We start from the raw sequence: 57,671 nt of genomic DNA, 5'->3' as shown, positions 1-57,671 counted from the left end.
CACTGGGCGGGATGCAGATCCTGTGCCTCGTCGACCACCACATGGTCGAACTCCGGTGCGGACCGGGCCAGGAGTTCGGCAGCACGGGCGCACACCCTCAGGTGCGTGGTGGTCCCCTGGCCGTGCAGCATCGACTCGAACAGTTCGACGGCGGGCCACAGCTGCTCACGCCGGGTGGGCGAGAGCGCGCTGCCGCGCCCGCGCCGGGACGCGGCCCGGTAGGCGGTCAGGTCGCGGAGGTCCTGGGCGAGGATGACGTGCCGGTACTCCTGGGCCAGGAACTGCTCCGTCCACGACAGCCCCAGCTTCTTGACGACCCACTGCCACTGTTGCCGCTCCTCCCGGTCGCCGATGGGGGAGGGGGCCCTGCCGTCGAGGCGGGTCACCACCCGGTGCGCATAGGCGTTGACCGTCGTCACCTCCACCCGTTCGAGCAGCGACGGGTCGCCGTCGAGGAGGAGGGTGAGGTTCTCACGGAGGGCGGCGGCCAGGGCGCCTGTGTACGTGGTGAGCAGGACGCGAGCCTCGGGCGAGCGGGTGAGGAGATGCTTGACGCGATGCAGCGCCACGACCGTCTTGCCCGTGCCAGGACCGCCGGTGACCTGCACCGGACCGCCGTACGACACCCGGTAGGCGACGCGGCGCTGCGAGGGGTGCAGGAACACCCGCCAGGCCGCGAAGGGCTTCTCCAGAATGTCGGTCAGCTCGTCGGGCCCGGTGACCAGGGTGATGCGGCTTGTGGTGTTGGCGATCGCGGTGGCCAGGTCCTCGTCCGGCTCGGGCGCCGCGTCGGCGGGGCGGCGCACGGCGACCACGTCCCGGTAGACCTCCTCGGGGCTGAAGCCTTCGGCGAGGTACTGCAGTGCCTCGTACTGGTCCTCCGGCAGCAGCGTCCCAAAAGCCTCCAGCTGCGGCTTGTCGACTATGGTCCGCACCGCCCGCAACACCTGCTCGTCGATGCCGAGTTCGCGCAGCACCGTCTCGGAGTAGTTCGCGAACAGCAGCGAAGGGGCCGCGGCAGCCGCCTTCTCCAGGGCCGGAGTCAGTTGCTCGATCGCGACCACGTTGCGTACTTCGAGGCCGCGCGTCGCCGAGTTCGTCGTGTACAGCCGCTTGGCCGCCCAGGTGTACGCGTCGTCGTGGGGAACCACATTCACGAGCAGGAAAACATCACTGCCGTCGTCGGGCGCCAGGACCACGCCCCGCCAGAAGTCGTTGATGCGAATGGTCCGCATCCGCGGGTCGCGCGCCTTGTCGACCCACTCCAGATGCAGGCCTTTGTCGGCGTGCAGCTCGTGCACGGTGAGCTGCTGGAACTTCTCCATGGCCTTGCGCACGCCTGATTTGACGGGCTTCTCCAGGACGTCGTAGCTCTCCCAGAAGCTGTTGGCGAACGCGAGCTGCGGCACGAGGCGACTCCCCACCCTGGACGGACCCGTCCCGGCGAATCATAGGGGTAGGCCGGGGACCATCTGCCGGGTTACGGACGCGATGTCCGCGAGCAGCCCGGCCGGTTGCTGGTCCAGGTCGAGGGCGTGCTGATGGATGACGATGCCCGCGTGCCGCACCTGATGCGCCGCGTGCGTGGCGTTCCCCTTCGCGTACACCAGGTGCCCGTCACGCAGACCCAGCGCCGTGCAGTAGGCCAGCATCTGGTACAGGTCGGCTTCCGGATAACCGTTCCGCTTCTCGGCCTTGTATTTGGCGTCCACCACCGCCGACAGGGTGCCGTCCGCCCCGTAGAGCACGAAGTCCGGCCTCATACGGATCACGGCGGCCTCGTCCAGGTGGTGCGGGTCCTGAAGGCGGGCCGTGCGCCCTGAACCACGGAACGCCTCGCGCAGGGCGACCGTCACGAAGTCCTCGAAGAGCTTGTTCATGTCGAACAGGAAGCCGTCGATGTGCAGGCCGCCCGGAGTGTGCTCGGTGGAGGAGCCGTCCAGGACCACGCGGGCGAGGTGCAGGGCGTGGTGGTAGCGGGAGTTGAGGCGGGTGGGATGCCAGTCGGGGAGCGGCTGTCCGCGCACGATCGGGGTGACGTCGGCGAGGCGGGCGCGCTGGTGCAGCAGCCTGCGGCGCACATCACGCGGCACCCCCGGCAGGCGCAGCAGGCGCTCCACGGCCGTGCGCAGGATGCGGTTCTCCGCGGTGTCGGTGGTGAACTCGTCGTACGCCACCTCCACCGGCAGTGTCGCCCCGAAGTGGCGGCGGATCTGCTCGGCCTCCCGGATCCGTCCGCGGACGACGAGAGCGGTCTCCTCCGTCGCCCGGTACCCCTGCAGCAGGCCCTGCCGCAGCGCCCGGTCCACCTGCCGCTCCACGGCATGGGCGAAAGCGGGAAGCAGGTCACGGTGATCCGCCACCTCCACCTCTCCGTCGTGCCAACTGCCTTGCGGATCGAGGCTGTAGCCGAGCAGGAAGAAGAGACGGGCGATGGGCACCTTGGGCATGATGCGGACGGTGACCGGCGCCCCGCCGCCGGGGACGGCGACGGCCACAGCCCCGACCTTGCTGCCCGCCCGCAGCGACCAGTACCCCGGCTGGTACGGGTCGGGGACGGCATCCACGATCCCTGCCGCGGCGATCGCGCGGCCGACCGCGTCCGCCAGTGGCACCGACCGGGCCGGCGCGTGCTCGACGAGCTCGATGGCGGAGGTCACTGCGGGGGAGACTGCTGAGGTCACCCCAGCGATTCCCGCAGCGCCGCGAGCCCGTACCGCTTCTCCACGTCGATGCCCTCCCCGTAGTGGTGCTCCTCCAGCAGCGGCAGGATCTTCGTCCGCCATGTGCGCTCCAAGCCGCCGTCCCGGTAGACGCCCTTCTTCATCAGGTAGGAGGGGCCGATCCGGAAGTCGGCATCGTCGATGCGCGAGTTGAGCGCGTCGAGGAGATCGGCGGGCTCGGGGTCCTTGCCCTCCCTGGCCAGCCAGCGCCGCAGCAGCCCGCTCGTCGGCTCGGTACGCGGCGACAGCTCCACGAAGGCGAACCGGCGCCGCATCGCCGCATCCACCAGCGCGATGGACCGGTCCGCGGTGTTCATCGTGCCGATGACAAAGAGGTTCGGCGGCAAGGCGAAGTCATCGCCGGAGTAGGTGAGCCGTACGGACTTGTTCCGGTATTCGAGGAGGAAATACAGCTCGCCGAAGACCTTCGCCAGGTTGGCACGGTTGATCTCGTCGATGATGAGGAAGTGCGGGATGTGCCGGTTCCCCTCCCGGGAGGCGAGGTCGGCGAGCTCCCGCAATGGACCCGCGGTGAGCCGGAAGGCGACCTCTCGGCTCTCCGGGTCCTCATGAGGCCGGAAGCCCTCGAAGAAGTCCTCGTACGCGTACGCAGGGTGGAACTGCACGAGCTTCACCTGCTCCGGTCCGCCGCCGAGGAATTCGGCCATCTTCAGCGCCAGGTAGGTCTTGCCGGTGCCCGGCGGCCCGTACAGCACCAACTGGCGCTCATCCCAGAGCAGATCCCGCACCTCGCGAAGCCACTCGGTGTCATGCACGAGGAGTTCCGCTGCCAGGACATCCGTCGGCTCGGGCAACTCCAGCTCTCGCCGGGCGATGATCGCCGGGATCTTCACGCTCGGGTCACGCTCTATGGCCTCGGCCTCCACTGCCAGCTCGTCGTCACTCCTGCCGAGCCCCTCGATGAGGGCCTGCACGGAGGTGAGGTCGACGACGTCGTGCTGGACGGAGAGCTTTTGCTGGAGCTCCTCCGGCAACTCGTCGTACGGGAAGCCGTCGCGCCGCCAGTCGGCCTTCCGCCGCAGGTTGGACAGCCCGCCTTCGGACTCGACCTGCTCGGCGTCCCCCGCGACGGTGCCCACGTACAACTGTCCGCCGGAGATGGTGCAAACAGTGTCGCCGCGCCGCATCTGGGTGAGGAAGTAGTGCAGCTCGTCGACCATCGCCTGCTTCTGGCTGTACGAGGCGGTGGCGTCGTACCCCTCCTGGACATACCGGCGCAGGACGCTCTTGGTCGGTTCCTCCTCGCCCACCGGCGGCAGATGCGCGGCCGCCAGGGTCACCCAGCCCTCGGGCACCCACAGTCGCTTCACCAGGTCGCGGCCCGACACATTGGAGCCGCGGACCAGCCATGCCTTGTGCGGGGTGCGCCAGGAGTGGCCGAGGTAGTCGACCAGCGGGAAGCCGTCCTCCGTACGCCATTCGGACAGGCCGTCAGAACTGCGGCCGGCCACCACCGACGCCGCGGCCGAGGGAGAGTTGCACTCGATGGCTCGGGTGGTCTCCAGATACCCGGGCCACCGCTCTGACTCCCGGATGCCGCCGTCGGCCAGCAGCGCCTCCCGCTGCGCCGCCGCATGGCGCCCTATGCCGGGCAGCGTCTCCGCCCGCACCGGTGAACCGGCGAGGACCAGGAACTTCAGGCTGCCGTTCATCCCCCTTTCCGGCAGGACGCGCCCCCGTGCCTCGGGCCCTCCATTCGGCAGCCGCAGCCGGAACTCCAGGTACTCCCTGTGCTCGTCAGCCATCGTCACCGCTCCCCCCGGCAGAAGATCCACCGAGAACGATAGGGGCTCCCGCTGACAATCGCTCCAGCCCGGGACATGCGGCAGGGGGCTGGTGCGAACGGCCACCATGTGCGCTTACCGCTGAGCAATCGAGGTCAGGTCAATTCCGGCCAATAGCGCACAGGATCGCGCAGATAGACTCACATATGATCGACGATCCGTTGCCATGGGTGTCGGATATCTATACAGTGAGTAGCCATTATCTTCCGTACGCACCGGATGGGAGAAGCGATGGAGCGAGCCTGGGAGGCCGACCCCGCGGCCTCGTTCGAGCGTCGGTTAGGGAAGTCCGCCAAGGAGTTGAACGCCACCGGTGGCCGCGACGGGTGCCCCGACATCTGGCAGTTGGACAATGGCGACATCGCGGTGATCGGCCGGGACCTCACGGAGGTCTACGCCGCTCGGTTGCCCGAGGACGTCAGGATCGCCGCAGACGAGCGACTCGTGATCCTGCCGGGTGCGATGCTGAGCACGGCGAAACCGGACATTCCCGATGCTCGGCCTTGATGGTCTCCGCCTCGAATCGTCGCGGGGCGAGCCGCTCGATCTGGACAGCTACCGTCGTGACTTCCGGCGCCGCCAGTGGACGATTGACGGACAGGACTCGTGGAAGCTGGAGCGACGCCAGTATTTCCGGGAGCCGGGTTTCGCCAGCTGGGAGGCGTTCGATCGCGGCGACTGGAATGGCGCCCTGAGGCTCATCGAGGAAGAGCGCGACTATCTCCAGGAGTTCTCGGAGGAGAACGAAAGGCGTGGGACCACTCTTTTCCGTGTCCGCGTCGTTCAGGAGCCACTCACCCCTTATCTCCAGTGGGAGCTGCACCTCCTGCGACTGCGTGCGGAATGCGGGGAGCGGATCAGAGTGGTGAGCCCGGAGCGCATCCGGTCCCTGGAGAAAGAGGGGCCATTGCCAGAGCTGCTCACCCTCGGCGAGCGAACCGTCTACGAGATCCGCTACACCCAGCAGGGCGTACTGGACGGGGCGATCCGCTACTCCGACCCCGAGACCACCGCCCGGTGCCGTGAATTCATCAAGGACCTCTACGACTCGGCCGAAGACCTGATCCCATACGTCGACGAAAACGTCAGGCACCTGTCACCGCCCCGTCCGGAGTAGAAGATCAGCCGACACAGTGAGAAGCACGGCGAGGACGCGGAGCGCGGGCCGGGTCACGGACCCCACAGCGCGCATTCGGAGCTGTCCGGCTCCGCGTCGGACGTCGTCCAGGCCAGAGACATCGACGGCGGCGTTCACTTCCACACCGGTGAGCGCCGCTCCGGTTACGATGCACCGAGACCACGCCAACTCCCCAGCGATGTACGGGGTTTCGTGAACCGCAGCAACGAGCTGCGGAGGCTCAACGCGATCCTCGCCGACCAGGCGACGGGCGGCGAACCACTCGTCGTGTGCGTCTATGTCATCGCCGGGACCGCCGGGGTGGGCAAGACCTCGCTCGCCCTGCGCTGGGCACACCAGGCCGCCCGAAGCTTCCCGGATGGCCAGTTGTACGTGAACCTGCGCGGCTACGACCCGGGCTTACCGGTGACAGCCCATGAGGCACTGAACCGGTTCCTGGCCGCGCTGGGCGTGCCCACGCGGGCGGTTCCGCAGGACGAGGAGGCCGCCGCCGCCCTGTATCGGTCGCTGCTGGCGGAGCGGCGGATGCTGATCGTCCTCGATAACGCCGCCACAGTGGCACAGGTGCGCCCGCTGCTGCCCGGTACGGCGGGTTGCCTGGTCATCGTCACCAGCCGTAGCCGTCTGTCGGGACTCAGCGTCAGGGACGGGGCGCGTCGGCTGACGCTCGGGACACTGGACGAGCCGGATGCCGTCAAGCTGCTGAGCGTGGTCACCGCCGAATACCGGACCGAGGACGACGGACAGAAACTCGCCGAGCTGGCACGGTTGTGCGCCCGGCTTCCGCTGGCCCTGCGGATCGCCGCCGAGCGTGCCGCGAGTCGTCCGTGGATGGACCTCGACCACCTGATACGGGACCTACGTGACGAGTCATCGCTGTGGGAGGCCTTGAGTGTGGGCGACGAGCCGCAGGCCGACGCCGTAAGAACGGTGTTCGCGTGGTCCTACCGGGGGCTGACCACCGAGGCGGCGACGCTGTTCCGGCTGCTCGGTCTCCATCCAGGACCGGCCTTCGGGGTGCCGGCTGCCGCCGCGATCGCCGGCATCAGCACCGCTCGAGCCCATCGGTTGCTGGACTCTCTCGCCGGAGCTCATCTGCTGGAACAGACCGCTCCTGACCGCTACGAGTTCCACGACCTGCTGCGCGCCTACGCGACCGACCAGGCCCAGTGCGAGGAGACGCAGGAGACCCGCGAGGCCGCGGTGCGCCGGCTCCTCACCTGGTACGTACACGCCGCCGACGCGGCCCAGGGGTGGCTCAACCCGGGAGAGGCTCATATCCCGCTGAGCCCCCTGGATCCGAAAGTCACTCCCCTCTCCTTCGACAGCTACGAGCAGGCCATGTCCTGGTACGAGCTGGAGTCAGCGAACCTGATGGCCGTCGCTCGTGCGGCGGAGGCGGTCGGACTGGACCAGATCGCCTGGCAGCTGGCGGCCGTGCTGCGCAGCGTGCACATGCTGCTCAACCCGTTCGAGGACTGGCTGGCCATGGGGCACATCGGACTGCGGGCCGCGCGGCGGCTCGGTGACCGTGGCGCCGAGGCCGAGATCCTGGAAAGCCTGGGCATGGCCTGCACCCAGTCCCACCGGCTGTCCGAAGCAGCGGAATTCCACCAGGCCGCTCTGGCCATCCGCCGCGAGCGCGTAGACCGGCTGGGCGAGTCGCTCTCCCTCAACGACATCGGCCTGATCCGGCTCAGGGAACGGCGGTTGAACGACGCCAAGAGCTGTTTCGAGGAGGCATTGGCACTCTTCCGGGAGATCCGAGCCGCCCAGTGGGAGGCCGTCGCGGTGGCGAACACCGCCGAGGTGGCGTACGAACTCGGAGCGGCGGAACAGGCCCGCGACCTCGCGCGGAACGCCCTGGAGAGGTTCCGCGAACTGGACAGCAAGCAAGGCCAGGGCAACGCCCTTCGGCTGCTCAGCGCCGCCTGCCTTGATCACGGAGAGCCGCAGGAGGCTCTCGGATACGCGCGTCAAGCGGTGGACATCGCGCTCCGCCATCGCAACACCATGTGGGAGGGATACTGGCTGCTCACACTCGGGCGGGCCCAGCAGGCGACCGGCCACATCGATGACGCTCTGGCCTCTTACCAGAGGGCCGCCGTCATCCAGCGGCGGCTCGGTGACCGCTCACGCGAGGCGCGAGCCTGGCAGGGCGCTGGGGAGGTGTACCAGCAACTGGAGCGGTTCGATGAGGCGGCCGACTTTCACCGCAGCGCGGCGGCGGCGCATCGCGACCTGAACGATGACTGGCAGTTGGCCCTGGCGCTCGACGGGCTCGCCGGCGCGCTGGACGCGGCGGGCCGGTCCGACGAGGCGCGAACACACTGGTCCGAGGCGCTGGCCCTGACAGCCCGGTGCGAAGATTCACGAGCCGCTGAACTCCGCACCCGGATCAGTGGCGCCGTGCAGAGGGCGTGACCGGCTACTCCGGGCGCTCCACGGCCTGGCACTCGACGATCCACAGCGGACCGTCCGCGCAGTCGATCCGCATGCCCCCTTCGTCCGGGTCGGTACGCGTCCGCAGCACCGACACCCAGCGGCCGTTCACCTGGACAACGGGGCCGGGCGGATCGAACACGCCGAACCGGGAGGCGCGGACCTGGTTGTGGATCTCTCGCGCGGTCCGCGTCCGGTCCAGGCGGTGGAAGTCCTCCTCCATCCAGCCCGCGTAGGTCGCCTTCGCCTCGTCCTGCGGCGCGCCTGGAAGACCGTCGCCGACGCGTTGCAGAGCGATGGGTAGCAGTTCGCTGGTCAGAGTGTCCATGCGGGCCAACAGCTCATCCGGTACCACCTCGTCGTTCAGCGGCACACCGCCACGCTGGACGATTACCCGTCCGGTGTCGAAGTCCTCGTCCATCCAGTGGACGGTGACGCCGGTCTCGCGATCCCCGGCCCGGATCGCCCAGTGGATCGGGATGGGGCCGCGGTGGCGCGGCAGCAGGGAGGGATGGACGTTGATGCCGCCAAGGCGTGCCGCGTCCAGCAACGGGCGGGGGAACCGCCAGGGGAAACCGTTGCAGAGCAGCAGGTCGGGCCGGTAGCCGAGCAGCGCCTGAGTCAGGCTCGCGGCGCTGCGAGGCAACAACAGGTCGACGTCCGGAGGAAGGTTCTTCACGATGCCGGCGACCGCGGCCGGTGCTCCCGGGCCGCTGTGGCGTCCGGGACGCGGTGCGCGTGCGTACACGTACGCGACCGGCTGATGACCAGCTGCCTTGCATGCGCTGTGGGCAATGGCGAAGCCGTCGGCGGAGTGTGAGAACAGCACGATCCTGAGGTGCTCACTCAAATGACATCTCCCTTGACGGCTAGTCAACGCGGCGATGTTACAGATGAGTTCGGCATGGCGAACTCATCCGTCGGACGGCGACACCGGTCCACGTCGTACTCGCCCGTACGGTCTCCGCGGGAGCGCCCTCCCGCGAGGTGACGGCCCATCGGGCGGTGGCCGTGACCACGGATCTCCCATCGGCTGTTCGACGGCCGACGGTGGCTGGCGCAGCGAGAGCGTTGAGGATGGAGGCGCTTCGGCTTTCCTGCGAAGATCCGCCGGGTGATTGCTCGGCTCACACAGGGCAGGCCTGGGGTGGGTTGTCCGAATGGCCCTCGATGAAACCGTGCCGTCTCGTAACGTGTCCACTCCTGATGACGGCGGCTACGCGGAGGTGGGTTGGGTTTGGATCCGATTTCGGTAGCGCTGCTGACGGCCTTGGCGGGGGGTGCCGGTGGTGAAGTGGGCCGCCAGGCGTGGGCGGGGTTGAGCTCGTTGGTGCGGCGACCGTTCCTACGCGGCCAGGGCGATTCCCCCGGTGCCCCGGCAGTGAGTTCTGGGGCGGCGGAGCTGGCTGGGCTGGAGGAAGACCCGGCCGATCCGGAGCGCGCGCACGCACTGAGTACGGCTTTGGCGGTGCGGGCCGTGCTGGACGCGGACTTCCACACCGGACTGCGGCAGTGGCACGAGCAGGCGAAGCTGGTGCGCACCGGCGAAGGTGAGGTGCACAACACGATCAGCGGCGGAGTCCAGCATGGGCCGGTGTTGCAGGGCCGGGACTTCTCCGGGATCTCCTTCCCCATCCCGCCGGCGCCTCCGCCGCCGGCTGCCCCCGACACAGGTACGGCGCCGACGCAGGACTGAGCGGTAGGCGGGGCTTGTTCTCTGAGGGCAGGGTGCCGCCGCGGTGAGGGTGATGGTGCCGCGGTCGCTCAGCGCAGTCCGTCACTCCGCTCGGCCAGGGCCGGGTTCCGCGCTGGCCTGCGGCTTGCGAGAAGAGCCTCCGTACCGCGACGGCCTGGCGGTCGTTCAGCCGCCGACAGCGAGCCGCAACTCCTGGCCCGGAGTGACATACGGATCCCGGGTGAGGATACGCCCTGCCACGAGGGCCGTCTTGTACGGCCGGTGACCGGGGCCGGACTCGTCGCCGGTGATAACCCAGTGGATGCCGGACAGAATCGGAGGGCCGTCAAGTCCGGATGGGCGAGGATGCCAGGGAAGCTGTCACCACGACGGGCGTCGTGTGACCTGTCGCCCGCAAAGCATCACCGGTCACTTCGACGAGCCATACCGCAACATCCGGCGACCACTCACGCGTGTGGAACAACAACTGCACTACCCGCCGCGTTCCCTCCAACAGTTCCCGGCTCGTCCCGCGGCGCGCGAGATGCGAGACATCGGCCACCGGCGACACCTCCACCTCGGCTGCCGCCCCAAGACGTTCCCGGACAGCGTGGTGCACACGCGCAGGCTCGCCCGGAGAGCCCCATGCCACAGACGGAGCCGCGGAAACCGTTACATGGACATCGACCGACGTGGACGGGGCAGCCAGGGAAAACCATTCCCGCATGTCCTCCAGATCACCGGACGCGTCCCCCGCGGTGATCTGCAAAGGAAGGTAGGCACACAGCGCGGTGAAGGTCACGTCACCCACCCGGCCCAGGGCATCGACCAGCGTTCGCGTCATCGGAAGAACGGGAAGACGAGGGTGGCGAATATCCTCGGGAATGTCAGCCCGCATCCACGCCAGCTCGCGGACCTCACCACCGCCGGACCAGTCACCGCCCTTGTCGCATTCCAGCCAGCGGTCTGGCTCGTGGAAGATCTTCTTTCCGCCTGCGGTGCGCCAACCGTAGGGAGCATGCCAGCCGTAGGCATCCCCGCGCACCAGGGCAAGATCCAGCACGGCCTCGCGGAATTCGTCCACGCTGACGTTCTGAAGCCATGGATGCCGGTTGAGGACCCCGTGCACTCCGACAGTTGTTCCACAATGCATGACGGCCTCTCCAACCGGCTCCACGTCGTTCAATTCACACGCCGCAGCGCAGCGTCGCGGTCCTGGTGTATGCCTTCTCCGGCGAGTCGCCGACACCAATGATGTCGACGTCGATCAGACTGCGCCATTGGCGCCTCTTGTGGTTGGCGCACTTCTTCCGCGCTGTTGCGCTCGGCTTTCGGCTACCGGGCCGCGCAGGCTTGATCTTCTTCGCCCCCTTGGCGACGGTGTGCCATCGGCTCCCTGACCTGGTCCTCATCTGCAACCAGACAGTGACCTTGGCCTTGCTGCCGTCGCCGCTGAACTTCCTCCACCAGCCGTGTGCTGAGGCGGTTCGGGGCGAAGAGCTGGAGATGTGGACCCTGTCGCCGTAGGTGCCGAAGACGCCGGCTCCCCGGGAGTCTGCGTGTGCTGGGACAGCTGTTCCGATGGTCAACAGCCCAGCTAAGGCAGCGGATGCCACCCCTGTACGGACCTGCACGAAGATTCCCCCAATCTGTGGTGCGTGTCGTGCCGCGCATGATGCAACCGCAACCCCCCCTTTTCGTACAATTGTTTAAATCTCAATCCCATGAGCACCTAGGGGAGGAAGAGGAGCCCGAGCTCGACCTCTGGCTCAGCCGGCGCAACCGCATGAATCCGGGGGACCGCCTGTGGATCTTCTTCAGCCACCCGGAATCGGCAGTCGCTGCGGTGGCCGAGGTCGACGAGGAACCTCAAGAGGACTCTGACGACCCCGACTTCCCCTACCGGGTCAGCGTGACCTTGCTGCCCGAGGCGACTGACGCGCTGTACCGCAACCCGGTGGGCCGGGACGAGCTGGAACTCGGCCAGGTGCGGTCTGTGCAGAAGGTGAAGCCGGGGGCGTTGCCGACCCTGCTGGCGCGAGCCGGTCTGTGAGCCGGCCGTCGGGGGCGGACCGCTCGGGGCTGCCCAGGCGACGTGTCCACGGCCGCATGACCCGTAGACCGTGCGTCTGGCGAAGCGGAGTCGTCAGTGCGCCGAATGGGCGGCCGCCTCGCTATCGTGATCGGCATGCCGTCCACGCACCTCCTGATCAACGGCGACCGTGCCGCCCTGAGCTGGGTGGTGACCGAACAGCGGATGGCCTTCCCCGCCGGGCGCTCCAAGGCGGCTCGGACGCTGGAAGCGGGCGACGAGATCTTCATCTACACCACGAGGGGCTGTTTCAGGAACCCGACTCGCGACCTCGGACGCGTCATCGGCCGGGCCTCAGTCGCCGACCCTGTACGGGTTCTGGAGGAGCCGGTCGTCTTCGGGGAACGCACCTTCACCGAAGGCTGCCGTCTGGAGGTGTCCGGCCTGGCCCGGTTCCGCGACGGGCTTGTCCTGCGTGACCTGGTGCCACGCCTTTCGGTGTTCCCCGACCCGGCCGCGTGGAGCGTGCGCATACGGCGGGCATCGCTGACCCTGCCGCCGGGTGACGCCGACCTGGTGCGGACGGAGCTTGAGCCGCTGCTGCTGCCGTACGGGGAGGCTGTTGAGGCATACCGCTGGGAGCCGATGCAGTCCTGAGCCGGTCGGTCTGGAGCGCCGCCCGGTGCGCGGCGAACGCTGAGTCACCGGCCTTCGAGGTCAAGCTCAGCCCAGACCGTCTTGCCGCTGGGAGGGTACGCGTCGGTTCCGCAGCGGTCGGCGAGGGCGGTGACTAGGACGAGTCCGCGGCCCGATTCCGCGTCGGGTGGGGTCTCGAAGTCCGCCGGAAGCTGTGGGCGTTGTTCGCCGCGGGCGTCGGTGACCGCGATGCGGAGGGTGCCCGTCGTGGTGTCGAGCGTGAGAGCGAGACGGAAGTCCCGGCCCTGTACGCGGCCGTGCAGCGCCGCGTTGGCGGCCAGCTCGGCGACGATCTGCTCGGCGCGTGGGGTGGCACCGGGCGGCATCGCCCAGGAGCGGAGCTGCTCGACGGTGAGCAACCGGGCGAGACGGGCCCCGCGCCGCGTGGACGACAGCTGCTGGGCGAAGGTTCGAACGGCGAGGGGGAGTTGGGGTGTGGTCGCGCTCATGAGGCCACGGTGGCGGTCGGCCAGGGGCGTGGGCCAGCGGCGCACCCCGTACGCTGCGTCAGCGTACGGGCACGTTTGGTGGACGGTACGTCGATGGTTCCTTCACGCTGGGTGAGTTGAGCGCGGGGAGATCGCACGTACAGCACCTGGAGGGGGCCGCGTATGACGACTGACCATGCCTGTGCGCCGGGAGAAGCCGACTGGGAGCGGGAGCCCGATCCTTCGGACAGTCTCCGGACCTTCGGGGCCGTGGTCCAGGCCCTGCGCGAGCACGCGGGGCTCAGCCGGGTCGAGTTCGCGGAGAGGGTCCGCTTCTCCAAGCACACCGTGGAGTCGGTGGAGCTGGGTCGGCGGATGCCCGATGAGTCCTTCGTGGAGCGGGCTGAGGATGCCCTGGGCGACACGGGCGCACTGCGGAAGGCGGCGAGACACCTGACGCGCGGCGAGCCGGGGCTCGCGGCGTGGTTCCGGCGGTGGGCCCGGCTGGAGAAGGTGGCGGTGAGCCTGTGTACGTATGAGTGCAGGCTGGTGCCGGGGCTGTTGCAGTCGGAGGGGTACGCGCGGGCGGTATTCGACAACAGCATCCCACTGCTGACGGATGAGCAGTTGGAAGCCCAAGTCACCGCCCGTCTGGAGCGGCAGAAGATGCAGTACGAGCGGCCGAATGTCCCGTTCAGCTTCATCGTGGAGGAGTCTGTCTTTCGTCGGAGGCTCGGCGGTACGGGGGTGATGCGAGGCCTCTTCGAGCACGTACTGAAGCTCACGGCGCGGCGCAATGTGACGCTTCAAGTCGTGCCGCTGGACGCCGAGATCCATGCCTGCCTAGACGGTCCGGTGCGGCTGCTGGAGACCTCCGACGGGCGGCGCTTCGCGTACTCGGAGGGGCAGCAGAACGGGCGGCTCATCGCTGACCCGAAAGAGGTGCGCCTGCTCCACCAGCGCTATGACACACTGCGCTCGCAGGCCCTGAACCCCAAAGACTCGCGGGGCTTGCTGGAGCGACTGCGAGGAGAGCTATGAGCACGACGGAACTCGCTTGGTTCAAGTCCAGCTACAGCGGCACGCAGGGGGACGACTGCGTGGAGGTCGCCGTCACTGATGAGGCCGTCCGCGTACGTGACTCCAAGGACAAGGACGGCCCTCTCCTCACTGTCAGCCGTGATGAGTGGGCGCAGTTCGTGCAGTTCGTCGCGCACAGCTGAGCCCGCCCCCTCCACGGGCTCAGCCGTACGCGGTAACCGGTCCCTGTTCGTCCTCCGCCAGCCGGTTCCCAACAGAACTGCTGCTGCCTGAAGTGTCCGTGGGTCATCCGGGGCGGTGTCGCTGTTGCATCGACTCCGGCGTCGCTCGAAGAGTCGTCGCTGATGTCGTCGGTAACGTTGGAGTCGTCCGTGGGCCCGTCGGGGTCGTCGCAGCTCTCATCGTTGCGTACGACCTCGAACGTGAGAGTCTCGTCGTCCGTTATGGATGTACCGGCCGGTGGGTCCTGCGAGCAGACCTGCCAGCCCCGGTCCCACACGGGAACGCGGTCCGCGCTGGAGAGATCTTCCTCGCTCAGGTTGTAGATGCTCAGGTGCTGCGCGTTGTCCTGTGCCTCCTGGAGCTCCTGTCCTGTGAAGTCGGGAAGGTGGATGCTCTTGGGCTCCGACTCCGACACGTCAACATGGGTGGATGAGGCGCTGGAGTTGCTCTTGCTGTCGTCTCCGTCGGAGAAAAGCGGCGGTGCACCCGCCAATGAGAAGAAGGCCCGCGATGATGATCGCGCTTCCCTTCCTGGCGTCCTTCTTCTCCTGCTCCGTCAGAGGTCTGTTCCCGGCCAATTGGCCCCCCTATTTGTTGCTGCACGCTCTCCTGCGTGCACGGTCCTGTCCTCGGCCGTGAGCCGGCGTCCGGCCGTGCCGGAGGGAACAGGGGAAGCGGAGTGCTAAACCGCCTCTGGTTGCGCCGGATGTCGCGGGCCCTGGCCCGGGGGCGGGGTGAGGGTGGAGGTGTAGTTCTCGGCGTCCACCAACGGGTTCTCCAGGCTTACGCCCGCTGCGGCCATCCGGTCGTACTCGGCAAGGATCAGCTCCTTGGTCCGGTACGAGCCGTACTTGGCCTCGTCCTTGCGGCGGACGACGGGGAAGGTGTCGAGGATGTAGTCGGCATCGTCGCGGGAGATGTCGTAGAGGTGGAAGAAGAGAGCGTCCAACTCGGCGCGGATGACCTGGCGGCGGCCCTCGTCCCAGCGAAAGGGGGGCCCGCTGTCTCCGAGATCGGTTGCGAATCCCTTCATGTCATCTGTTGTATAAGTGAGCTCAAGGGCTCGGTAGCCGATGAAGTCGCCGTGTGGAGTGACGTCCATGGGCTTCAGGAATGGGAGTTGTTCAAACTGGAAGTTGTTCAGATTTGTTCCGCTGAGCTTCTGCCGCAAGACGTAATCCAGCACAAGCGAGGCTGCGTTGACGTATAGCAGAGCTGCTGGCCCTTCAGCGCACGGCATGAGCAAGCTGCCGGAGTGGCCGAGACCTCCCACGGGGAACACGAAGGCGATGGCGGTTCGCTCGTCGGTTGCGCGACAAATCTTGCGAAAACCCAGGAGGTAATCATGGCTCCAATGCTTGTCGGTGACGGCCTTGGTCACATGATCTTCTGCGACCCAGTACCTGGGTAGTACCACCGACCCTGCATCCTGTTTCTCCTCCAAGGTGAGGTCACGGGTCGTGCCGTCTTCTTGGTATGTGGCCCACCGATGGTCGTAGAGGTGGAGCAACTTCGCCTCGTAGAGTGGGAGCATGCGTGCTCCATCCTTGGCGAACGTGTTCCCGTCGAGCACCCAGCCAGAGGCTTCGAGGTCCTCGCGGGGGTTGAGTAGGGCCGAGTCGTGGCCCATGTCAAACATGCGCAGAAAGGACACTCCCCATGGATTCCTGCGAGATTCGCCCTCTTGCACCAGGGCAGCGGTTCGTCGATAGATACCCAAGGTGATTTCTGCATCCCGTCGGGAACGGAATACTGGAAGTGTCCCGGTGTTCGGATTGAGCAGCCTGATTTCTCCAGGAGTCAGCGTGAATCTCTTGTCGGTACTATCGAGTTCCGCTGGATCATGCAGCAAGAAAGCGAATCGTGCAGCCGATTCGCGCTGCCCGCTGCCCGCCAAGGACAGGATGCTGAACTTGAATGAGCGGTGGACGTCGGTGAAGAGTGGGGCCGCGTTCTCGAAGTCGTACAGTGCCGCGATCGACCCAGCCCGCACTAGGTCCTTGAAGAAGTACTGCGTACGCGCGTCTGTGGCGATTCCGGTAGGGACGATAACGCCCGCCCGCCCGTTCGGCCCGAGCAGGATGCGGTCCGTCTCGGTGAAGACAGAGTATGTGTTGAGGTTGCCTTGACCTGTAAGCGGCACCCGGCCGGAATGGCGGAGGAAGTGACTCTCGGCGTACACCTTGCGCCTGCCTGCCTGGAACTCCTCGTACAGTGGGAGCGTAGCTGGCGAGCCCCTGAGCCCCTCAATCATCTTCTTACGCACAGCTGTACGCGATGCCTTGGCGATTTCGGGCGCGCGCTGGGCGAAGAACTCTTGCTCGCGGAAGTCCACGCTGTCCCACGGTGGGTTACCGACGACGCAGTCGAATCCTCCTGCCCAGCCCGGCGCGGATGCCCCCTGGCCGTTCTGCGAGACGTGGAAGACCTCCGGGAACTCCAGGTGCCAGTGGAAGAACTTGTACTGCTGGGCGAGGCGGATGATCTCCTCGTTCGTGCTCACTGGTATGCCTGCGCCCGGACTTTGAAGGTCGCGGAAAACTCCATCGGTGACAGGGGTTGGCGCGCCCTGGATCTTGGGCCAGACGAACGCGGCGCACCAGGCGTCCGCGATTTGGAGGGCGCAGAGGTAGTCCGCATCCTGCTCCAGGTCGCGGAAACGGCTGGACTGGAGCCGGATGTCGCGCAGGGTGTCGGCCCGGGCGGTGGTGATGTCGCGCAGGCTCGCCGCGAAGGCGGCGTTAGAGACCCAGATGCGGTCTTCGGTGTGGAAGCTGAGTTGGCCGCCGCGTTCAGCGGTGTTCCGCTTCCTCAGAGCCGAGGTGATCTTCCTGTCGTCGCCCTCGACTAGCTCGAAGGCGTCGTCCGGTATTCCCCCGGCCAGCAGTGCCGGGGTCGCCCCGATCAGCGCATTGCCGTACTTGATGTGGGCGTCCAAGAAACCCAGCGGCTTGCCCGGCTCCAGGGCCTCCAGCCACAGCGAGACCTTGGCCAGCTCAACCGCCATCGGGTTGAGGTCCACGCCGTAGATGCACTTCGCCACGACCTCGTGCAGCGCATGCCGTACGGCGTCGATCGTCGGCTCAGGGTTCTGCTCCCGCACGGCCGCGACCCGCTTGGCAATCCGGCGCGCTGCGGCGACGAGGAAGTGGCCGGATCCGCAAGCCGGGTCGCAGACCGTCAGCGACAGCAGCTCCTCCACGATGGCGTCGCGGGGGTCCGGCTGGCCGGAGCGCGTCGCGCGGATCTCGCCGCGCTTGACCGCGTCGTCGATCACGGGGTCGAGGGCGGAGTCGAGCAGGCAGTCGATGAGCGAGGACGGCGTGTAGTACGAGCCTGTGGTCTTGCGGGCGTTGCCCGCCAGCTCCACCAGCTCGAAGATGCGCTCACTCGCGTTGTGCTTGGGGACGAGCTCCAGCAGGGACTCGTAGATGGAGCCGAGCTCCTCCGCGTCCAGGTGGCGGTAGTCGACGACGCGGTTCCGCTTGGAGTTGGTGTCGCGCACGATCGACAGCGCGCGCACCGCCTCCAGCAGCGGCTCGTTGGACAGGGAGAGGCCGTGCAGGACCTTGTCCGCCTCCGTGTCGTCGAAGATGCCGCCCAGCCCCGGCAGGCCCAGCTCCCCGCGGCCGTCATCGTTCCCCAGCCCCGACAGGACGAACCGCAGGGCCCGGTACAGGTCGCCGTGCGTGGTGCCCCGGCGTCGCTGGGCGTGGCGGCGCAGGCGGGCCGAGGAGAAATACTTGGTGTACCGGTCCTTGGCCGTCTCGTCCGCCTCGGGAGACAGCAGTACCTCCCGATCCTCCGCCACGAACAAGAACAGCAGCCGGTACACCAGGCGCAGCAGCGCGTAGTGGAAGGTCTTGACGCCCAGCGTCTCGCGCAGCTCGCGGTTGTCGGGGTGCCGGAGGAAGCCCGTGCCGAGCGTGGTGATCGCCGTCTGGACGCCCTTGCGGAGCTGGTCCAGCGCCCGCGTCCCCGAGGCGATGGCCTCCGTGCGCCACTTCTCCAGCCAGCAGGCGGACGGGGCCGCGTCCTCCGCGACCTCGAACCGCGACACATGCAGCAGCCGGTACAGCAGCACGAACTCGCTGAACAGCTCGCCGTCGAAGATCGCTTCGAGGTCGAACTCGACATACGAGGCGGTGGCCAGCGCGCTGGAGTCGCGCAGCAGTCGGACTTGCCGGCCGTTTGTGAGAATCCCCCACAGGTGCGCCTCCGTCCGGTTCAGGCACTCCTGGAGCATCGACTGCGGCGGAACCGTGCCCGCGCCGCCGGGACGCTTGTCCAGGTCGGCGTTCCAAGCCGTCTGGTGGATGAGGGCGTGCCGCCAGCGGTGCGAGACCTCGAACCTCTTCTCCGCGTCCGAGTCGGCCGCGACGCCCGCCGCCCCGACCGGCGTCAGCCGCCCGAAGCCCAGCTCCCGCCACAACGGTGCCAGCCAGTCGGCCTGGGCTATGCCCGTCGGGTCGGCGGTCGGGAGACCCGTCTCCGGGTCCTCGGGGAGCCGGGTGCGCAGCTCGCGCCAGAGCGGCTTGAGGTATTCCCAACTGCGCTCGGCCTCGTCGCGCACCGAACGCGACGACGGCAGGCCGTAGTCGGCGGGCTTGGCGCCGGGGACGTCCTTGCCCTCGGATATCCGGACCAGCATGTCGGCCGGCAGCAGCGCGCCGACCGTGTGGACGGCGGAGAACACCTGGTTACGGGTGGTGGCGGACATCAGGCGGACACTCCAGCGGAAGCGGTGGAAGCAGCGGAACCGGCGATGGCGGCGGCAGGTGCGGCGGGCAGATAGACGTACGCGCCGAGGATGTCGGCGGGCTTCTGGGCCGTAACGGACAGGCCCCGGACGATCTCGCCCGACGCGGACCGCACCCGGCGGTGGGAGGCGTCCAGCTCGGCGGCCAGCTCGTCGCCGTACGCCTCCAAGTACGCCGAGGCTTCCGGGAGCTGGCCGAGAATCCGGGTCATGGTGCGCTCGCCGAAGTGCGGGTCGGTGTTCTCGGAGGCGGACGCGTCCAGCAGGGCCACGGCCTCCTCCTGCGGCAGCCACACCGCGTTCTTCGGGGAGCCCTGGAAGGCCAGCAGCCGGGCGTCTTCCGCCACGAGCTGCTTCTCGCCGCTGCGGGACGGCAGGGTGAGGTGGAAGCGGTAGCGCACCAGGAGCAGCGTCGTGCGTGTGGTGACCGCGTCGGTGGTGATGACGCCGCAGCGGCGGGCCGGGCGTGCCCCGTCGGCCTGGGTGTCCAGGGCGGCGTTCAGGACGTGGGCCGCGAGCGCGCCGACTACGGGGTCGGTCCGCACCAGGGCCGCCTCGCCACGCGCGACCGCCGGGTCGGTACGGAACGGGATCGGGCGGTCCTTCTCGATGACTTCCGCGCCGACGACCGGCGCCAGCGCGTCCCGCAGACCGGCGGGCGTGCCGCCCACCTCGGCGGTGAAGTCGTCGTCGCCGTGCCCGCGGATCACCGCGTTCAGGGCGCCCAGCGACTCCCGTACGAAGGTGTGGATCTCACCCGCGCCGCCCAGCGCCTCCCGGATCGCGGCGACCTCGCGGGCCACCTCCTCCGGGTGGATCGAGCGCTGCGCGAACCGTGAACGGGACGTCTTCTCGCGCTCGGCGGCCGAGTTCCAGTCCTTCTCCAGGTCCACGAAGCTCTGCTGGAAGGAGTCCGACTCGAACAGGGCCTGCTGCTCGCCCTGCCGGCCGCGTACCAGCAGCCACTCGACGATCGCGTCCGTGACGCCCGTCGACATCTCGTCGGGGACGGAGACGGAGATGCCGAGGTCCTTCTTGATCTGCCGGTGCTTCTTGATGAGGACCTCGAGGACCTTGCCGTCGATGCCGTTGTCGTCGCCATACAGGGTGATGACGCGGACCTGGTCCCGCTTCTGGCCGTAGCGGTCGACGCGGCCCTCGCGCTGGTCGTGGCGGGTCGGGTTCCAGGCCAGGTCGTAGTGGATGACGGCGTCGAAGTGGTGCTGGAGGTTGACGCCCTCAGACAGGCAGTCGGTGGCGATCAGGACGCGGCGGGCGGCGGCATCCTCCCCGGCCTCCGTCGCCAGCTGCTCGATGCGCTCCACGCGCTGCTGGGGGGAGAGGGTGCCGGTGACCGCCTTCACCACGGTCTTCGCGCCGAGCGGACCCCGCTTCTTCGTCTCCGGGTCGTTCGCCAGCTGGGCGGCCAGGTACTCGGCGGTGGGTATGTAGCGGCAGAACACGATCGGGTTGTGGCCATCGGCGAGCAGCGCCTTGAGGTGCTTGATGAGCGCCTTCAGCTTCAGGTCCTGCTCCGGGCCCTCCAACTGAGCCGCTCGGTCCGCGAGTTCGGCCAGCCGGGAGCCGGCGTTCTGCTCGGTCTCCGCACCGGGTGCCACGTCCATGCCCTCCAGCGCGTCGCTGTCCGCCGAGTCGCTGGTCAGCGGGGCGCCAAGCCGGTCGGCCTCTTCCGCCGACGCCGCCACCGCCGCGGCCGAGCGGGTCCGCAGCGTCTGCGCGGCAGCCCTCGGCGACGACACCAGTGACCGCAGCAGCGCGATGGCCGACCACCAGGCGATGCGCGCCTCACGCCTGCCCTGGCTGTCGGCCGCCTCGACGCGCTCACTCGCGTACGCGATCGCGTCGTCGAGCAGGGCGCGGTAGGCCGGGGACAGCTTGTACGTCTCGTCCTTGAAGTAGCGGTCCGAGGGGAACGCGGTCCGCTCGGCGAGGGAGTCGTCGCTGAGGCCGTCCTCCTTGGTGAGGTACTGCCGGACGTCCGCCCGCTTGCGCGCCACGAAGTGCTGCGCGAGGAGCTTCCGGCCGGCCTCCGAGTCCAGGTTCACCGACGCCAGCTCCGGCTTGACTAGACCGAGCAGATTGCGGAACGCCGACTCCTTGCCGCTGTGCGGGGTCGCGGTGACCAGGAGCAGGTGCCGGGTGGCGTCCTCGGCGACGCGGCGCAGCAGTTCGTAGCGGAGCTGGTTCTGCGAGCCGGCCGAGGTGTCGTCGGCGGCCACGCACGTGTGCGCCTCGTCCACGATCACCAGGTCGGGGCAGTGGCGGACGAAGTCGTCGCGGTGGCGCGTGGACTTGATGAAGTCCGTCGAGACGATCACGTGCGGGTACTTGTCGAACAGGGACTGACCGAGGTCCAGGCCGCGTTCCAGACGGGAGACCGTGGAGGCGAGGACCAGCTCCGCGTCGATGCCGAACTTGGAGCGCAGCTCCTGCTGCCACTGCTCGGCGAGCGCCGGGGAGCAGAGAACCGCCAGGCCCGTCGCCTCTCCTTGCGCGAGGAGCTCGCCGGCTATCAGGCCGGCCTCCACCGTCTTGCCGATGCCGACGTCGTCGGAGATGAGCATCCGTACGGTCTGCCGGCGCAGGGCCATCAGCAACGGCACGAGCTGGTAGGCGCGCGGCTCCACCGCGATGCCGGCGAGCGAGCGGAACGGGCCCGCGCCCGAGCGGAAGCCGATCCGCAGGGCCATGCGCAGCAGGCCCGCCGCGCGCTGGTCGCCGAGATCGCCCGGCTCGGGCGGAGCGAACTCGGCGCCCCTGACCTCTTCGAGCGCCGGGAATACGGCGGCGATGTCGTCGTCAGAACCGCCCAGGGGGCGCAGTACGAGCAGGTCGGGCTCGCTCTCGGGGAGCACCACCCATTCGCGGCCACGGGCCGTCACCAGGGATCCGGCGGAGTACGTGAGTGCCATATCAGTCGTCAAGTCCTCGTGGTGAGCGGGCTCAGTGGGCGGCGGGGGTGCCGAAGTAGCGGGTGTGGGCGGCGGCGATGGCATCCCAGTCCGCGCCGTGCGGGAAGCGCACGACGTCCCAGCGGGCGTTGAACAGCCGGTCCTCGGCTTCCTCGTCCCGGAAGGTGTCCTGCTCCTTGTCCGGGGAGTCGACGAAGACGGCCAGGTTCACGCCGGGCAGCCGGTACACGAAGTCCGGGGTGGCGTTCGCCGCGGTGAGGAACGTGCCGGACTCGTCCGGCAGACGCAGTCCGCGCGCCTTCGCCCAGCCCAGGAAGTCGCCCTGCGCCGCGAGCTCGGCGGCCGATGTCTCGACCGGCGTCGGCCCGGCGGGGGACTGGTCGAGCAGCCGGCGGTACTGCTCCGTACGCGACTCCCCGCGCGACTCGCGGTGTGCTGTCGCCGACGCGAGCCGCACCAGCAGGTCGCGCGCCGAGTGCCGGTTGACCAGCGTGTGGTTGAGCTGGTTGCCGTATGTCAGCAGGCACTCGTAGCAGCCGAGCGCGCAAGGCCGGTCGGGGTGCGGGCCGCCCAGGTCGTTGCCGTTCTCGTCGAAGTGACAGATGGCCAGGGCCTGCCGGGCCGCCCTCGCCAGAGCGTCCTTCTCGGCCTGGAGTCGGCGCAGGACACCCGCGCCGCCCTCGGCGGCCTCCATGAACAGGATGCGGCCCCGGGGACCGCCGTCCGGCGGCAGCAGCTCGCTGGACAGCTCCACGTCCTCCAGCTCGAACGCGGCCTCGATGCCCCGCTCAAGGGCGTACATCACGGAGAGCGCGACCGGCTCCGGCAGCAGCTCGTCGAGGGTCACGACGAGAATGTTGCGGCGGTCCTCCACAAACGGGATGACCCGCTTCTTGCGGCGCCGCTCCTTGCCGTCCGGGTCGACCAACGGCAGCTCGCTCGAATCGCCCGACGCCTCCGCGGCGTCCTTGTCGTTCATCCAGCGGCCATCGGCCAGGTCCAGCCAGTAGCCCGCCGGTTCGTCGCTCTTGGCGCGCACCCGGCCGGTGTTTGTGATCCGGACCGTCGCGGAGTCGCCGTACGTCACCTCGGCGATCGGCGCGCCGGAGGTGTCGCCGATGGACGCGTTCAGGCGGCCCCTGCGGGTGCCGTGGTCGTGGAAGCGGTACGACGTCTCCAGCTTGAAGCCGGCGCGGCGCCGCTCCTCCTCGTCGGAGGAGATCCGCTCACGCCGGGTCGTGTACACGGTGTGCAGATGCAGCAGGCCGTAGGTCGCGGCACCCAGGGGCTCCCCGCACATGTCGCAGCGGTCCTCGCGCTGCTCCGGGTCGTGGTGGTAGCCGCACTGCGCGCAGCGCCGGGCCTCGCTGGTCGCCAGGTCACCGGAGGAGTCCGGCGGGAGCTGGATGCGCGTCACCTGGTAGCGGGCGCCCTCGTGGTAGATCAGCGCACCGGGGCCGAATTCGCGGATGGCGAGGAAGCGGGGCCGCTGCAGGTAGTCGCCCTCACCGCGGCGGCGGCCGATGGTGGGTATGTACGCGGCGAGCGGGAGGCGCGGGAAGCTGTAGCCGGGCAGGAAGCCCTCGGACGCCAGATAGCGGTACGGGTTGAAGTCGGAGAGCACGGACTTGCTGTCGACGCTCTCGTTCATCAGCAGGTTCAGCTGTGTCTCGGCCTCGCGACGACGCGTGTTGGCCCGGTTGCGGTCGCCTTCGGTGAGGCTGTAGTCGAGGCGGCGCTTGTTCTGGATGTACTGGTCGTCGAGCGCGGCACGGAACAGCTGCCGCCAGCGGTCGAAGGCGTTGTCGAATCGCTCCGGGACCGTCCGTACCTTGTCCTGGATCCAGTCGTCGTGCCACCAGGTGGTCTCGGCGAAGTCGGAAAGCAGCGGGCCTAAGACGCGCAGCGCGGCGTCGACGGTGCGGCGCTGGGCCTCCTTGTCGAGCGAGGCGGCGAGGATGTCGGGCTGCAACTCCAGAGCCGGGTCCGGACGGTCACCGGTGTCCGGGTACGACACATCGAGCACCTCGGGTATCGCGCGGCCCAGGTTCAGGCCAGCCTCCGCTATCCATATGCCCTGGAGGTGGGAGAGGACCAGGTCCTCGTTGGCGAGGTCCAGGCGCGGCGGGGCGACCGCGCCCGCCACCATGCGCTCCGAGCGGCGGAAGTAGTACTGGTCGTGGCTGTTGCCCGTCGCGCAGTACGTGGTGACGAGGGCGGGATGGCCGCTGCGTCCCGCACGGCCCGAGCGCTGGGCGTAGTTCGCCGGCGTGGGTGGAACGTTGCGCATCATCACCGCGTTCAGCGAGGAGATGTCGACGCCCAGCTCCATCGTCGGCGAGCAGTACAGCAGCTTCAACTCGGCCTTGCGGAAGGCCTCTTCCCGCTTCTCCCGCTCGTCGGGCGCGACCTGGGCCGTGTGCTCGCGCGCGAACAGGCCGGAGAGGGCGGCCGCGGCGTCCTTGTACAGATCGCGGAAGAAGGTGTTGACGCGCGGACCGTCACCGCTCTGGTAGGTGCGCGTCAGCGGGTCGTGCGTACCTGTCTCGCCCTTGCCCGCACGCCAGATCAGCGACTGTGCCGCCACCCGGTAACCGGTCGTGGCCGGGCCCGCCGGCTTGCGGTAGCGGCCCGCGCGCTGCGGAGCGTCGGAGACCTCCTTCACCAGGCCGGCCTTGGCCAGGACTTTCAGCAGGTGCTCGATCACCAGTTGGAGATCGCCGGTGTCGAGCTCCTTGAAGGACCGGTCCGAGCGCCGCAGGTACTTGCCGAACTTGCCCCGCGCGGACAGGAAGAGGCTGGAGCGGTCCAGCCCCCGGCCGGACGGGTGCGGATAGGCGGTGCCGACCCTCGGTTTGTCGGCAGCCGAAAGAACCCACGGGTCCACCAGACGCTCCTCGCTCGCCCGCTGGAGCGAGTCGAAGTCGTCACGGAAGTAGGAGACGTCGATGGCGAGGGAGCGGCGCATCTCGTTCAGCAGCGCCCTCATGATCTCGGCGCGCAGAGCCGGGTCGGCGTCGCGCAACGCCTGGTGCGTGCCCTCCCACCGGTCCTGCTTGGCCGCGACCCAGGCCAGGTCCTCGTAGTCGATCTCCAGCAGGCCGGTCTGTTCCAGGTTGGGCATGGTGATGCGCCAGCCTCGCTCCAGATCGAGGTAGAGGCGGAAGGCGATCACGTCGCGGAGCGTCTTGGCGGCGTTGCGGGCGAGCGACGGCGGCAGATCGCTCTCGCCGGTGTAGTCGGCCGGATCGATGGCGAGCGCGTTGGTCACCGCCGAGGCCAGCTCCTCGTGGTGGATGCCGTCAGCGCCCGCGTCCACGGCCGCCCGGTAGAGCGCGCCACGCAGCTGCGTGATCTGGACGAAGTCGTTGAAGTGGCCCGCCTGGAGGGATGCGTCCTGCCGGTTGTCGACGAACGTGAGGAGTTTACGCGCCTCCTTGTCCAGGGCCTCCTCCGGCACCGACTTCAGCGACCGGACCACCGAGGCGGAGATGAGCGAGGTCGCCGAGGAACGGCCCTCCTGGCCGAGCGTCGCCAGCTTCGCGAAGTCCTTGCCGCGCGTCTGCTCGTACGCCACACCGCAGTGCAGGCAGAACAGGAAGGGCGAGGGGATGAAGGCGGCCTGGAGCTCGCCCCGGCCCTCGTAGCCGAGAGGGTCGACGGTGACGGCGCGCGGCACCCGGTCACGGTAGGACTTCTTGACGACCTCCTGGCCCTTTTCATCCAGCTCCAGCCAGGACTCGGGCAGCCGGCGGTCATCCACCGCGTACTGGGTGTTGGCCGGCCACGGCCGGTCGTGGTCGACGTACAGATAACCGTCGCCCTGCCGCCCGCCGGTCGCGGAGGTGTCGCGGCGCGCCTCGTACCGGACTTCGCCGTCCTTGTCGTTCCGCCATACCGTCAGGTACTCCTGACCGCACTCCCGGCAGAACGCGAGGGGTATCAGCAGCTTGCCGCCGCTGTTCGGCTGTTCGATCTGGTAGGAGCGGGTGCGGTGGCGGGTGAGCTTGTCCTCCAGGGTGACGTACACGGTGTCACCCTTGGAGAGGAACTGGTGCAGCCGGAAGGCGAACAACGGCCGCTCGGTCACCGGATGCCTGGCCTGGGAACCCGCCTCCAGCGTGGCGCGGATCGCGGCGGCACACTCGCGCTCGTCGACTCCGGATTCCTCGGCCAGTTCCTTCGCCGCGTCCTCGATCTTCGCGGGCCGCTGACGCACCAGGCGCCCCGTGGCCTCGTCCGTGGCCAGGCCGAATCGCGTCTCGATCCAGCGGGCCAGAGGGTCGCGTACAAGGCCGGCGTACGCGCGGGGGGCGGCCGGGGCGGTGAGCCGCTCCGCGGAGACGGTGTCCGGCGCCGGCTCCGTCGCGCGGACCAGGGTCTCGCCGATGACGTGCTCGGGGCGGACCGTCGTACCGAAGAGGGTGCTCGCCACGTCGGCGACAACCGTCTTCTGGTCGTCGACAGTGCCTTCCGTCGACATGGTGGCCGACGTACCGATGCACTGCAGATCCCGCGCCTGACAGGCCTCACGGACCCGCCGGATCAGCAGGGCCACGTCGGCGCCCTGCCGGCCGCGGTAGGTGTGCAGCTCGTCGAAGACCAGGAACTCCAGGCCCCGGGCCATCTTGATGAGGCTGGCCCGGTCGGCGGGGCGGGTCAGCATCAGTTCCAGCATCACGTAGTTGGTGAGCAGGATGTCCGGCGGATTGTCGCGGATCTCCTTGCGCTTCTCGTCGTCCTCCTGGCCGGTGTACCGGGCGAAGGTGACGGGCTCGCGGCCCGCGCCGTAGCCGTCGCGCAGATACTTCTCCAGCTCCTTGAGCTGGCTGTTGGCGAGCGCGTTCATCGGATAGACGATGATCGCGCGCACCCTCCCCCGGCCTCCGGCCGGGGGGACCCCCATCCGGGCATTGGGCCCTTCGGCGTCCCGCTCCTGAAGCACCTTGTTGACGATCGGGACGATGTACGCGAGCGACTTGCCGGATCCGGTGCCGGTCGTCAGCACATACGAGGCCCGCGACCGGGCGGCGTCGATCGCCTCGCGCTGGTGCTGGTGGAGCGTGAGCGGGCGGCCGTCGCAGACCGTTCCGTCCTTGGTCTTGTTCGCCTGGAAGATACGGGCGCACTCCTCGTGCAGCACGCCCTGCCCCGCCAGTTCCACCACCGTGCCGCCGCCCTGGAAGAACGGGTTGAGCGACAGCCACGGGTCCGGCCACTGCGACTTGGCGTTCAAGTCCTCCTCGACGAAGGCGGCGATGCGGTCGTCGCGGATGACGGTGCCGCCCTCGGTGAAGGAGCGGTACTCCTTGATGAGCGCTTTGTGGACGCCGAAGACATCCATCCCGGTACCTGAAGCGGTCACCGGCACGGGCTCCGGGGCGGCGCCCGGACGCTTCGAGGCCGGGGCGCCGGAACCGCGCACGGCCCGAGTCGGGTCCAGGGCTCTCCAGTGCGGCAGTTGTGGGGTGGCCTCGTCCCGCTCGGCCAGCGGAAGCAGCGCGTCACGGACGGCCACGGCATCCACCGGACGGTCCGCCGGGTCCTTGGCGAGCAGCCGGTCGACGAGCCGGGTGAGTTCGGCGGGGATCTCGCCGCGGATCACAGTGATGGGCGCCGGGGTTTCCCCAACGTGCTTGCGGGCGAGTTCGTACGGGGACTCGCTGGTGAACGGGGGTACGCCGACGAGCATTTCGTACAGGACACAGCCCAGCGCGTACAGGTCGGCGGCCTGCGTGACCTGCTTGGCCAGGAACTGCTCGGGAGCCATGTAGCGGGCGGTGCCCACGCTCACGCCGGTGCTGGTCAGCCGGGCCTCGTCGGAGTCGTCGACGATGCGGCCCATGCCGAAGTCGAGGACCTTGACCGTACCGCCTTGGGTCAGCATGACATTGGCGGGTTTGAGATCGCGGTGGACGATGCCGGCCGCGTGCGCCGCGGCGAGGCCGTGGGCGATCTGGGCCCCGAGGGCGGCGGCCCAGGAGACAGGCATCTGAGCCTCTTCCGCGATGAGGTCCTTCAACGTCTCGCCGTTCAGGAACTCCATGGCGAGGTAGGGCAAGCCGTCATTGTCCTGGGCGACTCCGCCGTCGATCAGCCGCGTGAGGTTGGGGTGATCGAGACGGCGCATGATGCGTACTTCGCGGGCGAAGCGTTCTACCGCCTTGGGGTCGGCGCTGGTGTCGATCTGAGTGCCCGTACGGCGGCGCAGGATGGTCTTGACGGCGACCGTCCGATCGGGCGTGCCCATGGCGGCCTGGAGATCTTCGGCCCGGTGGACCTCGCCCATATTGCCTCTGCCGATGACGTGCCCGATGCGGAACCTGCCATCGACCAACTGGTGGCTCATTCCGGTCCCCTTGTCCCTTCGCACGGCCCCGTGGCGGAACGTGCCCCCCTGCACCTGATGCCGAACGTCCGTCGTAGGGAGAGCGGAGCGGGCGGCAGTCACTACCGTACACGCGCAAAGCCAACTCCGTGCGGGATATGGCATGTTGACAACGTACACGAGCTAAATCTACGCTCTGGCGTGTAATCGGGGCTGGGGGGTGGGCGAGTGAGGCATCAATCCGTCAACACGCCCGGTGTGTCGGGGATGAAGGCCGCCCTGGGTGAGTTGCTCACTCGGCTTCGGCATGCCGCAGTCGATGGCGTTGTGCCAGGGGCTGTCTTCGCGGCACAGGTCCGCGCACTGGGGCTCGGTGATGCCGAGCGGGGCCGGCTGCGCAGAGAGCTTGCCCGGCTGGGACTGACCGTCACGGACTCGGAAGTGCACGTAGAAGCGGACCTTCCGGATGTGCGAAAGGTTGCACGGAATCGTGCAGAAAATGTGTTCGGCCGGGATGAGTTGGTGCGAGACCTGCTGCGGCGGTACGCGGAACCCGAGGGATATGTGACGGCCCGGGCCGTGGACGGCGTCGCCCGACTGGCCGGGCTCGGCGCCCGGGAGGCGGCCGCACTGCGGGCGGGGGCCAGGGTGCGGCTCGATGCCGTCGCCACGACGGCCGACCTGGCGGAACCTGACTCGGACGAACCTGATGCTGGGGAAGCCGACCCGGCGGAACCTGACTCGGATGAACCTGATGCCGAGGAAGTGGACTTCGAGTCGGATGCCTCGTCGACTCAGACCGGGAGACCAGGGGCCGGAGATCTCGCCGTCGCCTTGGCCGCCGCACTGGCCGACTTGGAGGAAGACCGCTTCAGCCGACGGCCTGACAAAAACTTGGCACCCAGCCGGGACTGGTGATCCGGCTCTGGACGATCTGCGACACCGAACACACCGCCTTGGTCGCCCTGACGCTGCAGCGGGCCGACCCGGACCAGCAGCGCACCTTGCGCGCCCTGCCCGGCACTCCAGACTACGAGGAGGGGGCGGAGCGCTGCTGGGGCCGGGTCTCTCGGGCCGCGTCCTATGCGGTCGGCGCACCGGGGCCGGTCTCGGGCAGCCAGCGCACCTCGCCCGTGCCCAGAGCGACCGTGCCCCGCGGCCGCATCGGTTCGCCGGCCCGGCGGGAGAGCAGGACCAGCTCCCCGACCGTCGCCGTCATGGTGTCGAGCCGGGCAGCGCACTCGGCCGCGACCCGCCGTGGATCCCGCGTCCGGCCCAGGGACAGGTGCGGGGTGAAGCCCTCGGCGCGCCCGTGGCAGCGGGGGAACCTTTGCTCCAGCGCGCTGTACAGGCGGGCCCACGGCGCGGTGCCGGCCGCCGCCGGGTCGAGCCATACGGTGGCGTAGTGCCGGTGCCGGAAGGTGTGCACTCCGTGCAGCCGGGCGGTGAAGACCGGCGTCTCGGCCGCCGCCGCGGCGATCAGCGGGGCCGCCGGCTCGAAGTCCGACTCCGGTACGAAACCGAAGAGCACATTGACATGCGGCGGCCAACGGCGGATCTGTGGATCGTGCTCCCGGCGGATGTCCTGGATCGGCGGCCACAGCACCTGGGGCGGGAGCCAGGCCAGCGCTGTGCGGGCCGTCGGCGACACGTCGAAGACGCCGGTGGGGTCGCTTCCGCCGAAGCCCAGGTGTGCTTCCACGCTGTACTGGTCCGATACGTACGGGTCCCCCGGGGCAGGTGAGTCACTCTGTGAGACTGGCCCGGGCGCGCCCTCCGTGTACGGGCTGGCTGCCGGGTCCCGTACCCGCCCGGCGTCCGACGCATCGATGCGGTCCACATGCGTGGCGCGGTCCCAGATCACCTCGCCGTCTGCCTCGATGAACAGCACCCGGTGCCACGGGATGTCGCCGCCGGGTACGAAGTCGAGCAGCGGGATGCGCTCGGGGGAGGCCCCGCGCTGCCTGATGCCCAGCACGAACCGGGCGGGGTCGAACCGCGGGTCCCAGCGGACCTGGTTATAGATGTCCTCGCTGGTACGCATCACGTCTCCTCACCGTCCAGAGTGCCGTCGCGGCCCCCGCTGCGGCACCCGGGGGTGCGACGCGCCTGAGCTGGGTGCGGCGGGGAGGGGCGGTGCGCGTCTGCGCGGTGGGCACCCGCGGCGTCACCCGGCCGTGCCCGATCGGCGTCGCGCCGGTCGGCTGCCCCGGACCGGACACCCCGGATGCCGGCGGGGGAGCTCAGCACGGGTGCTGCTCGCGCCACGCGCGGACGATGCGTTCCACGTCGAAGGGCACCAGATCAAGTGGAGGACCGGAGAGCGGCTTCCGCATGGCCTCGGCGATCTTCTCGTTGATACGCGTGATGATCTGCCGTACCTCCGTCTCCGACGAGGCTTGCGACGCCGCGGCGAGCGCGTCCTCGGCCTCCTTGCGCAGAACGAGCGTCGCCGGCAGGAAGGAGGCCCCCTCCCGGTGCATCTTCTGCTTGATCCACCAGTCCTCGTCGTAGGGCTGGCCCAGGCCCGGGATGGGCTGGCCCATCCCGGGCAGGTTGTCGAACTCGCCGCGCTCCGCAGCTTCGCGGATCTGCTTCTCCGCCCAGAACTCGAAGCTCACGCCGGGCGGCTTGCGCTCGGTCATGCTGCAATTCTCCCCCTCCGGCGGGGCCTCCCGGGCCCGCTGCTCTCGCCGGCCCGAGGCGAATCGCGGCTGTTTCGTGTCGGTAGCCAGTCACGTTCGATCCGGTCAGCGGCCGCCGTTGCTCAAGCTGCGGCATCCACCGCGAGCAGCGTCAGCAAGCGGTGCGGCCAGGCGGGGTGGCGGTCACGGTGATCTCACCTACCAGCCACCGGGTCGAGGAGGCGGCTGCGCTCGCCGTGCCATGACACCGCCAGTGCGTCCCGGGCCCGGGTACAGGCGACGAACAGCAGGCAATGCTCAGCGAGCAGATCGGACCTGTGCTGGACGGGATCGACCTCCGCCGGGGTGATCTTGGGCGGGAACGGCAGCACGGAGGCGTTCACCCCGACTACGGCCACGCAGCGGAACTCCAACCCCTTCATGGCGTACATGCTCGCCACCCGCACGCCCGTGACCGACGGGCCGGGGGCGTCCTTCACCGCGACGGCAGGGATGCCCTCGCGCTTCAGCCGAGCGATCACCGCATCGACCAGGGTGTTGAAGCGCGCGCACACCGCGATCTCGGAGGACCGCACGCCGTCCTCCTCGGTCCAGGCCCGCACCTGTGCCACCAGGGCGGTGAGTTCCTGGTCCTGTGTCGCCCAGCCGCGCGCGACGGGAGTGCGGCCGTGCAGTTCGGACCGGTAGCCGGCCAGCGAGTCGGGCTCGCCGTCCTCGTCGTCTTCGCCGAGCCGTTCGATGCGCTGCCCGTCCAGCAGGGACATGGCCCAGCTCAGGATTTCCTCTGTACTGCGGTAGTTGAGCCGGAGTCGTGCCGAGCGGCCGGTGATCGGTATGCCCAGCGATTTCAGGGAGACCCGGGAGTCGTAGATCCGCTGGTGGGGGTCGCCTACGAGGAAGATGTCGTCGGGTCCCGGCGCGACGCAGGCACGCAGCACGCGCCACTGGGCCGGATGCAGATCCTGGGCCTCGTCCACGACCACATGCCGGTAGCGCGGTCCCTGCTCCCGCAGGATACGGGCTGCCTGCGCGCACAGCTGGGTGTAGGTGGCGGTACCGCGCGAGGCCAGCGTGGCCGTGAACTCCTCTGTGAGGCGCCACAGTTGGGCCCGCCGCACCGGGCCGACCGGGGTGCCGCGCCCGCGGCGGACACAGCGCAGATACTCCTCCGGGGTCCTGAGGTCCTGGGCGAGGAGGACATGCCGCAGTTCCTGGGAGAGGAACTGCTCGGACCACTTCAGCCCGTGCCGCGAGCGGATCTTCGCCCAGACGCTCATCTCCGCGGCGGCCGTCAGCGGCTTCGGCACACTGCCGCGCGCCTCGCGGATCACCCGGGAGGCGAGCGAGTCCACAGTGGTGACGTCGACGCGGGAGAGCAGTGGCGCGTCCACCTCGCCGAGCAGCAGCGCGAGATTCTCGCGCAGGGCGTCGGCCATCGCGTTGGTGAACGTCGTGAGGAGGATGCGCCCGGCCCCCTCGCGGTCGGCCCGCAGTAAGTGCCGTACGCGGTGCAGGGCGGCGACGGTCTTGCCCGTGCCGGGTCCGCCGGTCACCTGGGCGGGACCGTTGTAGCCGGGGTGGTAGGCGACGCGCCGCTGCGTAGGGTGCAGGAAGACGCGCCAGCGGGCGAAGTCGGCGGTGAGCACGCGCTCCAGTTCGTCGGCCCCGGTGACTTCGACGATGCGGTTCGGTGTGTTGCGGATCGCCTCACCGATGCCGATGGGGTCCCGCTCGCCGGACGGGCGGGCCGTTGGGCGGCCGGCCGTGATCAGCTGGTCCCAGACCTCCTCGGGCGAGAAGCCCTCGGCGAGGTACTCGAGCACCTCGTACTGGTCGGCGGGCATCAGCGGCGGCGCGATCATCCGCAGATCGTCGCGGTCGGTGCACAGCCGGGCCAGGCGCAGCATGTGTTCGTCCAGCCCCAGATCACGCAGCGCGGTGTCGGAATGTGCCGCGAAGAGACGCGTCGGCTCGGACTGGGCCTTGTCCTCGAAGAACGGCTCCATGGCCTCCAGCGCCTCGACGTTGCGTACCTCCAGGGCGCCGGTCGCCGCGTTCACCGAGTAGACACGCTTGCAGGCCCAGGCGATCGCGTCATCGTGCGGGGCGACCCGGATGAGGAGGAAGGTGTCGCTACCGTCGTCCGGAGCGAGGACGACCCCCCGGTGGAACTTGGTGATGCGTATCGTCCGGATGCGCCGGTCGCGGGCATTTTCCAGCTGCTCCAGGTGCAGACCCTTGCCCGCGTACAGCTGGGCGACCGTGAGCCGCTGGAACATGCGGACCGCATCGCGCACTCCGCTGCGGACGTGCTTCTCCAGGCGGTCGTACTCGTCGAAGAACTCCTCCGAGATGGCGAGCTTGGGCATGGTCTCCTCGGGCTGTCGGGGACGGTGCGCGGCGGGACAAGCCTACGAACCTGCCGCCGGCTCCGAAGAGCGGTCGGCAGGATCCGGTGACGCGATGTCAGAACAGGGGGCATTGCCGGGCGGCGTGGGTGCGCCGCGAGGTGGAGGTGGACGTCACCGAGCGCTGCGCCGACACCGACTGGCAGTAGGCGCCGGTCAGCGACCCGCTGACAGGCCTCCTGCCACCAGCCGGTCGCTGAGCTCATGGACCAACCCGGCCCCGAGACCGCTCAGCCGCTCCAGCAGCCGTTCCAGGCCGATGACCTGCTGGAAGGCGCCGCTGTAGCGGAGCTGTTCCTCCAGGGGCAGTTGGAGCACCTGCAGCTTGCGGACGTCCACACGGGACGAGCTGGAGGCGTGGGTGCCCGCTTGGCGGCTGTTGGAGGGAGCGCGCAAACAGCCGGCCAGGAAATGAGCGTCCAGCTTGGCCGGGTCGACGCGCAACGCGTGCAACTGCGGGCCGAGCGCTATGGGAGGACCCTGGTGCACCCAGGCGCGGAAGGCCCGGATCACTCCGGCGACCACGACATCGCCGTCTTCCACGATCGCTGGTGCGTCGCCCGGGGCGACCCAGGCGCCGGGTGTGCCGTCCGTCAGCAGATCCGTCACTGTGAGCAGCGGGACGCCGTCCCCGGCGGGTTCGCCGCTCATGACAGTGCCGTCCGGCGGTTGTTGTCCGCCGCGCAGGGTCAGGGCACCGGCCCGTGCCAGGTCCGCGACGGTGGCCGTCGGGTGCCGGCCGGCCTCGTCGCTGTCCACGTCCAGACCGGCGAGTACGGCGCCGGTTTCCCGCAGCCCCGCCAGAACGGTGCCGAACTCCTTCCAGCTGTCGGCCAGTGAGGGGCCGGTGCTGTCCGGGACGGAGGAGACGTGCCGCCCCGGCGTGAGGTCCACTTCATCGTCCAGCAGGTCGATGAGGGGCACTGTGGCGGCCCCCTCGGGCAGCGCGGCCCCGGGGCTGTCGAACGCGTCGAGCGCGGACGTCACGAAGGCGCTCAGCGCTTCCCAGTCAGGACCGGGCTCCCTGCCCCCGGGCTTGCCGTACCGCGCCCCGTCGACCAGCAGCACGTCGCCACCGTTCTCCGTGCTTCCCGCGCCCGAAAGTGCGCGCAGGAGCCACAGATGCAGCGAGACGCTGTGCGGCTGGGCGGACCCGGGCGGCAAGGCGACCACGGCCCGTAGCAATCCAGTGCGCAGCAGCGCGCCGCGGATCCTGCGGCCCGCCTTGCGGGCGGCGACAGCCGGCGGCAGCAGCACGACGGCCGTGCCACCGGGGCGCAGATGGGCCAGGGAATGCTGCACCCAGGCGAGTTCCGGTTCGGTACGCGGTGGGAGCCCGTGCGCCCAGCGCGGGTCGGTGGCCAGCTCCTCGTAGCCCCAGTCGCGCTCGTTGAACGGCGGATTGCACAGTACGACGTCGGCCGTCAGACCTTGATGCGGATCGGCTCGTAGCGAGTCGCTCACCTGTATGTCCACTGAGGCGTCGGAGCCGTCCATGTCGAAGGCCAGTCGTGCGGAGGCCAGGGCGGCGAGTGCCGGGTCCCGGTCGCAGCCCGCCAGGACCACCGGGCCCGCCGGGTGTGCCTGCGCCGCGGCAGCGAGCAGATGACCTGTGCCGCAGGCCGGGTCGAGTACGGTCAGCGGTCTGCCGGAACGATCCGCCTGGGCGCTCAGCGCGATCCGGGCCATCAGGGCCGCCAGTTGCGGGGGAGTGGTGCTGATCTGCCGCACATGGGCGTCGAGCCAGCGTTGCAGCAGGAAGTCGAAAGTGTCCTTCGCGCCCGCGCGCCGCCCGAGCCGCGCCGCCTCGGTGACCAGCTCCCGGGCTTGCTCCGACAACTCGGGGCCGCTCGCCCGCCCCCGGCCGCCACGCATCCGCCGTCCGGCCTGCGCAATCGCGAGCCCGGTCTCGTCCCGGCTGCCCAGAGCCTCGAACCGCGGCCACAGAAGCTCGCGATCTCCGCTGTCCTTGAGTTTGCCGTTCGCCCGCAGCCACTTCTCCACTTCGGCGAGGGAGAACTGCGGGCTGACGTCCGTCCCCCCGATCCGCTCGGGGAAAGTGTCATGCCGGCGGCGCCAGTTGCTGACCGCCGCGCGCCCCACCCCCGCGATCCGCGCGATCTCCGCGAGGGTGACCGGGACGGCCTGGACTGCAGTCATCGAGATCTCCGGGGTCGACTGTGGGGGGCGCAGCGGGTACGCGTTCTCAGTGCAGGTGCCTGGCGGGGGCACGTGGCGTCGCGTGATCCCGTAGCACCTGGCAGGCTACTACGGTCATTGACTTTGTTCACAGGGCGCATCGTTGTGGTGTGGAGCATGTGAAGGACATGGAGCAGAGCTGTGAATGTGATCGCTGCGGGCACGGTGCTGCACGACCGCTATCGGCTGAACAGACAGCTCGGCAAGGGCGGAATGGGACACGTCTGGGCCGGGCACGACCTGCACCTGGACCGGCCGGTCGCGCCATGACCGGTGAGTGTCCCGGCAACATCCTGTACGCGTCCCCGGAGCTGCTCTCCGGCGCCCCGGACCTCGACGGCCGCAGCGATCTGTACGCCATCGGCTGCCTGCTCCACCGCATGCTCGCCGGAGCCCCGCCCTTCCCGCCGCAGCAGCCCGCCCTGCTCGCCACCCGTCATCTGCGTGACGAGCCGCCGCCGATCGCCGCTGCCGGCACCGAAGTCCCGGACGGGCTCCAGGAGTTGCTGTACGCGCTTCTCGCCAAGGTTCCCCAGGAGCGCCCGGCCTCGGCGGCCGAGGTGTACGCCGCGCTCGCCCCGTTCCTGCCCGCCGCTGACCCGGGCAGTGCTGCCGGACGCCGCTTCGTCCCCGAGGACCCGCGCCGCCCCTTCGTGCTGCCGCAGGGCCCGTACCCGGCGTGAGCGCACAGCGCCGCGCCCAGGGCCCGACCGACCCGGAGGTGCTGCGCACCCGGGAGGAGATCGCCGTCCTGGTGGCGAGGTCCGGGGATCACCGCCGTGCCCGTGACCTCTTCGCGCACCTGCGCGACGACCTGCACGGCCATCTTCCCGGGGACACCGAACGCTTGACGCGTACGGAACTGCTGCTCGCCCGCCTCGACCGGCTCCTCCGCGAATCCCTCTAATCCGTGAACTATGTTCACGGGTAAATATTCCTGTTACCCTAACTCCTGCCGACCGGTGGGGAGTTCGGGATGTCCGGTCGGCGCCACGACGGACCCGAGGGGAAGGGCCGGCCACCGCCATGACGGCAACAGCCCAGCGCGACACAACCACAGCACCCCAGGGGCGACTGCCCGAAGAGGGCAACCTCGTCGAAGTCCGAGGCCAGAGCTGGGTCGTGGCCCGTGTCGAGCCCGCCGCGCCGTCCGCTGAGGGCCGGCCGGCGACGCTCGTCCACCTCCAGTCCGTCGCCGACGGCCGCTTCGGCGACACCCTCTCCGTCATCTGGGAGGTCGAGCCCGGCCGCCGTGTGCTGCCCGCCGGCTCCCTGCCCGACGCCTCCACCGGCCAGTACGATCCGCCCGCGCGCCTCGCCGCCTTCCTCGACGCCGTCCGCTGGTCGGCCGTCGCCTCGGCCGATGTGAAGACCCTTCAGGCCCCGTTCCGCTCCGGCGTCGCCGTCGAGCCCTACCAGCTCGAACCCGTCTCCCGCGCCGTCGGCGCGCCCCGCGTCAACCTCCTCCTCGCTGACGACGTCGGCCTCGGCAAGACCATCGAAGCCGGCCTCGTCGTCCAGGAGCTGCTGCTGCGCGGCCGCGCCCGTCGCGTCATGGTCGTCTGCCCCGCCGGCCTGACCCTCAAGTGGCGCGACGAGCTCCACGACAAGTTCGGCCTCGAGTTCACCATCGTCGACTCCGAGCACTGCGCCCGGCTGCGCCGCACCCACGGCGCCGCCGCCAACCCGTTCCGGGTCCACCCGCTGACCATCGTGTCCCTGCCCTGGCTGCGCGGCACCAAGGCCCAGCGGCTCCTCGACGAGGTGGTCCCCGCCGGCGAGGCCGCTCGCGAGGGTGACGGCATACGCCGCTTCTTCGACCTGCTCGTCCTCGATGAGGCGCACCACGTCGCACCCGCCGCGCCCAAGCAGGTGTACGCGGTCGACTCCCAGCAGACCAAGCTGATCCGGCGGCTCGTCCCGCATTTCGAGCACCGGTTGTTCCTCTCCGCCACCCCGCACAACGGCTACCCCGAGTCGTACACCGCCCTGCTGGAACTCATCGACGACCAGAAGTTCGCACGCGGCGTCGACCCGGACAAGGAAGCGCTGAAGGACACCGTCGTGCGGCGCCTGAAATCCAACATCACCAGCCCGGACGGCACCCCCCGCTTCCGTACCCGCGTCACCCGCGAACTCCCCGTCGAATACACCCCGGCAGAGCGCGAGATCCACGGCCTGCTCGGCAGCTTCGCCGACCTGCGCCGCAAGAAGCTCACCCCCGGGGCACGCGGTGGCCGCCGCGCCGCCGACCTCGTCACCCTGCTGCTGAAGAAGCGCCTGTTCTCCTCCCCGGCCGCCTTCCTGCACACCGTCCGGATCTATCTCTCCCATCTCGACGACACCGGCGGGCGCACCCGCTCCGCCGCCTCCGAAGTCCCCGACTGGCTCGACGAGTTCACCGACATGGTGGGCGACCTCGACGACCTCGGCCTCGCGGACGCCGAGGACGCCGCGCTCACCCGCTCCACCAGCCTCACCCCCGCCGAGGACGGCGAGGAACTCCGCCTGCTGACGGAGATGGAGCGCTGGGCCCTCACCCACGAGGCCGCCGCCGACTCCAAGGCCGAGGCACTGATCCGCACCCTCAAGGCCATCTGCCGGCCCGACCGGCACTGGACAGGCGAACGCGTCGTCATCTTCACCGAGTACCGCGACACCCAGAAGTGGCTGCTCGACCTGCTGCGCCAGGAGGAACTCACCGACGACGGCCGCATCGCCGTCCTGCACGGCGGCCTGAGCGTCGAGGAGCGCGAGCAGATCCGTGGCGCTTTCCAGTCCGACCCCTCCAGCCCTGAGGGCACGGTGCGCATCCTCATCGCCACCGACGCCGCCGGCGAGGGCATCGACCTGCAGAACCACTGCCACCGGCTCATCAACTACGACATACCCTTCAACCCCAACAAGCTCGAACAGCGAATAGGCCGCATCGACCGCTGGGGCCAGAAGAACGACCCGGAGATCACCCACTTCATCGGCTCCGGCTGGGAGAAGGCCGCCGCCGGCTCGTACGAGGCCGATCTCGAATTCCTCTCCCGCGTCGCCCGCAAGGTCGCTCGCATGGAGGAGGACCTCGGCTCCGTCAACGCCGTCATCGCCGACGCCGTCCAGCGCCGCATGACCGGCGACACCGCCCCCGTCGACATCGAGAACGCCAAGCCCAAGCAGATCAAGGGCCGCCGCACCGGCGGCACCGTCGCCCCCGAACAGAACGTCACCGCCCAGGCCCGCCGCCTCGCCGAGCAGTACGAGGAGACCGTCACCACCCTCGGCCTCACCCCGGCCAACATCAAGCGCGCCGTCGACACCGCCCTCGCCCTCGACCACCAGCAGCCCCTCGTCCCGTACCACCACGAGGACTTCGAGGACGGCCTGTACGAGGTCCCGCCGCTGTCCGGCACCTGGGAGCGCGCCACCCGCGGCCTCGCCCACCGGCTGCGCCCCGGCGAGCAGCGCCCGGTCACCTTCGACCCGAAGATCGCCGCCGAGGGCCGCGACGACGTCGTACTGGCGCATCTGAAGCACCCGCTCGTCGCGCTCTCCACCAGGCTGCTCACAGCAGCCGTATGGAATGCCGACAGCGTCGGCCTGCACCGCGTCACCGCCGTCGTCACCGACGACCCCGCCGTCGAGACCACCCTCGTCTCCGCCTACGCCCGCTACGTCCTCGTCGGCACCGACGGCACCCGGCTGCACGAGGAGATCCTGTACGCGGGCGGCTGGTTCGGCGACACCGGCCGCTTCCGCCGCTGGGAGTCGGTACGCACCCAAGGAGCCGTCCTCGCCCGCGCGCTGACGGGCGGCTCGGAGGCCGCGCCGCATCTGCGTCAGCAGCTCAGCGAGGCCTGGCCGCGCCTCCAGCAGCCGCTCTACCGGTCTCTGCGGGCGCGCGCCGACGAGCGCGGCGAGTCCCTGCGCAACGCCCTCGCCGACCGCCGCACCGAGGAGGAGCGCCGGATCACCGCCACCCTCGACCGCTTCGAATCCACCCTGCGCGCCAAGCTCACGGAGGAGGGCGACGGCGCCGGCGAGCAGATGAGCTTCTTCACCGCCCGCGAACTCACCGCCCTGGAGCGCCGCCAGTACGAGGACGACCGCGCCCGCTGGCAGTACCGCCTCGACGGTCTGGCCACGGAACGCGAGCGTGAACACGCCGCCATCGCCGACCGCTACCGCGACCCACGATCGCACCTCTTCCCCGTCGCCGTCGTCTTCGTGATCCCCGCAAAGGAAGCCCGCCGATGAGCCCCCGATCCACTTCGCGAGGCCTCGCCGCCGCCAAGGCCAAGGCCCTCGACGGCCGCGCCCAGCACCAGGAGTGGCTCGACCTCACCGAGGTCTCCGGGCCGTTCCTCACCATGCCCGTGCTGCTCCGGACCTGGCCCCAGCTCGACGCGCTGGAGAAGGGCGAGCGAATACGGCTGCGCGCCCGCCACGCCGACTGGCAGGCCGACAGCATCGCCGGCCGGGACGAGTGGACCGCGTACGTCCTGCGCGACCTGATCGAGTGGGGCGACGGGCTCGCCCTGCGCCAGGGCGACGAGGACGACCTGGACCTGGACCGTTTCGCCGTCGACGTACCCGAGCACAACGCCCGCCTGACCGCCGACTTCGCCCTCGTGGAGCCGGGCGCCCAGCTCGCCGCCGAGCCCACCGCGCACGCCGCCGCCAAGCGCGTACGCGTCCTCGGCATGACCGTCCCCGTCGGCACCGTGCCCACCGTGCGGCCGAGCTGGGGCGGCGAATGGGCGGCGAGCCCCGCCGACCGGCTCGCCCGGCTGCTGCGCCACCACGGCGTCCCGCTGGGCCTGGTGACGGACGGCCGCTGGTGGTGCCTGGTCTGGGCGCCCATCGGCGGCGTCACGACCACTGCCGTCTTCGATGCCATCGGCTGGAACGAGGCCGCCGAGCGCAATGTCGTACGCGCCTTCATCTCGATCCTGAGCCGCCGCCGCTTCTTCGCGTACGACGAGCCGGAGACGCTGCCCGGCCTGCTGCGGCAGAGCCAGGAGGCCGGCGAGGACGTCACCAACGCGCTGGGCGTCCAGGTCCGCCAGGCCGTCGAGCTGCTGGTCGACGCGATCGGCCGCGCCGACGCGCGCGCGATGGCGAACGGCGCACCCGGCCTGCACGCGCAGGACGTCACGGCCGGCGAGGTCTACCGCGGCGCGGTCGCGGTGATGATGCGCGTGGTCTTCCTGCTGTTCGCCGAAGAGCGCGGCCTGCTGCCGGCCGACAACGAGGTGTACGCGGCCTCGTACTCCGCCCGCTTCCTGCGCGCCGAGCTGAAGGCCCGCGCCGACGCGGAGGGCGAGACATCGCTGGAGCACACGACGGCGGCCTGGCACCGGCTGATCGCCCTGTTCCACGCGGTGTACGGCGGAGTGGACCACCCGGAACTCCACCTGCCCGCCTACGACGGATCGATCTTCGACCCGAACAAGTACCCCTGGCTGGAACTCGGTTCGTCCCTCCTACCGATCGACGACCGGACAGTCCTGCACATGCTCCAGGCCGTCCAGGAGGTCCGCGTCGGCACGGGCAAGCAGGCCGAGACCCGCACGCTGAGCTTCCGCGCCCTCGGCGTCGAAGAGATCGGCTACGTGTACGAGGGCCTGCTCTCGTACGACTGCGAGCGCGCCGTCGAGCCGATGGCCGGCCTGATCGGTCCTCCGGGTGTGGAACACGAGGTCCCGCTGCGGGAGCTGGAGTCGCTGGCGGCGTCGAGCAAGGACGTCAAGGCCCTGGCCAAGAAGATCCACGACACGTGGAGGGACCCCAAGCCGCCCGCGAGCGCCGCGAAGCTGGAAAAGCTGCTCGCCCCGCTGAAGGGGCAGGATGAGGCGGAGGCCCGCCGTCTGCTGCTCGCCGCCTGCAAGGACGCGGCGCTGACCGAACGCCTGCTGCCGTTCTTCGGCCTGATACGCCGGGACCTGCGCGACCTGCCGGTGGTCATCGGCACCGGCGCGCTGTACGTGACGGAGTCCTCCTTCCGCAAGAACACCGGCACGCACTACACGCCCCGGGACCTGGCGGAGGAGGTCGTCCGCCATGCCTTGGAGCCCCTGGTCTACGGGCCGGGCCCGCTCCAGACGGCGGACACGGGGGAGTGGCGGCTCAAGTCGTCGGAAGAGATCCTGTCGCTGAAGGTGGCGGACATCGCCATGGGCTCGGCGGCGTTCTTGGTGGCCGCGTGCCGTTACCTGGGGGAGCGCCTGATCGAAGCCTGGGAACACGATGACCGGGCCGACGCGATCACCTACCGGGCCGGCCGGGCCGTGGACGCCGTGACGGCGGCGGACGCAGAACAGGACCCGGTCGTCATCGAGGCCCGGCGCCAGATCATCGAGCACTGCCTGTACGGGGTCGACTTCAACCCCATGGCGGTGGAGATGGCCAAGCTGTCGCTGTGGCTGGTCTCCATGGACCCGACACGGCCGTTCACGTTCCTTGACGACCGGCTGGTGGCGGGTGACTCGCTGCTGGGTGTTGCCAATATGCAGCAGTTGGAGACCATCAGCCTCACCCCGTCGCACCAGGACGACGTGTTCGGCTGGGTCCAGGGGGCCCGCAACCGCGTTGACCAGCTGACGAGTGAACGCCTCGCCATCACGGCCATCAAGGGCATCGACTTGCCCGCCCTCATGGAGAAGCGCGAGCGCCTGGCCGAGGTCAATGAGCACGCGGCCCGCCTCAAGCTCGTCGGGGATCTGGTGGTGGGCGCCGGCCTCGCCACCTGCGCCTCGGGCCGCGTCCCCTGGTACGACGAGGACAGCGGCGACCGCCTGCGCAACCTCTTCCCGACGGCGGAACGGATCGTGGGCCGCATCGTCGCCGAGGGGGTGTCCGACGTCTCAGAGGTCGTGCGTGAGGCGCGGGCGACCGCCGATGAGTGGCTGGCGAGCGAGCTGCCGGAGGGCGGGCTGAAGCGGGTGCCGATGCACTGGCCGCTGGTGTTTCCGGAGGTGTTTACGCAGCGGGCTGGGTTCGACGCGATTGTGGGGAATCCGCCATTCCTGGGAGGGCAGAAGCTCACGGGAGCGCTGGGGGAGGCCTACCGCGAGTACGTGATTGACTACCTCGCGGACGGCAAGCGCGGGAGTGCCGACCTTGTTGCGTATTTCGAATTGCGGGCGCACCAGCTGCTGAACCGGGGCGGGCAGACGGGCCTGATCGCTACCAACACCCTGGCTCAGGGGGACACGCGTGAGGTCGGGCTCGACCAGCTGGAGAGGGCAGGTGTCGAGATCCGGCGTGCGGTTAAGAGCGCGCCTTGGCCGTCGCGTTCGGCGGTGCTGGAGTACTGCGCGGTGTGGACCAGTAAGGCACCGGTGGGAGAGGAGGCCGCGTACGTGCTGGGTGGGCTCGTGGCGCCGAGCGGTATCTCGACGTCCCTGAATCCGGCAACTCGCAAAGCCTCGTGGGCAGAGCCGCTGGACGTCAACGGCGGTCTGTCGTTTCAGGGGGCAATTGTCCTGGGCCTGGGCTTCACGTTGCCTGAGGCGGAGGCCCGAGCATGGATCGCCGAGGACGAGCGCTACGCGCAGGTCGTGTTCCCGTATCTCAACGGTCAGGACATCAACAACCACCCCTGGTACGGGACGGACCGCTGGGTCATCAACTTCCAGGACTGGAAGCTGGCGGAGGCTGAGCAGTACCCGAACGCACACGAGAAGGTCCTGCGTGAGGTGAAACCGGAGCGGGACGAGAGCAATCGCAAGGTCTATCGCGACTACTGGTGGCAATACGCGGAAAAGCGCCCGGCCTTGGTGAAGGCCATAGCGCCGCTTGAGCGGTGTATCGTCCTGACGCGCGTGAGCAAGGTCGTGATGCCAGTCATCGTGCCGAACGGGCAGGTCTTCAGTGAAGCGCTCGTTGTCTTCGCCTCGGATGGCCCCGCCCTGCTCGCCGTGCTCAGCAGCGCTCCCCACTACTGGTGGGCCATCGACCGCGCCTCGACCCTGAAGGGCGACCTCCGCTACACCCCCACCGACGTGTTCGAAACCCTTGTCCGCCCTCCGCTCACCGATGCCCTCCGGGCTGCCGGAACCCGTCTCGACACGTACCGCCGCGAGCTGATGCTGCGCCGGAATATCGGGCTTACTGCCACGTACAACCTTGTCCACGATCCCGACTGCCAGGACGACGACATCGTCGAACTTCGGCGTATCCACGAGGAGATCGACCGTGCGACCGTTGCCGCCTACGGCTGGGACGATCTGCTGGACGAGACCGGGACGACACTGCCCGCCGATCCCACACACGAGACGTTTCCGCTCGACCACGGCTTCCACGAGACCGACCAGGGCACCCGCTACACCATCGGGCTGCTCGCCCGAACCGAGATCGTCGACCGGCTGCGCCAGCTCAACCACCAGGCGTACGCCGACGAGGTCTTCCTCGGCCTGCACAAGAAGCCGAAGAAGCACCCCGACATGCCCCAACCCTCCGAAGAGGCCAGGCGTCAGAAGGCCGTGGGAAGGGGCGGTAGCACGCTCTCATCCTCCGGCGCCTCTTTCGAGGACGACGGGCTTTCCCCGCCCGACGACGCCCTCTTCTGACCCGCCCACCACCGCGCCCGCCCGCACGCCGTTCAACGGTGTGCGGGCGGGCCAGGTCGTGTCGTCAGGTCTGACGGGCGAGGCTCAACTCATCCGGGTATCGCCGTCGCGAACGCCACGAACGCGCGCCATTCCTCGCGCGAGAAGCGGAGCGTCGGCCCGGCCGTGTCCTTGGAATCGCGCACGTGCACGGTGCCGGGGCTGGCCGCCACCTCGACGCAGTCTCCGCCGCCCGATCCGCTGTAGCTGCTCTTGAACCACTTGAGCTGGCCGACGTCGTTCGTGTCCTGGTCCGTGCTCATGCTTCTCCTGCCACGCGTTCGATGAGACGTGCGGACTCCTCTACGTGTAGAGCCTGCGATCGCAGCTTGCCATATCGCAAGCCGAGCGAGCTCACGTTGTGCGGGTCACTGACCACGACCCCGATTTCCTGGGACTCGATGTAGCCGATGTGACGGTGTTCCAGGGTCTCCACAAGGACGAAGGGTCCGTCCAGCCCCGGGTGGAAGCCGGGAGCCGCGGGCATGACCTGGATTTCGACATTCCGCAACGCGCCCGCCTTCAGCAGCTGCTGGCACTGGGCTCGCATGACCTCCCGGCCGCCCACCGGGTTGCGCAGTGCGCTCTCGCCGATGATGAACGCCAGCTCCACGATCGGCGTGCGTGTGAGCACCTTCTGTCGGTTCAGCCGCGCGTCGATGTGCTGCTCGATGATCTCCTCGTCCATCGGCGGGCAGTGGCCCGAGAACAGCGCCCGCGCGTACTCCTCCGTCTGCAACAGCCCCGGCACGAGCAGCGGATCGTACGAGAACCGGCTCACAGCCTCGGTCTCGATGACGGCGAAGTCCTGGAAGAACGCGGGCAGCTTGGCCAGATCCACCTGTTCCTGCAACACCCCCAGCGCCCCGCCCGCCCCCAGCACCCGTTCCGCCGCCTCCGTGAACGCGGCCTTCGCCGGGCGTCGGCCCTGCTCGATCGACGCCACCTGCTCGTACGAGTAGCCGACAGCGTCGGCGAGTTCCTGCTGTGTCAGCTTGGCCCGCTCGCGGAAGAGTTTGACCAGCTTGCCGTAACCGACCCAGATGGCCGGGCGGTCGTCGTCCTTGTCCCGTTTCCTCGGGCGGCTGTTCCCCATGAGCCCCACGCCCCAAACATCCGTCGCGTTCGCGGTTCAACGCGGGACGCCGTCCCCGGTCACGGGCCGTGACCCGTACAAGCCCGTACCCGGGCCGTACGGAGAGCCCGGGTACGGACGTCCGACCTGGTCAGGCTATCTGCGTAAGGGGACGGTTACGCCATGAAGTCGGAAATCGCCGCCCAACTACCCACCGCCACCCCCACCTTCACGGTGCGCCTGAGTGCCACCCGACGCGGCGCCCGCCTCGCCCGCCGGCTCGCGGTGGAGCAGCTCGACACCTGGGGGATCCCGTACGCGACCGGCACCGCGTCCTCCGTGGCCGCGGTCACCGCCGAACTGGCCGCGAACGCGATCACCCACGGCCGCCTGCCCGGCCGGGACTTCGAGCTGCGGCTGGTCCTCCTCCCCGAGGTGGTCCGTATCGAGGTCTCCGATGCCCGCCCCGAACGCACCCCGCCGTCCGCCGCGTCCTCACCGGCCCCCGACTCGCCGTCCGGCCGCGGCCTGCTCCTTGTTCAGGCATTCGCCGACCGCTGGGGCTGTGCGCCCCGCGACGCCTTCGTCAAAACGGTGTGGGCCGAAGTCGCCCGCACCCCCTGAGGCGCGCGGTACCTGCCGCTACGAGCCGCACCCGTGATGGCAGGGGCGGCGAGCGATGCGCCGAAGATCAAGCGTTCAGCACCTCGGATCACGTGCCACGCACACCATGGTCAAACGTCCTTTACGTGGCGCATCGTGCCCGCCTAGAGTCCTGCGACTGTGCGGTATGCGCAGGGCACAGAAAGCGCGCCCTGCCCCGGACAGCGGGGGGGCCGCGATATCACGAGTTCCCACCACGCGGGCCGGTTCACCAGCGGGCATGCAGTGACAAGGCATTCGTTGGGCTGTGGGTTGTCACCACGCCCGAGCAGTCGTGTCCTCCGGACGGGTCGGGTTCGTACACCCAGTACAAGGCTGCGAGCTGTACCAGCAGCAGGACGGGGACGAGGCACGCGGCCCCCATGGCCACCCGCCCCTGCCAAGCCGCCTCCGGGCGCTGCCCCCGGTGGTGCGCGCCGCGACGCAGGGCCAGCAGGAGCAGCAGGGCCGCCAGGCCGCACACCGGGGCGGCCCAGGCGGTGACGTACATCCGCGTGGAGGGGCCGAGGTACCTGCAGTTCTGGAAGGTGTCGCCGTCGAAGGAGAAGTGGGCCGCCAGCAGTCCGGCCGATGCGACCACCAGCACCGGCACCAGCAGGGACCGACGTCGCCAGGAGATCGAGGGTGTAGACGGTCGTATCCGCGTGTTCGTGGTCATCAGTACCAGTCCGGGTTGGGACGGACGATCCGTATGTTCTGCTGACCCTCGTGCTTCTCGGTCGCCGGAAGCCGGCCTTCCAGGCTCACGTTCTGGTACGAGTCGCTGTGCTGGGTGTACTTGATCTCGCCGTCCGGCATCACCGCGGTGACGATCGCCGCGTGGTGGGTATTGCCCTTCTCGATCGAGTCGTTGGGGCCTGACTGCTCGTAGTAGATGATGTCGCCCGGCTTCACATCGGACCGCGGGACCTCGGTACCGCCGTGCTTGAGCATGAAGTTCTGCTGGTTCTCCGCGGCGGCCCAGGTGTCGGAGTAGGCGAGCCGCTTGTCGACCGAGTCGACACCGGTGCGGTTTCCGATCATCCAGGTGTCGTCGCCCGTCGTCCCCTCCCAGAAGCTGGTCTTCTCCTTCATACCCGCGTGATGAAGGGCGTTGGAGACGAAGTTGGTGCAGTTGTTCCCGAAGTCGGTCGGGTCGTCCTTGTTCCAGTTGTCGAGGGCGTACTGGACCAGCTTCACTCGGTCGTACTTGCCGTTGCCGCGCAGCTCCTGCCGCACATCCGCCGGTATGCCGTCCAGGTTGGCGATGGTGACCGGCTGGGCCAGCATCATGTCCTTGCGCTGCTCTGCGGACAGGCCGTTCCACCACTGGCGGACCGTGGTCGGGTCCTCGTTCACCGGGATGTCGCCGGCGAGCATCGTCATCTGGACGTGCGAGGCGTGGGTCTGGAGTTCGCCCAGCGCCTTGGAGGGGTCGGTGACGCCCGTCTGATTGCCGAGCTTGGTGAATTCCGCGGCGGCCAGCTTGTCGGCGGCGGTGACCTGTTCCACGGCCTGGTCGATGAGGTCCTGCACCTCGGCCCGGTAGGGGCCAATCTCCTCGGCCTCCGTGCGGTTGCGCGGGGGCGGGCCTGTGATCGTCCCGTCGACGCCGATCTCCAGGCCGTAGCGGGTGGCGAGGTCGACTGCCGCCCGCATGGTGCTGTGCGCCGTCTCGATGGTGGTGGTCATGCCGTCGGCGACCATGTTGACCGCGAGGAGGATGTCGTAGGCAGCCTCCAGCTGGTTGGCGAGCAGCTCGAACTCGGCCGCGGCGGTGGCGCCCACCTCGTCGGTCCAGTTGTCGGCGAGCGGCTTGGCTCCGTACTCGCGCAGGTCCTTCGCCGCATCGAGGGCGTACTTGGCGAGGGCGTGCCATTCGTCGGCCGCGGTCGCCCACTTCTTGGGGAGCGCGTTGTTGATCCCTTCGTACGAGACCATGATCAGGCCCTCCCGAGGTCGTTGAGACCGGCGCGCAGTCGTGACTCCGCCTCGGCGTCCGCGCTGTCGTAGCTGTCGGCGGAGTCCCGCAGCTTGCGGCTGAGCTCGCCCATCTTCTTGGCGAGGGAGATCATGTGCTCCTCCCATTTCTCGGCGCATACCTTGAGGTGGACCGGGCTTTCCCAGCCGTTGCCGTAGTGGGAGGTGTATACCTCGTCGCTGGTGTCGAGAGAATGGCCGAGGCGCTTCATGACCTGCTGGGACAGGGATTCGGTGTCGGCGGCTGCGGCGCGTACCCGCGCGGTTTTGATCTCGATGTCGCCCATGAATAACCCCCGTGCATGGATGGACAGTTGGCGGCCAAAAGCAGAACCGTTCGGCCACTGGACATCCTAGGACCCGCTCGTTGTGCGTTCGCGGCAGCTTGGGTGAAGGGGGTGGGAAGGCGTAGGGATGACGACAGCGTCTGACATCGAGGTGGCACTTCAACAAGGGGGGACGAGGGGGTGGGCGAGGCGGATCAGCCAGCGGGCATCCTTTATGGTCCTTTATCAGCCAATTCTCACAGCGGGGCCCAGCCGAATACCGCAGAAGCGGTAACTTCTGCCTGTATCGCGCTGAAGCGGGCGGGTCTACCACGACCACGGTCGTTTCTGCGCGCTGCCACCAAGAGAGGGCGCATCGACGCGGCCGATGATGACCACGTCAGCCGCGTCGGGTGCCGCCCTACGACCCGAAGGGGGAAACGCATGCGATCAAGTGTTTTGACCAGGACACTCGTCAGTGTCACTGCCGCTGTCGGGCTCGCCGCTGGGAGCCTGGCGGGTGCGGGCGCGAGCTTCGCGGTGTCAGCGCCGGCCTCGAAGCCGGCGGCGAGCTCCGAGGCTGCCGTCCCGCTCGCGGTGGTCAACCTCGGCCTGAGCACTGGGCAAGCCAAGAACGTCCAGTGCTGGCTAAAGGTGAACTGGGGCTACACCGGCGCGATCGACGGTCAGCTGGGCACCAATAGCTGGAAAGCGTTCCAGCGCAACCTCAAGGCGCACTGGGGCTACACCGGTGCGATCGACGGAATCGTGGGAAGCGGCACAGTGAAGGCGTTGCAACGCCTGCTCAAGAACAGCTGGGGCTACACCGGCCCGATCGACGGAATCGCCGGATCGGGGACCAAGGCCGCGTTCAAGCGGTTCGCCGATGCCTGCAGCGGCTGGTGCTGAGCGAGTCTCGGTGTGAGCACGTAGGCCTGTTCCTTTTGGCCTGACCTCGAACCTCCGGGAGGTGTCACTCAGCCGGGAGTTCGGCAGGCGGAGACGGCGGTCTTGGCGTGATCCTTCGTGTTGGTCCAGAGCGCGAGTTTCACCGGCCCAAGACCGCCGTCGGAGGTGAATCTGCTGCACCACGATGTCCAGCAGGAAGCGTGCGCTTTCGCGTCACACGTCCGCGATGCCTTCTTTGCGTGTCAGCACGTGCATCGGGACGAACCCTTTCGGGCTCGCCGACGCGCTGCTGTGCGTCGGCGGGGCGACGACGTCAGTGAATTTGACGGCCTGTTAGAACGCAGCTTGCATGCCCTTGGGCTGGATGCGGACGGCCAGTTCGCTCACCTGGCCGCCAACTGGGCAGTGGAAGGGGTGGCCGTGCCGCAGGGCGCTCAGCAGTCCGTGCCAGTCGTGATCGCTGAGGACGAAGAGGAAGCCGTCCTCCTTCACCGCTCCGAGCGATTCGGGCGCACCATGGCCTAGGAGGATGAAGTTGCCGGACAGCCGGGGAATGGTCTCCTCGCCTCGTCGGATGGGGACTTCCCCTGCGACTGCCGATTCGTAGCCGGGCTTCCAGGTCAGGATTCCTTCGATGTCCGCGGCGAGCCCGAGGAGCAGGGTGACGGTCTCCGATTCGTGTCCGAGCCTGTCACCCAGGCTTCGGGTGTCCTCTGCGGGAACCTCCAACTCGACACGTGTACCGGAAAGGTGGGCGCAGAGGCCGGGAGTTTGGTATCTGGGGGTCCTCGCCAGCAGCGTGGCCTCGGCATGGGCGGGGAGATCGAGAACCGCGTCGCGGCGTTCGTCGAACCACTGTGGGTATGGGAAGACGGCTGCGTGCTCTCCCAGCATGCTGAGGAGACGGACCTGACCGTACTCGCCGGCAGCCTGCGCCTCGGGTCCCAGGAGCGGCAGCATCACCAGCGGCCTGGTGTTCGTGTACCCGAGTGCGTCGGCCAGCTGGTCGAGCCACCGGCCTCGGATCTCGGTGTAGGTGAAACCGCTGATCCGTGGGTCGATTTCGAACCGTTCGTGATCTGCGAAGAGGAACGTCTCGCCCGCACGGAGCCGGCGTCCGCGTGACCCCATGCCGCCGAGCCGCACGATCTGCTCGAGAGGGAAGGTGACGGGCCCGGCCTCGGTCGGATCCAGCACCAGCGTGAGGATCTCTCGCTGCCCGAGACTCTCCATTCCGTGGCTGGCGTAGGCCCAGGCGGGAGTGGCAGGTTCGCCGTGCGGATCCGGAATCCGGGTGAGGCTCACGTCCATCCGCCACCGGCCGGGGACGAGGTGCACCGTCTTGACCGTGTCCACTGCCGGAGCCTCGGTAGAGGGCACCTCCGACTCATAGCTGACGACGCGCAACGTGCCCGTCTCATCGGAGGTTCCTCCGGTGGACAGAGCAGTGCCCACCATGCCTGAAGGAGTGCCGTGCCCATGCACGGAGAAACCGGCACTGTACGGCTCGTCGTCGGCGGAGGGGCCGCGGCGCGGCTTCCAATGCGGAGCGATGTGGTGTGCTGGGGCGAAGGTGCGCCTGCCATCAGGGTGGAAGGTGTTCATCGTGGTTTCTGCCGTCGCGAGGAGCGGCCAGTCCGCGCTGCTGCGGTGGTTCCCGTAGGAGACCTCGGCGATGAGACGCCACGAGATGATCCGGCGGTCGTCGGTGAGCGGGGCGAGGACGATACGGTCCGTGGTGCCGACAGGGATGCGCAGGGGAAGGCCGGATGCCGTGGCGTCCTCGGCCGCCGGGCACACCAGCGGAGGGTCCTCGTCCAGGTACACCTCGAGGTCCGGCTCTTCTATGGGCCGGTAGTTCTCGAGGCCGAGTCGGCGCGCCTCGGCCAAGTCCGGAGCAAGGACCATCCCCGGACCGGGCTGGGGAACCAGCGCCACACCGCTTGGTTCCATCTCCTCGCGGCCCAGCACTTCGGCACGCACGGCGGTGAGGATCACGTCCGTGCTGCCGTTCGCCGCGATCTCCAGGAACAGGTTGTGGCCCGATGCCGGGACGTGGAGCGGCTCCGGGCCCACGGTGTCGCTTGGCTCGAGTACCACGGTCACATGGCTGTAGCCCGTAACCCGTGCCGCGAAGAACTCGCCACGCTCGACGTACCCTTGGCGGCGCTTCTCCGCGCGCCGCTCCTTCGACCATGGCAGCCATGTCACGCCGCACCCTCCCAACTGAGTCCTCGTGGCGGCCGCGCCACGGTACGGAACGGCTGTCCGGCGAGCTCGATCCGCTTGGTTCCGGAGCGACTGCCGTCCACCCAGTCAAGCTCCAGCACCCAGGCCACGTACCAGCGTTCGGTCTGCACGCGAAGCTCGAAGGTCTCGGGATCGTCCGGGCCGACCTTGTAGGAGAAAACCGACGGCGTATCGGCACCCTGCGGTTCCAGCCGGGGCGGATCCTCATCGAGGAGGACGGTGTACGCCCGAACAGGGAGTACGCCTGCGGATGGATGTAAGTCCCCACGAGGCTCGCGGCGCTCGATCACCACAACCCGGAGTCCGGTGAGTACAACGGTGCGTTCATTCGCTGTCACATGCAGTCGGACGGTGTGACCGCTGGCCGGGACGGTTCGCGCGGGCTCACCGGACTGCCCAGGTACGCTGAGATAGCCGACGGCCGTGACCGAGGCATGGCAGGACAGCGGCTCCCCGCGGGGAGCGAGGCGCTGACGTCGCACAGCCTCCTCCACCAGAACGCCCGCGACGACTGCGCTTACCGTCGTCGAGAACCACTCCGGAGCCAGATCGGATACCCAGAGAACCACCACCGACACGAGGCTGACGGCCACGACGGCCAGCCAGGGCCGCACTCGCAAGCGAAGGCCGCTGAGGCCGTCTCTGAGCGACACCGGAACTCCTCCGGCAGCCGGAGCACCCACCGGCTGCCCTGGTCAGCTGACATGTGTGCGGTGCCAGTATGGCGTCGACCGAGCACCGGCGTCGGCGTATTCCAATCTCTCCACCAAGGTCTCACTCCTGCATCGCCGCTACGAACGCAAGGCCGAGCCCCCTTGCCTTCGTCGGCATAGCCGCAGCCCCTCATCACCCACCGCTGCTTCACCAAATGACACAACGTCTGAGCTACTCAGCGTCGCGCTGTCATTGAACACACTCCGGATTAGGGTCTCTCTCTCGGATGCCGAGTGGGAGTTGGTCGAGCCTTCTTGCCAGTGGGCGACTCACCTCGCGGCTGACCGCCGGTGCGGCCCGGCGCATCTGTGCCCGGTCCGGGGCTGCCCTGCCGTCCGCGCTGTCCCTGCGGCCATTACCGGGCATCAAAGGGGAAGTTGTGTCCGAGCCTGCTAGTATCTTTGTCGTGTACTGAGTTCACATGTAAAAAACTGATCTGCGGAACTGGCGCTTCACGGCCTCGCGGGTCCGGGTGATTGATGTGAGCTCCCAGCGGCCACCCGATGGCAAGCCGCACCTGTGGGGGGATGCGTGAGCAAGCGCGATGTCGAGGTCGTGGACGACGGTATCCGGCCGGTCGGATCGACCCATGTGTACGTGGACGGGCTCGAGGTCCGGGTGGACGATGTACGGCCGTACCGCTTGGTCGAACCCGAGCATGCACGTGGTCATCGCAAGGGCGACGACTTGGTGTCGTGCACCGTGTACCTCACCAACCGCACGGGGCGGACGCTCGAACTCGACGGGATCGAGCTTCTGATCCGCTGCGGAGCGAACGGCAAGGCGGCGCGCCGGGTGTACGACGACGGATCCGATCTGCTCGACGCAGATCTGGAAGGCACCTTGCCGCCCGGCAGGACCGTCTCCGCAACCTGGGCCTACAGCATTCCCCGCGGTTCGGCTGAACAGCTCGATATCGAGGTTTGCTTCGCGTATGACGACGAGCGTGACGGCGTCACCTTCAGCACCGCGCCAAAGGCCCATGTGTCCCGGCCGGTGGATCCCCGCGTGCCCGTGCTGCACCTCGTGCCGCCGCAGCCGTCCGCCCCGGTGGAGACACGGCCTGCGACCGCAGACCCCGTGCCTGGCACGGACATTGAAACCTCTGCCTCCGCCGCCGTCCACGGCGCCGGCACCGACACCGACACCACCCGCGTGCGCCAGATCTTCCGGTTCCTTGCCGCCGCCGAGGAATCCCGTACCAGGCCCGTGCGCACCCTCGACGGCGCCCAGGGCACCGTCTGGTTCGCAGACCTGCCCGAGGATGCGCGCATCGCCTCCGTGCTGGACGGTCCCGTACCCACCGCCGAGCCCGCCTGGCTGACCGTCGAAAGGCCGCAACGCGAGGAGCCGCCGCAGCTCCCGGCCCAGCTGGCTCCCTGGGTGGACCAGGCACGCGTCCGCGATTTCACCGCCCAGCACGCCCCGCACCTGCGCCGTCGCATCGAACCGGAACTCCCGGACCACTCGCGGGGCATCGCCCTGGAGAAGACATACCACGAACTGGACGACCACCCCCGCCGGGAGCACATCGAGAAGCTCCACGCCGCCTGGGAGTCGGACTGGCGGCAATGGGCGGAGCGACGGCGTGCCATCGATCCGTTCGTCAAGCTCTACGACCGCCTGCACAAGATGCACGAGGACGCCGCCAACCTCGGCGAGTCCTATGAACTCGTCCTCGGCTTCGGCCGTCTGACCTGGCAGTCATCATCCGGTGACCGTGTGGAGCGGCACCTTGTCACCCACCGGGCGACGCTCCACCTTGACCCCGCCACCGGAATCCTCACCGCCGCTCCCGATCGCAGCGCCCCCGGCCTCCTCCTGGAGGAGGGCATGCTCGACGCCGAGCAGCACGTGCAGGGAGTCGTGCGCGAGGAAATCCGCGAAGCGCTCGAGCAGGCTTCGGACGCCACCGAGCCCGAGCGGCTGGAGCATCTGCACACCGCGCTGCGCAGCTGGACCAACGCCGCCCACAGCGCGGGACGTTACCTGCCCGGAACCGACCGCGAGCGGCCGCGCGCCCTGGACATCCCCGTCGTCGGGTTCACTCCCGCCCTGGTCCTGCGCGAGCGCACCCGCCGCTCCACGCTCGAGGCGCTGTCCGCCATCGCGAATCGGGTGGAGCGTGGCGCACAGCCGACCGATCTGCTGCGGTACATCGCAGGCGGGGACGGTGCGCTCACCGCAGCCGACCAGGAGAGGGCCGAGAAGGTTGACGGTGTGCCGGATGAGGTTTACTTTGCGCTGCCCGCCAACGAAGAGCAGCGCACCATCGCCGAACGGCTGCGGGGCAATCGGCTCGTCGTCGTCCAGGGCCCTCCCGGCACCGGCAAGACCCACACCATCGCCAACCTGGTCACCGACCTGCTCGCCCAGGGCAAGCGAGTACTGATCACCAGCCACACTCCCCGCGCGCTGCGCGTCCTGCGGAAGAAGCTGCCTGAGAGCGTACGGGACCTGTGTGTCAGCCGCACTGAGGACGGCACCAGCGCCCAGCGCGAGCTGGAGGCCTCGGTCCACACGATCCTCAGCCGTTTCGCCGGCTACGACCCGAAGGCCTCCCGCCGCGAGATCCAGCAGTTCGAAGTCCGTCTCGCGGCCGCCCGCCGCGCGCAAAAAGGCATCCTGACGGACCTCAACGCCCTGCGCGAGCAGGAGACCCACCGCTTCCCCGCCGAGATCGGCGACTACAGCGGAAGTCTCCAGGAGATAGCCGGGCGGCTGGCTGCCGAGGCCTCGCGCCATGAGTGGATCGGCCCCGTGCCGCGGCAGCAGGCCACGCTCACCGCCGGAGAGGCACTGCGGCTGCTGCACACCGCCCGCGGCTACACGACGGAGCAGCAGGCGCTGGCCGCGGAGGTCCCGGGCCCGGCCGAACTGCCCTCGCCCGGTGACTTCGAGGAGGCCGTCGGCGCCGTACGGGCAGCGGAGGAGGCGCACGCTGCCGCACGCCAGGAGTCGGTCGCCGCCTCCTACGACGCCTTGGTGGACGGGCTCACCGACGCCGAACAGCAGCGTCTCAGCACCGCCCTGGACGCCTTCGCCACGGCCCGGGTGGGGACGACCGCCAAGGCTGCCGCTGCGGGGGAGTGGGCGACGGCCGGTCTGAACTCCGTGCTCACCGGCCAGGACTGGCAGATACGCACCCGCCACACCGCGGTCACGGCCGCGCTGACCGCGGCCGACGCCGCGCTCGGCACGCTCGGCGCCACGCTTGTCACCGGACTCGAGCAGTACGAGCCGCCCGCGGCGCTGAGCCTGGCGACCACCCTTCACGACGGGCTGAGTCAGGGCCAGAAGCTGCGCGGCGCGCTCGGAACGCGTACCAAACTCGCCAAGATCGTCGGCCCGTTCGTCCAGCAGGTACAGGTGGACGGCCGTCCCCCTGAGGACGTTGACAGCGCCGCGAAGGTGCTCGCCCGTGTCCGGTTGGAACTGTGCCTCGCCGAGGTCGAGCGCGAGTGGGGCGCCGCCGGAACACCGTGGCAGAGTCACGGCCGGCGCCTCGCCCGGCTGCGTCAGGACCTCGAGGCCCTGGACGCCCTGCTGGCCGTCGGGGCGGCCCGTGCCGACGTGGTCACCGCAGCCGCGACCTCCCCTGAACTCGCCGCCGCTCCGTGGCACGAGCAGAGCACCGAAACCGCTGTGCGCTCCCTGCTGCGCGTACGGGTCACGCTTCGTGCCGCCGAGCAGTCGCGCCGCCTCATCGCCGGCGCCGCCGACCTGCTGCGTACCTGGACCGATCGGCCCGGCGCCTCGCCGGCCTTGGCGCGCTCCCGTGACGCGGTCGCCGCGCAGGACCCACAGCGGTACCGCGAGGCCTGCGAGGAGCTGACCGGGGTCCGCGAGGCGGCCCGGCTGCGCGCCGCGCATGAAGCCGCGCTCACGCCGGTGCGGGAGGCGTTTCCAAGCCTCGCTGAGCGGATCATCGGTAGCCCTGAGGACCCGCAGTGGGAGGAGCGGCTCGCACATCTCGCCGAGTCCTGGGCCTGGTCGGCCTGGCGGGAACGCATCGAGCGCCTCACCGACCCGGAGGCCGAGCGCAAGCTGCGCACGCGCCTGGCCGAGGCCGACGACGAGGTCCGTCTCACCCTGAAGAAGCTGGCCGCCGCCCGCGCCTGGCACCGCTCCCTCGGGACGCTGACGGGCGACCAGACCACCGCGCTGAAGGCCTACCAGCAGGCGGTGCGTCGCATCAAGGGCAAGTACCAGCACCGCTACCGCCGGGAGGCACAGAACGCGCTGCGCGAGGCCCAGAGCGCGGTGCCGGCCTGGATCATGCCGCTGCATCAAGTGGCAGAGACGGTGCCCATGGACCGGCCGGGAATCTTCGACGTGGTCATCGTCGACGAGGCCAGCCAGTCCGGCCTCGAGGCGATGCTGCTCACCTGGCTCGGCGACCGCGTCGTCGTGGTCGGCGACAGCAAGCAGGTCAGCCCCTCGAACGTCGGCCTGAAGCAGGAGGAGTACTTCAAGCTCCAGGACAAACTGCTCACCGATCTTCCGGGACCCCGCAAGGGCCTGTTCGGCCCGGAGACGAGTTTCTTCGACCTCACCGAGGCGCTCGCGGGCGGTCGTGGCACCTTGATGCTCAAGGAGCACTTCCGCTGCATGCCGGAGATCATCGGGTTCTCCAACGAGCTCTGCTACAACGGGCAGTTGCTGCCGCTGCGCCAGTACGGGGCCGACCGTCTGCCCCCGGTGCGCACCGTGTACGTCGAGGGCGGAGAGGCCGTCGGCGCCAACACCCGCATGGTCAACCAGGCCGAGGCGGAGGCGTTGGTCCAAGCGCTGGCGCGCTGCTGCGAGGACCCGGCGTACGAGGGCCGCACCATGGGTGTGATCAGCCTGCGCGGCAGCAAGGCGCACCTCCAGGAGCTGGAGAACCTGCTGGTGGCGCGCCTGTCGTACGAGGAGCGGGAAGAGCGCCGCATCCGCGTCGGCGATGCCGAGGACTTCCAGGGCGACGAACGCGACATCATGTTCATCTCCTGCGTCAACTCCGCCACCACGGCGGGCGGCGGCGTCCCGGGCGGCTACAGCGGCAAGACGTACGAACAGCGAATCAACGTCGCCGCCTCGCGCGCCCGCGACCAGGTCTGGGTGTTTCACAGCGCCCGCACTGAGCAGTTCCACGAGAACGATCTGCGTCGCCACTACCTCGACCACCTGACCCGCCCGGCCGAGGAGAGCGTCGCCGCGGTGACGGACGAGGTGCTGCCCGACCAGCGCCACGAGGCTTTCGAGAACCTCTTCCAGCAGCAGGTCTACCTGGAGCTCACGGGTCGCGGATACCGGGTCCGCCCGCAATACCGGGTCGGCCGTCACGCGATCGACCTGGTGGTGGAGGGCGGTACGCGGCGGCTCGCCATCGAGTGCGACGGTGACGCCTTCGCCGAGGGCGAGGACGCCGCCACGGCCGCCGCACGCCAGCGCGATCTGGAGCGTGTGGACTGGACGTTCGTACGCATCCGGGGCAGCCGCTTCTACCTTGACCGGGAGCAGGCGCTGGCCCCGCTCTGGGCGGAGCTGGAGCGGCTCGGCATCGAGCCGGTGGCCCCGGAGCCCGAGGCGCGTGCGGAGGAGAGCGTGCCCGGTGGAGCGGCGCCTCCGGTTGCCAAGGCCGAAGTCATGGAGCCCGAAGCTACAGAGCCCGAGGCCGCAGCACTTCTCACCCCGTCGCCGTACGCTGAGCCGCAGCCAAGGCCGGAGCCAAGGCCGGAGCCAAGGCCGGAGCCAAGGCCGGAGCCAAGGCCGGAGC

37 protein-coding genes and 2 pseudogenes (1 of these 39 running past the window's edge) are annotated in these 57,671 nt (G+C 69.1%); 17 read left to right on the top strand and 22 right to left on the bottom strand.

Going from position 1 to position 57,671, the window contains the following annotated elements; all coding sequences use genetic code 11:
• The 3 genes in view from ACY34J_RS20510 to ACY34J_RS20500 are tightly spaced (at most 39 nt apart) and all read right to left on the bottom strand, a layout consistent with a single transcriptional unit that may run on beyond the window.
• Positions 1-1,409: the 5' portion of a UvrD-helicase domain-containing protein gene (locus ACY34J_RS20510; protein ID WP_462727924.1), read on the bottom strand. 727 nt of this gene lie to the left of the window's left edge; the window shows 1,409 of its 2,136 coding nt (coding positions 1-1,409); its start codon is at positions 1,407-1,409; its stop codon lies beyond the left edge, outside the window.
• A 39-nt stretch (positions 1,410-1,448) separates the two neighbouring features.
• The gene (locus tag ACY34J_RS20505) at positions 1,449-2,660 is read right to left on the bottom strand and encodes an McrC family protein (RefSeq protein WP_462727960.1); all 1,212 of its coding nucleotides are present in this window, start codon (positions 2,658-2,660) and stop codon (positions 1,449-1,451) included.
• 20 nt (positions 2,661-2,680) lie between these two features.
• A complete protein-coding gene (locus ACY34J_RS20500; protein WP_462727925.1) occupies positions 2,681-4,489 on the bottom strand; it encodes a DUF4357 domain-containing protein in 1,809 nt (602 codons plus the stop codon).
• Between the two features lie 270 nt (positions 4,490-4,759).
• Between ACY34J_RS20500 and ACY34J_RS20495 the strand changes: the two genes are divergently transcribed.
• The 3 genes from ACY34J_RS20495 (at position 4,760) to ACY34J_RS20485 (ending at position 8,090) form a co-directional block, all read left to right on the top strand.
• The gene (locus tag ACY34J_RS20495) at positions 4,760-5,035 is read left to right on the top strand and encodes a hypothetical protein (protein WP_462727926.1); all 276 of its coding nucleotides are present in this window, start codon (positions 4,760-4,762) and stop codon (positions 5,033-5,035) included.
• Positions 5,022-5,645 (top strand): DUF6879 family protein, encoded by a 624-nt coding sequence (locus ACY34J_RS20490; RefSeq protein ID WP_462727927.1) that lies wholly within the window; start codon positions 5,022-5,024, stop codon positions 5,643-5,645. The genes ACY34J_RS20495 and ACY34J_RS20490 overlap by 14 nt, the downstream gene beginning before the upstream one ends.
• Before the next feature lie 213 nt (positions 5,646-5,858).
• The gene (locus tag ACY34J_RS20485; RefSeq protein ID WP_462727928.1) at positions 5,859-8,090 is read left to right on the top strand and encodes an ATP-binding protein; all 2,232 of its coding nucleotides are present in this window, start codon (positions 5,859-5,861) and stop codon (positions 8,088-8,090) included.
• Between the two features lie 4 nt (positions 8,091-8,094).
• On the opposite strand, the gene ACY34J_RS20480 is transcribed toward ACY34J_RS20485, so the two are convergent.
• Positions 8,095-8,958, bottom strand: coding sequence for a methionyl-tRNA formyltransferase (locus tag ACY34J_RS20480; RefSeq protein ID WP_462727929.1), 864 nt, complete (start codon positions 8,956-8,958; stop codon positions 8,095-8,097).
• Between the two features lie 531 nt (positions 8,959-9,489).
• Here ACY34J_RS20480 and ACY34J_RS20475 point away from each other — a divergent pair.
• A complete protein-coding gene (locus tag ACY34J_RS20475) occupies positions 9,490-9,804 on the top strand; it encodes a hypothetical protein (RefSeq protein WP_462727930.1) in 315 nt (104 codons plus the stop codon).
• Between the two features lie 325 nt (positions 9,805-10,129).
• Here the strand turns inward: ACY34J_RS20475 and ACY34J_RS20470 are convergent, their stop codons facing one another.
• Complete coding sequence (locus ACY34J_RS20470) at positions 10,130-10,867, bottom strand: hypothetical protein (RefSeq protein WP_462727931.1); 738 nt, start codon at positions 10,865-10,867, stop codon at positions 10,130-10,132.
• A gap of 103 nt (positions 10,868-10,970) precedes the next feature.
• A complete protein-coding gene (locus tag ACY34J_RS20465; protein WP_462727932.1) occupies positions 10,971-11,195 on the bottom strand; it encodes a hypothetical protein in 225 nt (74 codons plus the stop codon).
• 374 nt (positions 11,196-11,569) lie between these two features.
• On the opposite strand from ACY34J_RS20465, the gene ACY34J_RS20460 reads away from it, so the two are divergent.
• Positions 11,570-11,836: a hypothetical protein gene (locus tag ACY34J_RS20460; protein ID WP_462761969.1), complete on the top strand. Its 267-nt coding sequence runs from the start codon at positions 11,570-11,572 to the stop codon at positions 11,834-11,836.
• Between the two features lie 135 nt (positions 11,837-11,971).
• Positions 11,972-12,472 (top strand): hypothetical protein, encoded by a 501-nt coding sequence (locus ACY34J_RS20455; RefSeq protein ID WP_462727934.1) that lies wholly within the window; start codon positions 11,972-11,974, stop codon positions 12,470-12,472.
• A 44-nt stretch (positions 12,473-12,516) separates the two neighbouring features.
• On the opposite strand, the gene ACY34J_RS20450 is transcribed toward ACY34J_RS20455, so the two are convergent.
• Positions 12,517-12,960 (bottom strand): ATP-binding protein, encoded by a 444-nt coding sequence (locus tag ACY34J_RS20450; RefSeq protein ID WP_462727935.1) that lies wholly within the window; start codon positions 12,958-12,960, stop codon positions 12,517-12,519.
• 162 nt (positions 12,961-13,122) lie between these two features.
• Here ACY34J_RS20450 and ACY34J_RS20445 point away from each other — a divergent pair, with 162 nt between their 5' ends.
• Both ACY34J_RS20445 and ACY34J_RS20440 read left to right on the top strand, forming a co-directional pair.
• Positions 13,123-13,980 (top strand): helix-turn-helix domain-containing protein, encoded by an 858-nt coding sequence (locus tag ACY34J_RS20445; RefSeq protein ID WP_462727936.1) that lies wholly within the window; start codon positions 13,123-13,125, stop codon positions 13,978-13,980.
• The gene (locus tag ACY34J_RS20440) at positions 13,977-14,162 is read left to right on the top strand and encodes a DUF397 domain-containing protein (protein WP_462727937.1); all 186 of its coding nucleotides are present in this window, start codon (positions 13,977-13,979) and stop codon (positions 14,160-14,162) included. The genes ACY34J_RS20445 and ACY34J_RS20440 overlap by 4 nt, the downstream gene beginning before the upstream one ends.
• A gap of 242 nt (positions 14,163-14,404) precedes the next feature.
• Here the strand turns inward: ACY34J_RS20440 and ACY34J_RS20435 are convergent.
• The 4 genes and pseudogenes from ACY34J_RS20435 to ACY34J_RS20420 all read right to left on the bottom strand — a co-directional run.
• A pseudogene (locus tag ACY34J_RS20435) lies at positions 14,405-14,617 on the bottom strand (PASTA domain-containing protein); the annotation flags it as partial.
• A gap of 267 nt (positions 14,618-14,884) precedes the next feature.
• Positions 14,885-18,922, bottom strand: coding sequence for an Eco57I restriction-modification methylase domain-containing protein (locus tag ACY34J_RS20430; protein ID WP_462727938.1), 4,038 nt, complete (start codon positions 18,920-18,922; stop codon positions 14,885-14,887).
• Positions 18,922-21,894 (bottom strand): helicase-related protein, encoded by a 2,973-nt coding sequence (locus ACY34J_RS20425; protein ID WP_462727939.1) that lies wholly within the window; start codon positions 21,892-21,894, stop codon positions 18,922-18,924. Before ACY34J_RS20425 ends, ACY34J_RS20430 begins: the two co-directional genes overlap by 1 nt.
• A 31-nt stretch (positions 21,895-21,925) precedes the next feature.
• Entirely contained in the window at positions 21,926-28,243 is a 6,318-nt protein-coding gene (locus ACY34J_RS20420) for a protein kinase domain-containing protein (RefSeq protein ID WP_462727940.1), read from the bottom strand.
• Between the two features lie 480 nt (positions 28,244-28,723).
• Between ACY34J_RS20420 and ACY34J_RS20415 the strand changes: the two genes are divergently transcribed.
• Positions 28,724-29,140 carry a hypothetical protein gene (locus tag ACY34J_RS20415; RefSeq protein ID WP_462761968.1) on the top strand — a complete coding sequence of 139 codons (417 nt, stop codon included), beginning with the start codon at positions 28,724-28,726 and terminating at the stop codon, positions 29,138-29,140.
• Positions 29,141-29,312: 172 nt separating this feature from the next.
• On the opposite strand, the pseudogene ACY34J_RS20410 reads toward ACY34J_RS20415, so the two are convergent.
• From ACY34J_RS20410 to ACY34J_RS20395, 4 genes and pseudogenes are all read right to left on the bottom strand, one after another.
• Positions 29,313-30,266 (bottom strand): annotated as a pseudogene (locus tag ACY34J_RS20410) (RNA repair domain-containing protein); the annotation flags it as partial.
• Between the two features lie 199 nt (positions 30,267-30,465).
• Positions 30,466-30,867: a DnaJ family domain-containing protein gene (locus ACY34J_RS20405; protein ID WP_462727942.1), complete on the bottom strand. Its 402-nt coding sequence runs from the start codon at positions 30,865-30,867 to the stop codon at positions 30,466-30,468.
• A 194-nt stretch (positions 30,868-31,061) separates the two neighbouring features.
• On the bottom strand, positions 31,062-33,236 hold the full coding sequence (locus ACY34J_RS20400; protein ID WP_462727943.1) for a UvrD-helicase domain-containing protein: 2,175 nt from the start codon (positions 33,234-33,236) through the stop codon (positions 31,062-31,064).
• Between the two features lie 195 nt (positions 33,237-33,431).
• The gene (locus tag ACY34J_RS20395) at positions 33,432-35,435 is read right to left on the bottom strand and encodes an N-6 DNA methylase (RefSeq protein ID WP_462727944.1); all 2,004 of its coding nucleotides are present in this window, start codon (positions 35,433-35,435) and stop codon (positions 33,432-33,434) included.
• A 180-nt stretch (positions 35,436-35,615) separates the two neighbouring features.
• On the opposite strand from ACY34J_RS20395, the gene ACY34J_RS20390 reads away from it, so the two are divergent.
• From ACY34J_RS20390 to ACY34J_RS20370, 5 genes are all read left to right on the top strand, one after another.
• Complete coding sequence (locus ACY34J_RS20390; protein WP_462727945.1) at positions 35,616-35,744, top strand: hypothetical protein; 129 nt, start codon at positions 35,616-35,618, stop codon at positions 35,742-35,744.
• On the top strand, positions 35,741-36,157 hold the full coding sequence (locus tag ACY34J_RS20385; RefSeq protein ID WP_462727946.1) for a protein kinase domain-containing protein: 417 nt from the start codon (positions 35,741-35,743) through the stop codon (positions 36,155-36,157). The genes ACY34J_RS20390 and ACY34J_RS20385 overlap by 4 nt, the downstream gene beginning before the upstream one ends.
• Positions 36,154-36,381 (top strand): hypothetical protein, encoded by a 228-nt coding sequence (locus tag ACY34J_RS20380; protein ID WP_462727947.1) that lies wholly within the window; start codon positions 36,154-36,156, stop codon positions 36,379-36,381. Before ACY34J_RS20385 ends, ACY34J_RS20380 begins: the two co-directional genes overlap by 4 nt.
• Before the next feature lie 119 nt (positions 36,382-36,500).
• Positions 36,501-39,719 (top strand): DISARM system SNF2-like helicase DrmD, encoded by a 3,219-nt coding sequence (gene drmD, locus ACY34J_RS20375; protein ID WP_462727948.1) that lies wholly within the window; start codon positions 36,501-36,503, stop codon positions 39,717-39,719.
• Entirely contained in the window at positions 39,716-44,035 is a 4,320-nt protein-coding gene (locus ACY34J_RS20370) for an Eco57I restriction-modification methylase domain-containing protein (RefSeq protein WP_462727949.1), read from the top strand. The genes drmD and ACY34J_RS20370 overlap by 4 nt, the downstream gene beginning before the upstream one ends.
• A gap of 89 nt (positions 44,036-44,124) precedes the next feature.
• Here ACY34J_RS20370 and ACY34J_RS20365 read toward each other — a convergent pair whose 3' ends face one another.
• Both ACY34J_RS20365 and ACY34J_RS20360 read right to left on the bottom strand, forming a co-directional pair.
• Positions 44,125-44,337, bottom strand: a complete 213-nt coding sequence (locus ACY34J_RS20365; RefSeq protein ID WP_462727950.1) for a DUF397 domain-containing protein — start codon at positions 44,335-44,337, stop codon at positions 44,125-44,127.
• Positions 44,334-45,170 (bottom strand): helix-turn-helix domain-containing protein, encoded by an 837-nt coding sequence (locus tag ACY34J_RS20360; RefSeq protein ID WP_462727961.1) that lies wholly within the window; start codon positions 45,168-45,170, stop codon positions 44,334-44,336. The genes ACY34J_RS20365 and ACY34J_RS20360 overlap by 4 nt, the downstream gene beginning before the upstream one ends.
• A gap of 162 nt (positions 45,171-45,332) precedes the next feature.
• Between ACY34J_RS20360 and ACY34J_RS20355 the strand changes: the two genes are divergently transcribed.
• Positions 45,333-45,773, top strand: coding sequence for an ATP-binding protein (locus ACY34J_RS20355; protein ID WP_462727951.1), 441 nt, complete (start codon positions 45,333-45,335; stop codon positions 45,771-45,773).
• A 247-nt stretch (positions 45,774-46,020) separates the two neighbouring features.
• On the opposite strand, the gene ACY34J_RS20350 is transcribed toward ACY34J_RS20355, so the two are convergent.
• From ACY34J_RS20350 to ACY34J_RS20340, 3 genes are read right to left on the bottom strand one after another with little or no spacing between them, the layout of a single operon-like run.
• Positions 46,021-46,470 carry a hypothetical protein gene (locus ACY34J_RS20350; protein WP_462727952.1) on the bottom strand — a complete coding sequence of 150 codons (450 nt, stop codon included), beginning with the start codon at positions 46,468-46,470 and terminating at the stop codon, positions 46,021-46,023.
• Complete coding sequence (locus ACY34J_RS20345; RefSeq protein WP_462727953.1) at positions 46,470-47,732, bottom strand: amidase domain-containing protein; 1,263 nt, start codon at positions 47,730-47,732, stop codon at positions 46,470-46,472. Before ACY34J_RS20345 ends, ACY34J_RS20350 begins: the two co-directional genes overlap by 1 nt.
• A gap of 2 nt (positions 47,733-47,734) precedes the next feature.
• Positions 47,735-48,058 (bottom strand): type VII secretion target, encoded by a 324-nt coding sequence (locus ACY34J_RS20340; RefSeq protein WP_462727954.1) that lies wholly within the window; start codon positions 48,056-48,058, stop codon positions 47,735-47,737.
• Positions 48,059-48,481: 423 nt separating this feature from the next.
• Between ACY34J_RS20340 and ACY34J_RS20335 the strand changes: the two genes are divergently transcribed.
• A complete protein-coding gene (locus ACY34J_RS20335) occupies positions 48,482-48,946 on the top strand; it encodes a peptidoglycan-binding domain-containing protein (RefSeq protein ID WP_462727955.1) in 465 nt (154 codons plus the stop codon).
• 333 nt (positions 48,947-49,279) lie between these two features.
• Here the strand turns inward: ACY34J_RS20335 and ACY34J_RS20330 are convergent, their stop codons facing one another.
• Together ACY34J_RS20330 and ACY34J_RS20325 are read right to left on the bottom strand one after the other, a co-directional pair.
• Complete coding sequence (locus ACY34J_RS20330; RefSeq protein WP_462727956.1) at positions 49,280-51,157, bottom strand: hypothetical protein; 1,878 nt, start codon at positions 51,155-51,157, stop codon at positions 49,280-49,282.
• Positions 51,154-51,849 carry a hypothetical protein gene (locus tag ACY34J_RS20325; protein WP_462727957.1) on the bottom strand — a complete coding sequence of 232 codons (696 nt, stop codon included), beginning with the start codon at positions 51,847-51,849 and terminating at the stop codon, positions 51,154-51,156. Before ACY34J_RS20325 ends, ACY34J_RS20330 begins: the two co-directional genes overlap by 4 nt.
• 592 nt (positions 51,850-52,441) lie before the next feature.
• Here ACY34J_RS20325 and ACY34J_RS20320 point away from each other — a divergent pair.
• Positions 52,442-57,671: AAA domain-containing protein (locus tag ACY34J_RS20320; RefSeq protein WP_462761967.1), on the top strand; the 5,230-nt coding region annotated here is incomplete at its 3' end.

The organism is Streptomyces sp. HSS9-12 (genome assembly GCF_054963655.1).
This window is presented reverse-complemented; position numbering and strand designations above follow the sequence as displayed.

Coding starts and splice junctions, on each gene's coding strand:
- ACY34J_RS20500 (WP_462727925.1), bottom strand. CDS start 4,489: ATGGCTGACGAGCACAGGGAGTACCTGGAGTTCCGGCTGCGGCTGCCG.
- ACY34J_RS20495 (WP_462727926.1), top strand. CDS start 4,760: ATGGAGCGAGCCTGGGAGGCCGACCCCGCGGCCTCGTTCGAGCGTCGG.
- ACY34J_RS20490 (WP_462727927.1), top strand. CDS start 5,022: ATGCTCGGCCTTGATGGTCTCCGCCTCGAATCGTCGCGGGGCGAGCCG.
- ACY34J_RS20465 (WP_462727932.1), bottom strand. CDS start 11,195: ATGAGGACCAGGTCAGGGAGCCGATGGCACACCGTCGCCAAGGGGGCG.
- ACY34J_RS20460 (WP_462761969.1), top strand. CDS start 11,570: ATGAATCCGGGGGACCGCCTGTGGATCTTCTTCAGCCACCCGGAATCG.
- ACY34J_RS20455 (WP_462727934.1), top strand. CDS start 11,972: ATGCCGTCCACGCACCTCCTGATCAACGGCGACCGTGCCGCCCTGAGC.
- ACY34J_RS20450 (WP_462727935.1), bottom strand. CDS start 12,960: ATGAGCGCGACCACACCCCAACTCCCCCTCGCCGTTCGAACCTTCGCC.
- ACY34J_RS20445 (WP_462727936.1), top strand. CDS start 13,123: ATGACGACTGACCATGCCTGTGCGCCGGGAGAAGCCGACTGGGAGCGG.
- ACY34J_RS20440 (WP_462727937.1), top strand. CDS start 13,977: ATGAGCACGACGGAACTCGCTTGGTTCAAGTCCAGCTACAGCGGCACG.
- ACY34J_RS20430 (WP_462727938.1), bottom strand. CDS start 18,922: ATGTCCGCCACCACCCGTAACCAGGTGTTCTCCGCCGTCCACACGGTC.
- ACY34J_RS20425 (WP_462727939.1), bottom strand. CDS start 21,894: ATGGCACTCACGTACTCCGCCGGATCCCTGGTGACGGCCCGTGGCCGC.
- ACY34J_RS20420 (WP_462727940.1), bottom strand. CDS start 28,243: ATGAGCCACCAGTTGGTCGATGGCAGGTTCCGCATCGGGCACGTCATC.
- ACY34J_RS20405 (WP_462727942.1), bottom strand. CDS start 30,867: ATGACCGAGCGCAAGCCGCCCGGCGTGAGCTTCGAGTTCTGGGCGGAG.
- ACY34J_RS20400 (WP_462727943.1), bottom strand. CDS start 33,236: ATGCCCAAGCTCGCCATCTCGGAGGAGTTCTTCGACGAGTACGACCGC.
- ACY34J_RS20395 (WP_462727944.1), bottom strand. CDS start 35,435: ATGACTGCAGTCCAGGCCGTCCCGGTCACCCTCGCGGAGATCGCGCGG.
- ACY34J_RS20385 (WP_462727946.1), top strand. CDS start 35,741: ATGACCGGTGAGTGTCCCGGCAACATCCTGTACGCGTCCCCGGAGCTG.
- drmD (WP_462727948.1), top strand. CDS start 36,501: ATGACGGCAACAGCCCAGCGCGACACAACCACAGCACCCCAGGGGCGA.
- ACY34J_RS20370 (WP_462727949.1), top strand. CDS start 39,716: ATGAGCCCCCGATCCACTTCGCGAGGCCTCGCCGCCGCCAAGGCCAAG.
- ACY34J_RS20365 (WP_462727950.1), bottom strand. CDS start 44,337: ATGAGCACGGACCAGGACACGAACGACGTCGGCCAGCTCAAGTGGTTC.
- ACY34J_RS20360 (WP_462727961.1), bottom strand. CDS start 45,170: ATGGGGAACAGCCGCCCGAGGAAACGGGACAAGGACGACGACCGCCCG.
- ACY34J_RS20355 (WP_462727951.1), top strand. CDS start 45,333: ATGAAGTCGGAAATCGCCGCCCAACTACCCACCGCCACCCCCACCTTC.
- ACY34J_RS20350 (WP_462727952.1), bottom strand. CDS start 46,470: ATGACCACGAACACGCGGATACGACCGTCTACACCCTCGATCTCCTGG.
- ACY34J_RS20345 (WP_462727953.1), bottom strand. CDS start 47,732: ATGGTCTCGTACGAAGGGATCAACAACGCGCTCCCCAAGAAGTGGGCG.
- ACY34J_RS20340 (WP_462727954.1), bottom strand. CDS start 48,058: ATGGGCGACATCGAGATCAAAACCGCGCGGGTACGCGCCGCAGCCGCC.
- ACY34J_RS20335 (WP_462727955.1), top strand. CDS start 48,482: ATGCGATCAAGTGTTTTGACCAGGACACTCGTCAGTGTCACTGCCGCT.